General features: G+C 39.4%; 46 protein-coding genes (1 of these 46 running past the window's edge). 39 read left to right on the top strand and 7 right to left on the bottom strand.

Translation table 11 applies throughout. The features are described 5' to 3' along the window. From ABPH35_RS01250 to ABPH35_RS01190, 13 genes are all read left to right on the top strand, one after another. Window positions 1–1,986, top strand: partial view of an FAD-dependent oxidoreductase gene (locus ABPH35_RS01250; protein WP_349987892.1) — the 3' portion only. The gene continues 480 nt to the left of window position 1, outside the view; only the last 1,986 of its 2,466 coding nucleotides appear in the window; its start codon lies beyond the left edge, outside the window; its stop codon occupies window positions 1,984–1,986. A gap of 625 nt (window positions 1,987–2,611) precedes the next feature. Next, on the top strand, window positions 2,612–3,232 hold the full coding sequence (locus tag ABPH35_RS01245; RefSeq protein ID WP_349987893.1) for a TetR/AcrR family transcriptional regulator: 621 nt from the start codon (window positions 2,612–2,614) through the stop codon (window positions 3,230–3,232). 197 nt (window positions 3,233–3,429) lie between these two features. Next, a complete protein-coding gene (locus ABPH35_RS01240; RefSeq protein WP_368849495.1) occupies window positions 3,430–4,779 on the top strand; it encodes an MATE family efflux transporter in 1,350 nt (449 codons plus the stop codon). Window positions 4,780–5,250: 471 nt separating this feature from the next. Next, the gene (locus ABPH35_RS01235; protein ID WP_349987895.1) at window positions 5,251–5,991 is read left to right on the top strand and encodes a cyclase family protein; all 741 of its coding nucleotides are present in this window, start codon (window positions 5,251–5,253) and stop codon (window positions 5,989–5,991) included. 23 nt (window positions 5,992–6,014) lie between these two features. Then, the gene (locus tag ABPH35_RS01230) at window positions 6,015–7,307 is read left to right on the top strand and encodes an aminotransferase class I/II-fold pyridoxal phosphate-dependent enzyme (RefSeq protein ID WP_368849497.1); all 1,293 of its coding nucleotides are present in this window, start codon (window positions 6,015–6,017) and stop codon (window positions 7,305–7,307) included. 349 nt (window positions 7,308–7,656) lie between these two features. Then, on the top strand, window positions 7,657–8,337 hold the full coding sequence (locus ABPH35_RS01225; protein WP_349987896.1) for a CPBP family intramembrane glutamic endopeptidase: 681 nt from the start codon (window positions 7,657–7,659) through the stop codon (window positions 8,335–8,337). 261 nt (window positions 8,338–8,598) lie between these two features. Beyond that, window positions 8,599–9,297 (top strand): CPBP family intramembrane glutamic endopeptidase, encoded by a 699-nt coding sequence (locus ABPH35_RS01220; RefSeq protein WP_349987897.1) that lies wholly within the window; start codon window positions 8,599–8,601, stop codon window positions 9,295–9,297. A 369-nt stretch (window positions 9,298–9,666) separates the two neighbouring features. After that, a complete protein-coding gene (locus ABPH35_RS01215) occupies window positions 9,667–11,328 on the top strand; it encodes a ribonuclease J (RefSeq protein WP_349987898.1) in 1,662 nt (553 codons plus the stop codon). Window positions 11,329–11,461: 133 nt separating this feature from the next. Continuing rightward, a complete protein-coding gene (locus tag ABPH35_RS01210) occupies window positions 11,462–12,247 on the top strand; it encodes an alpha/beta hydrolase (RefSeq protein ID WP_349987899.1) in 786 nt (261 codons plus the stop codon). Window positions 12,248–12,344: 97 nt separating this feature from the next. Further along, window positions 12,345–14,261 carry an ABC-F family ATP-binding cassette domain-containing protein gene (locus ABPH35_RS01205; RefSeq protein WP_349987900.1) on the top strand — a complete coding sequence of 639 codons (1,917 nt, stop codon included), beginning with the start codon at window positions 12,345–12,347 and terminating at the stop codon, window positions 14,259–14,261. 204 nt (window positions 14,262–14,465) lie between these two features. Further along, the gene (gene lepA / locus ABPH35_RS01200) at window positions 14,466–16,289 is read left to right on the top strand and encodes a translation elongation factor 4 (RefSeq protein WP_349987901.1); all 1,824 of its coding nucleotides are present in this window, start codon (window positions 14,466–14,468) and stop codon (window positions 16,287–16,289) included. A 163-nt stretch (window positions 16,290–16,452) separates the two neighbouring features. After that, window positions 16,453–17,052, top strand: a complete 600-nt coding sequence (locus ABPH35_RS01195; RefSeq protein WP_349987902.1) for a hypothetical protein — start codon at window positions 16,453–16,455, stop codon at window positions 17,050–17,052. 302 nt (window positions 17,053–17,354) lie between these two features. Then, window positions 17,355–19,172 (top strand): heavy metal translocating P-type ATPase, encoded by a 1,818-nt coding sequence (locus ABPH35_RS01190; RefSeq protein ID WP_368849494.1) that lies wholly within the window; start codon window positions 17,355–17,357, stop codon window positions 19,170–19,172. A gap of 348 nt (window positions 19,173–19,520) precedes the next feature. On the opposite strand, the gene ABPH35_RS01185 is transcribed toward ABPH35_RS01190, so the two are convergent. Beyond that, window positions 19,521–20,261, bottom strand: coding sequence for an amino acid ABC transporter ATP-binding protein (locus ABPH35_RS01185; protein WP_349987904.1), 741 nt, complete (start codon window positions 20,259–20,261; stop codon window positions 19,521–19,523). After that, window positions 20,261–22,462 (bottom strand): ABC transporter substrate-binding protein/permease, encoded by a 2,202-nt coding sequence (locus ABPH35_RS01180; protein ID WP_349987905.1) that lies wholly within the window; start codon window positions 22,460–22,462, stop codon window positions 20,261–20,263. Before ABPH35_RS01180 ends, ABPH35_RS01185 begins: the two co-directional genes overlap by 1 nt. A gap of 252 nt (window positions 22,463–22,714) precedes the next feature. Here ABPH35_RS01180 and ABPH35_RS01175 point away from each other — a divergent pair, with 252 nt between their 5' ends. The 26 genes from ABPH35_RS01175 to ABPH35_RS01050 all read left to right on the top strand — a co-directional run bounded on the left by ABPH35_RS01175 (window position 22,715) and on the right by ABPH35_RS01050 (window position 50,402). Next, complete coding sequence (locus ABPH35_RS01175) at window positions 22,715–23,632, top strand: CPBP family intramembrane glutamic endopeptidase (RefSeq protein WP_349987906.1); 918 nt, start codon at window positions 22,715–22,717, stop codon at window positions 23,630–23,632. A 389-nt stretch (window positions 23,633–24,021) separates the two neighbouring features. Continuing rightward, window positions 24,022–26,010: an excinuclease ABC subunit UvrB gene (uvrB, locus tag ABPH35_RS01170; RefSeq protein ID WP_349987907.1), complete on the top strand. Its 1,989-nt coding sequence runs from the start codon at window positions 24,022–24,024 to the stop codon at window positions 26,008–26,010. A gap of 429 nt (window positions 26,011–26,439) precedes the next feature. Next, a complete protein-coding gene (gene cpsA, locus ABPH35_RS01165; protein ID WP_349987908.1) occupies window positions 26,440–27,897 on the top strand; it encodes an LCP family glycopolymer transferase CpsA in 1,458 nt (485 codons plus the stop codon). 1 nt (window position 27,898) lies between these two features. Then, on the top strand, window positions 27,899–28,630 hold the full coding sequence (gene cps4B, locus ABPH35_RS01160; RefSeq protein WP_368849493.1) for a capsular polysaccharide biosynthesis protein Cps4B: 732 nt from the start codon (window positions 27,899–27,901) through the stop codon (window positions 28,628–28,630). Window positions 28,631–28,638: 8 nt separating this feature from the next. Next, the gene (locus ABPH35_RS01155) at window positions 28,639–29,337 is read left to right on the top strand and encodes a Wzz/FepE/Etk N-terminal domain-containing protein (RefSeq protein WP_368849492.1); all 699 of its coding nucleotides are present in this window, start codon (window positions 28,639–28,641) and stop codon (window positions 29,335–29,337) included. Between the two features lie 14 nt (window positions 29,338–29,351). Next, window positions 29,352–30,053 carry a tyrosine-protein kinase gene (locus ABPH35_RS01150; protein WP_368849491.1) on the top strand — a complete coding sequence of 234 codons (702 nt, stop codon included), beginning with the start codon at window positions 29,352–29,354 and terminating at the stop codon, window positions 30,051–30,053. Window positions 30,054–30,105: 52 nt separating this feature from the next. Further along, window positions 30,106–31,077, top strand: a complete 972-nt coding sequence (locus ABPH35_RS01145; RefSeq protein WP_368849490.1) for a glycosyltransferase — start codon at window positions 30,106–30,108, stop codon at window positions 31,075–31,077. An 11-nt stretch (window positions 31,078–31,088) separates the two neighbouring features. Continuing rightward, the gene (locus ABPH35_RS01140; RefSeq protein WP_349987913.1) at window positions 31,089–31,949 is read left to right on the top strand and encodes a glycosyltransferase family 8 protein; all 861 of its coding nucleotides are present in this window, start codon (window positions 31,089–31,091) and stop codon (window positions 31,947–31,949) included. 92 nt (window positions 31,950–32,041) lie between these two features. Further along, window positions 32,042–33,841: a polysaccharide biosynthesis protein gene (locus ABPH35_RS01135; RefSeq protein WP_349987939.1), complete on the top strand. Its 1,800-nt coding sequence runs from the start codon at window positions 32,042–32,044 to the stop codon at window positions 33,839–33,841. Between the two features lie 9 nt (window positions 33,842–33,850). Beyond that, a complete protein-coding gene (locus tag ABPH35_RS01130; RefSeq protein ID WP_368849489.1) occupies window positions 33,851–34,837 on the top strand; it encodes a glycosyltransferase in 987 nt (328 codons plus the stop codon). Window positions 34,838–34,865: 28 nt separating this feature from the next. Then, window positions 34,866–35,585 carry a sugar transferase gene (locus ABPH35_RS01125; protein ID WP_368849488.1) on the top strand — a complete coding sequence of 240 codons (720 nt, stop codon included), beginning with the start codon at window positions 34,866–34,868 and terminating at the stop codon, window positions 35,583–35,585. Between the two features lie 14 nt (window positions 35,586–35,599). Next, window positions 35,600–36,808, top strand: coding sequence for an aminotransferase class I/II-fold pyridoxal phosphate-dependent enzyme (locus tag ABPH35_RS01120; RefSeq protein WP_368849487.1), 1,209 nt, complete (start codon window positions 35,600–35,602; stop codon window positions 36,806–36,808). Window positions 36,809–36,818: 10 nt separating this feature from the next. Beyond that, entirely contained in the window at window positions 36,819–37,814 is a 996-nt protein-coding gene (locus ABPH35_RS01115) for a glycosyltransferase (RefSeq protein ID WP_368849486.1), read from the top strand. 65 nt (window positions 37,815–37,879) lie between these two features. After that, complete coding sequence (locus tag ABPH35_RS01110; RefSeq protein WP_368849485.1) at window positions 37,880–38,977, top strand: glycosyltransferase; 1,098 nt, start codon at window positions 37,880–37,882, stop codon at window positions 38,975–38,977. Between the two features lie 10 nt (window positions 38,978–38,987). Further along, on the top strand, window positions 38,988–40,082 hold the full coding sequence (locus ABPH35_RS01105; protein ID WP_368849484.1) for an EpsG family protein: 1,095 nt from the start codon (window positions 38,988–38,990) through the stop codon (window positions 40,080–40,082). Between the two features lie 62 nt (window positions 40,083–40,144). Further along, window positions 40,145–40,960, top strand: a complete 816-nt coding sequence (locus ABPH35_RS01100) for a LicD family protein (RefSeq protein WP_368849483.1) — start codon at window positions 40,145–40,147, stop codon at window positions 40,958–40,960. A 20-nt stretch (window positions 40,961–40,980) separates the two neighbouring features. Then, a complete protein-coding gene (locus ABPH35_RS01095; protein ID WP_368849482.1) occupies window positions 40,981–41,868 on the top strand; it encodes a LicD family protein in 888 nt (295 codons plus the stop codon). A 38-nt stretch (window positions 41,869–41,906) separates the two neighbouring features. After that, the gene (locus ABPH35_RS01090) at window positions 41,907–42,623 is read left to right on the top strand and encodes an IspD/TarI family cytidylyltransferase (protein WP_349987923.1); all 717 of its coding nucleotides are present in this window, start codon (window positions 41,907–41,909) and stop codon (window positions 42,621–42,623) included. Window positions 42,624–42,633: 10 nt separating this feature from the next. Further along, on the top strand, window positions 42,634–43,722 hold the full coding sequence (locus ABPH35_RS01085; protein ID WP_368849481.1) for an NAD-dependent epimerase/dehydratase family protein: 1,089 nt from the start codon (window positions 42,634–42,636) through the stop codon (window positions 43,720–43,722). A 124-nt stretch (window positions 43,723–43,846) separates the two neighbouring features. Next, a complete protein-coding gene (locus tag ABPH35_RS01080; protein WP_368849480.1) occupies window positions 43,847–44,962 on the top strand; it encodes a glycosyltransferase in 1,116 nt (371 codons plus the stop codon). Between the two features lie 118 nt (window positions 44,963–45,080). Beyond that, the gene (locus ABPH35_RS01075; RefSeq protein WP_368849479.1) at window positions 45,081–45,935 is read left to right on the top strand and encodes a glycosyltransferase; all 855 of its coding nucleotides are present in this window, start codon (window positions 45,081–45,083) and stop codon (window positions 45,933–45,935) included. Continuing rightward, window positions 45,916–46,680, top strand: a complete 765-nt coding sequence (locus ABPH35_RS01070; protein WP_349987927.1) for a glycosyltransferase family 8 protein — start codon at window positions 45,916–45,918, stop codon at window positions 46,678–46,680. The genes ABPH35_RS01075 and ABPH35_RS01070 overlap by 20 nt, the downstream gene beginning before the upstream one ends. Window positions 46,681–46,787: 107 nt before the next feature. Next, window positions 46,788–48,320, top strand: coding sequence for a lipopolysaccharide biosynthesis protein (locus ABPH35_RS01065; protein ID WP_349987928.1), 1,533 nt, complete (start codon window positions 46,788–46,790; stop codon window positions 48,318–48,320). An 80-nt stretch (window positions 48,321–48,400) separates the two neighbouring features. After that, window positions 48,401–48,886 carry a GNAT family N-acetyltransferase gene (locus ABPH35_RS01060; RefSeq protein WP_349987929.1) on the top strand — a complete coding sequence of 162 codons (486 nt, stop codon included), beginning with the start codon at window positions 48,401–48,403 and terminating at the stop codon, window positions 48,884–48,886. A 9-nt stretch (window positions 48,887–48,895) separates the two neighbouring features. Beyond that, entirely contained in the window at window positions 48,896–49,363 is a 468-nt protein-coding gene (locus ABPH35_RS01055) for an 8-oxo-dGTP diphosphatase (RefSeq protein ID WP_349987930.1), read from the top strand. 223 nt (window positions 49,364–49,586) lie between these two features. Beyond that, complete coding sequence (locus ABPH35_RS01050; RefSeq protein ID WP_349987931.1) at window positions 49,587–50,402, top strand: transporter substrate-binding domain-containing protein; 816 nt, start codon at window positions 49,587–49,589, stop codon at window positions 50,400–50,402. A 116-nt stretch (window positions 50,403–50,518) separates the two neighbouring features. Here the strand turns inward: ABPH35_RS01050 and glgB are convergent, their stop codons facing one another. The 5 genes from glgB to ABPH35_RS01025 all read right to left on the bottom strand — a co-directional run bounded on the left by glgB (window position 50,519) and on the right by ABPH35_RS01025 (window position 57,299). Continuing rightward, window positions 50,519–52,372 (bottom strand): 1,4-alpha-glucan branching protein GlgB, encoded by a 1,854-nt coding sequence (gene glgB / locus ABPH35_RS01045; RefSeq protein ID WP_368849478.1) that lies wholly within the window; start codon window positions 52,370–52,372, stop codon window positions 50,519–50,521. 153 nt (window positions 52,373–52,525) lie between these two features. Further along, window positions 52,526–53,971 carry a glycogen synthase GlgA gene (gene glgA, locus ABPH35_RS01040; protein WP_368849477.1) on the bottom strand — a complete coding sequence of 482 codons (1,446 nt, stop codon included), beginning with the start codon at window positions 53,969–53,971 and terminating at the stop codon, window positions 52,526–52,528. A gap of 8 nt (window positions 53,972–53,979) precedes the next feature. Continuing rightward, complete coding sequence (gene glgD, locus ABPH35_RS01035; RefSeq protein WP_349987934.1) at window positions 53,980–55,095, bottom strand: glucose-1-phosphate adenylyltransferase subunit GlgD; 1,116 nt, start codon at window positions 55,093–55,095, stop codon at window positions 53,980–53,982. Window positions 55,096–55,107: 12 nt separating this feature from the next. Continuing rightward, window positions 55,108–56,235, bottom strand: coding sequence for a glucose-1-phosphate adenylyltransferase (locus tag ABPH35_RS01030; protein WP_349987935.1), 1,128 nt, complete (start codon window positions 56,233–56,235; stop codon window positions 55,108–55,110). 152 nt (window positions 56,236–56,387) lie between these two features. Beyond that, complete coding sequence (locus ABPH35_RS01025; protein ID WP_349987936.1) at window positions 56,388–57,299, bottom strand: LysR family transcriptional regulator; 912 nt, start codon at window positions 57,297–57,299, stop codon at window positions 56,388–56,390. Window positions 57,300–57,671 lie beyond the last annotated feature (372 nt).

Genomic DNA, 57,671 nt, shown 5'->3' with positions numbered 1-57,671 from the left:
GGTGGTTTCATCGGTCTAGAAATGATGGAAAATCTTATTGAGCTAGGAATTCAGGTTCAATTGATTGAAATGGCACCACAAGTGATGCCGACTCTCGACATAGAAATGGCGCAAATGGTCCACTCACAAATAAATATCCATGGGGTAAATCTGATTTTGAGTGATGGAGTAAAAGAGTTTCGCAAAAAAGGGAAAGAGCTACTTCTAGCGAGCGGTAAAATCCTACAAACCGATCTGACCATTTTGTCTATCGGGGTTCTTCCGGAAAATACGTTGGCAAAATCTGCTGGTCTAGAATTGGGATTTAAAGGTGGTATCAAAGTAAATCAGCAGATGCAAACGAGTGCGCCAGATATTTTTGCCATTGGTGACGCTATCGAGGTGGTTGATTTAGTTAGTGGCAAGCCGACGCATATTCCACTTGCGTGGCCAGCAAATCGTCAAGGCAGACTAGTTGCGGATATCATAAATGGTATTGATGCATCCTATCTAGGGACACAAGGCACAGCCGTTGCGAAGGTTTTTGAATTAACAGTAGCAAGCACAGGAAATAGCGAACGGGTATTAAAACAAGCTGGTGTTGACTATGAAGTCATCCATATCCACCCAAACTCCCATGCTGGTTATTACCCAGGAGCTTCTCCAATCGCCCTCAAACTCTTATTTGGTAAAGACGGAAAGATACTAGGAGCTCAGGCGATTGGGACAGAAGGAGTAGAAAAACGAATCGATGTGATTGCAACGGCTATGCGTTTTGGGGCAAGTGCCGACCAACTTGCAAGTATTGAATTATCCTATGCTCCACCGTATTCATCTGCCAAAGATCCTGTCAATATGTTGGGCTACACGGCTGACAATATTCTTTCAGGTAAGGTGACAACCTTCCAATGGTCGCAGGTTGATGATTTGGTAAGTAAAAATGCCTTTTTCTTGGACGTTCGAGAAGAATTTGAATTAGCAACTGGAATAATTGAAGCAAGTCGTCAAATCCCATTAAATCAGTTACGCCATCATTTGGAAGAATTACCAAAGGATCAAACCATTTATGTTTTTTGTCAAGTTGGGCTTCGAGGATACAATGCCGCACGGCTGCTAAGTCAGGCCGGCTTTGATGTGAAAAATTTAGATGGGGGCTATAAAACTTACAAAGCCGCAAAATATCAATTGAAACCAATCTTCTTTGATTATTCAAATCAGACGGCTGATGTGAATACAGTCATGGAAGAACCATCAGAAACCATTCGGTTAGATGCTTGCGGCTTACAATGCCCAGGACCAATCTTAAAAGTAAGAGAAAATATTGATAAAATGTCTATTGGGCAAAAGATGAAGGTTGAAGCAAGTGACTTTGGTTTTAGTGCAGATATTGAAGCCTGGTGTCAAAATACGGGCAACACTCTCGTATCCAATAAGATTGAAAATGGAAGAGTAGTTGCGACAATTGCTAAAGGAAAGTCTACTCATTTAGAGACTGAAGTGATGAAAATGCCTTCGTTAGGTCAAGAAGGGGTCTTACAAGAAAGAAAAGATGGTGCAACGATGGTTGTATTCAGTGGTGACTTAGATAAGGCCTTAGCCTCAATGATTATTGCATCGGGAGCGGCAGCCTATGGGAAAACGGTGACAATGTTCTTTACCTTCTGGGGGATTTCTATCTTGAAAAAGCATAAAGTAAAAAAGTCCGGCTTGGCTAAGCTATTTGATATCATGCTACCTTCTAAAGCAGATAAACTACCTCTTTCGCAGATGAATATGGCGGGAATGGGAGCCGCTATGATTAAACATATCATGAAAGAGAAAAATGTTGATTCTCTCCCAGATATGATTGAACGAGCACACCAACTAGGAGTAAAATTTGTAGCCTGTACGATGAGCATGGATTTAATGGGGATTGAAAAAGACGAATTATTTGATTTTGTTGAATATGGCGGTGTTGCCACCTTTATCGGTGATAGTGAGCAGGCTAATATGCAATTGTTTATTTAAAGTGTATAGGCCTATCTATTCCTACGATTTGCGATGGTAACGGATATATTGATAGAGGCATCTGAATTTTTACATAAATCATACGCAAACTATATAAAGTCAAAAAGAATATACGAACATTCCTCTTATTGTTAGCATATTCTTTTTGCTATTTCTGTGCTTATTTCTACTCTTTTCTCCATATGTATCTGTTTTCTAGAGAACATGCACTAATCATATCGCCAGAGATCTTTGACTACGTAAAATCACAGACTGCATATAAAGAGAAATACAATCACATTTCAGTCTTAGATTTAAGTAAAGTGATGATTTGTGGTGGCTGTGGTAGTAAACTCACAAGAGTTGTTATTCATTCTACAACTTACAATGATAAAGTGTGGATTTGCAAACGAAGTCGTAAGGGTAAAAATCACTGGAATATTCCTTTATGTATACGAAGAATATCTCCAAAAAATGGGAAGCACTCAGGTATGGCATAAGTATCAAATAAATTTATCTATTTTATGAAGAAAAAAGAATATTAGAGAATTAATTTTTATGAATTGTTCTATTTAGCTTGACAAAAAATAGATTATCAAGTAAACTGATAACTAAGTTATCAAACAGAAAGAAACGAGGTGATACAGTGACGGATTTAAAAGGTTATGAACTGACACATAAAAACATTTTAGATAGTGGAAAAGCAAACTTTTTGAAGGATGGCTATGAACGAGCAAATTTAAGAAAAATTTGTAAGGATGCTGGAGTTACTACGGGAGCATTTTACCGTCATTTTGAAGACAAAGAAAATTTATTTTTTACCTTGGTTGAGCCGCTTGCTAATGCTATTTTAGAGTTTTATTCAAAAAATGAAACAGAATTCTTTCAAAATTTGGAAAATGATGACCTAGAAGGTTTAATTCACATCAAAAAGCAAGCGTCAGTAGACATTGCTTTGTATCTTTTTAAAAATAGGGATATATTTGAGCTGTTAATGTATAAATCGTATGGCACAAAATATGCTAATTTTACGGATCAGTTGGTTGAGCTTGAGGATAAAAACCAAAAGAAAGTATGTCACATGTTAACCGTTAAAAAACAAGTTATTGAAATTCCAGAAATTACAGTTCATTTATTGAATCATACCTATATCAGTTCCTTAAGTGAGATAATCATGCATTCTGAGACAGAAGATGAACTGAAAGTGAACTCAAAAATTATTTCAGAGTTTTTCAATGTTGGATGGAAAAATTTAATTGGTTTTTAGTCTATGAGGGCCACTATTTTTAAGCCCTTGTTTTTTAAAAACAAGTGATAACTAAGTTATCTTATCGGGTGATTTTGAGGGGGTGTTAAGAATATCAGACAAAATAGTGTGAAAAGAATAAGAAAGTAAAGGTAATGTCAGAAGTTTCAAATAAACCGATAGTTACCTATAAAAAAAGCATAAGGAGATGTATACAAATGAATCAAGATATGAAAGAACAATTACTTCACAAAAGACCGATAGAGTTACTCTTTCAGCTATCCATTCCTGCAGTTATTGGAATGATGGTTATCGGTTTTTATCCGTTAATGGATGGAATATTTGCGGGAAAAATTATGGGACAAGCAGCTATGACAGCTTGTGGAGTTGCAGCACCACTTACGTTTTTTAACAATGGTGTTTCAACGTTACTTGGTGTAGGATCTGCCTCTGTTCTCTCAAGAGCAATTGGAAAAGGCGAGCAGAAAACAGTTGATAAAATTATGGGAAACCTGATTTTTGGGGTAATTGTATTTTCGACAATCATTACAGTCGGAGGAATAATTCTTGCGCCTCATTTTTTATCCATGATAGGAGCAACAGGTGAAATCAAAGCGTACGGTATTCGGTATCTTAGAATCATTTTTATTGGTTCTTTATTTGTAAACTTTACCCAGTCTGCCAATATGGTTATGCGTGGTGAAGGATTGATGAAAAAAGCCATGATGATTATGGGTCTTGGTGCTTTACTCAATATTGTACTGGATCCGATACTGATGATACTTATGGGAGAATACGCTATTGAAGGTGCTGCACTTGCAACGATCACTGCACAGTTTGTCCAAGCTACGGTAACTTTATATTATTTCTTAAGAAAAAGTAAGGTTGTTAAAATTCATAAGATTCAGTCTGACTCGGAAATAAAAAAAGAAATGTTTGGAGTAGGGATGTCAGCTATGATGATGAGCATTTTATTTATGGTTCAACAGACCATGCTTTACAAAATGGCATTTAAGTATGGGGGAGATGCGAATGGAATTTTGATGGCTGCTTCACTTCGTGTATATGCTTTTTCCTTTATTCCGCTTTGGGGAATGAGCCAAGGTCTCCAACCAGTTGTTGGAACTAATTTTGGGGCAAAACAATATGATAGAATAAGACAAGCTATGAGAGTATTTTCCATTGGCGGACTTGTTCTTGCAGGAATATTTTGGATTCCATCATTGCTATTTCCAAGCCAGATCCTTTCTTTGTTTGGAGTAGAGGAAAGCATTATTGCGCAAGGGGTTGGAAATTTTAGACTATTTTATTCTGTCTTTATCTTGTATGGAATAATGGTTATGGCGATTACCTTCTTCCAATCAATTGGAAACGGGAAGAAAGCAGGCATTATTGTCATGCTTAGACAATTATTCCTATTCGTTCCTGCCATGATTCTTTTACCGATGGTATTTGGGATAAAAGCAGTATGGTTTACCCAGCCACTAATAGATTTCATCATGATTTTGGTTGGAGTATTTATGATGTTAGGAGAATTGAAAAAGCTAGGTAGTGAGACATTGCGATAGTATAGAAGAGAGGACAGGGGAAATGGATTGATAAAAGATACAACGCTTAATATATAGTATTGAATGGTTGCTTTCTTCATTTGAGTCATCAGTTTCCATTTATCAATTTAACTCAAATAGTCTAGGCTAGTTATTCATGATGATTTGCCTAGACTATTTTGTTGCGATGTAGGACTAAATAGATCTACAATCAAGAAGGGTGAAAAAAGGAGTTTGTGTTTCTCTTGAGTATAATAGGTTACATTAAACTAGACAGACTTTATAAAGTGTTTTAAACTAAAAGTGCCGTGTCTATCTTATCTACATCGTTGGGATTGTTTTTTCAAGTTATTGTCCTAAGTAGGATAAAAATTTTTTATTTTCTAATAGAGAATATTTAATAGTCTTTACCTATCACATATGATAGAAAATTTGTATTTGTCAGTCGCTTCAATTTTGTCTAAAATAAAGGAAAGAAAAGGAGGTCAGGCGATGACAACTTTACAGGATGCTTATCAGATTTTTAAAGAGGCTAAATTAGTGAATCTCACTCATCAGATAAATGAGAATAGTCCTCATTTCCCTGCCTTGCCAGCATTAGAGAAGAAGGATCTTTTTACTTTGCAGGATGGGTTCCATGTACAACAATTTAGCGTTGTTGGTCAATACGGTACACATATTGATGCCCCTATTCACTTCGTTGAGGGTGGTAAATGGTTAGACGAGCTTGCTTTAGAAGATCTACTATTGCCTCTTTTTGTGATTGATAAATCAGAGGCAGTTGCCGCGAATCCCAACTATGAATTGAGTAAACAAGATGTTCTTGATTTTGAAGCTGTACATGGTCAAATCCAAGCAGGTAGTTTTGTTGCCTTTAGAAGCGATTGGCATAAACGTTGGCCAGACCAAGATGCTATGAGAAACCTCGATGATAAGGGAGCTCAGCAAACTCCGGGTTGGAGTCGTGAAGCATTAGAGTTCTTGATTCACGAGCGTCATGTTAAAGCTCTTGGTCATGAAACCTTGGATACCGATAGTGGTCAAGCTGCGTATGCTAATGGTGGCAGTCTCCACCAAGAGTATTATTTACTTGAGCAAGGGATTTATCAGATTGAAGTCTTAGCCAACTTAGATCAAGTACCAGCAACAGGTAGTATCATTTCGATTGCTTATCCTAACTGGGATAAGGCAACTGGTTCGCCAGTCCGTGCGATAGCCTACGTTTCTGAATAAAATAGAAGAGAGGGATGATGAATATGACTAGGGATTATTCTTTTGAAACCAAGCAACTTCATGCAGGACAAATCATTGATCCTACAACTAAATCACGAGCAGTGCCCATTTATCAAACGACCTCTTTTGTCTTTGATAGTGCACAAGAAGCAGAAGATATTTTTGCTCTTCGCAAACCTGCCAATATCTATACTCGGATTACCAATCCTACGACGGCTGTTTTTGAAGAGAGAATGGCTGTGCTAGAAGGTGGAGTTGGTAGTCTTGCTACGGCTTCAGGTATGGCGGCTATTACGTATACTGCACTAGCACTTGCTCATGCAGGAGATCATATTGTGTCTGCGACGACAGTTTATGGTGGAACCTTTAATCTTCTTAGTGAAACCCTGCCCCGTTATGGCATTACCACAAGCTTTGTCGATGTGGCAGATTATGAGGCTATCGACCAAGCGATCCAGAAAAATACGAAGTTTCTTTTGGCTGAAACCCTAGGTAATCCTCTTGGGAATGTCGCAGATTTGGAGAAATTAGCTGAGATTGCCCATAAACATCAGATTCCATTGGTTGTCGATAATACCTTTGGGACCCCCTACCTTATCAACGTTTTCTCCCATGGGGTTGATATCGCTATTCATTCTGCAACCAAGTTTATCGGTGGTCATGGAACTACGATTGGTGGTGTGATTGTTGATTCTGGTCGTTTTGATTGGGAAGCGTCTGGTAAATTCCCACAGTTTGTTGAGCTTGATCCGTCTTATCATGGATTGTCTTACACGAAAGATGTCGGGGCAGCGGCGTTTATCACAGCTGTTCGTACACAGTTACTCCGGGATACAGGAGCTTGCATTTCGCCGTTTAATGCCTTCCTCCTAACACAAGGTTTAGAAACCCTATCCTTACGTGTGGAACGGCATGTCGAAAATGCTAAGGCAGTAGCTGAATATTTAGAGAAACACCCTAAAGTAAGGAAAGTGAATTATGCTAGTTTGCCTTCAAGTCCCTACTATGATTTAGCTCAGAAGTATTTGCCATTGGGGGCAAGTTCTATCTTTAGCTTTGAAGTTGAGGGTGGTGCAATAGAATCTCGCAGGGTGATTGATAACTTGGAAATCTTCTCCAACTTAGCAAATGTTGCAGATGCAAAATCATTAGTGGTTCATCCTGCTACGACAACTCATGGTCAGATGTCTGAAGAAGACTTACTCGCTTGTGGTATCAATCCAAGCCAGATTCGATTATCGATCGGCTTAGAGAACGTTAAGGATTTAATTGAAGATTTACAGATTGCCTTGGATAAAGCATTTGAGAATGAATAAATTAAAGGTGTCAAGATCGCGAAAACTAGGCAGTAAAAAAGTTAGGTAATTCCAAGGTATGATTCTCCCTACTCAAGGGAGCATACCTTTTACTATTTCTTCAGTTCTATCGTAGTTATATTGGTCAATGTATTCCTTATTTTCCCACATCGGTATTGTAGAATGCTTGAATGGTAGGCTATAAGAGTAGCAATTTCCTATTGAAGAAGATTTAATGACTATTCAGGAAATAGATAAATATTTTTATAAATAAGTGGTATACTATCCTTAATACAAATGGATACGTAGCTTAAATTTCTTATAAATTTAAGCTAAATATGGCTGTGTTGCACTAGTAAGGAGTTTGATAATGAGTATTTTAAAAAATAGTTGTCGACTAATGATATCAATTATTTGCTTCATATTTTTAAGTGTTTTTATCCAATCTCCGATTATTTCTTGGCTAGATGATGATAGGATTGGAATTAGACATTTATCATCATTTAGTAGTAATGTTGTACGAGTTTGCTTGTTTTTGGGGCTACTACTTATATCTTTGCTTCTGATCCATATTTATGGCAAAAAAATGAGTATTAACCTAAAGGATCAGATTTATGGTAGGATAAACTGGAATAACGTAAAATATATTTCTAAATATTATATGACAACTATTTTAATAACGCTGATTGTTATCATTTTTACTTATTCTAGAGAAGGAAATATTGGTGAACTACCCGATTTTTCAATAAATCCACTCGTTTTTGTGTTGCGTTTATTGACCGCTGTTGTATCACAACCTCTTTTGGAAGAGCTTCTATTCAGAGGTGTTTTACAGGAGAGATTATCACGCTACTCACAGTGGGGAGCACTTGTTTTTAGTTCAATAGTATTCAGTTACTCTCATGATTATCAAACGATTTTGAATTTTCATTTATTTAGTTCTTTCATGTACGGACTAGTTTATATGAAGACGAAAAATGTTAAAAGCGCAATTTTTCTACATTCGCTTCAGAATCTGATGGTTATAGTATCTATTATACTGCTCAACTAAAACAAGCAGTAATGCTTGGTCAAAAGCATTGGACTGTCCTATATTAAAAATAGGAAATACTCTCTTAAAGAAAGTTTGCTTTTTGAGCAGTAGAAGTTCACTATTTAGGAAAGTTAGATGACGGTTTAGGAAATAAGGCTAATAGTTTAGGTCTATATGTTATACTAAACTTGTTAAGGTTGGAAACAGACAACTAAGTTGAGTTTATTAGACGTGTTGCTTAACGTGAGATAGCTGAGATGCAAGGAGGAGGAATAATCAATGCAAAGATTTAAAAATATCATGAAGTTAGTCGCTCTCATCATACTAAGTATACTCATCAATGTATTTCCTATGAGACTGATTGGGACGCAAGAGAGAACGGCAGAACCGATGAGATGGCTAGCGAGTATCGGTTATTTAATTGTGGCGATATCCATTGTCGTAATGGTGTGGAAACAGTATCAAAAGAAATCGAATCATCAACAACCATTCACATTTACTTGGAAAGATTTTGGGGTTGCCCTACTCTTTTATCTTGCCACTCGTGTCGTAGCCATCGGTGGGACAATCCTTATTCAACTGGTCACAGGCAATCAAACTTCTGCGAATGATGCGGCCTTGCTTGCGACAAATGAGCAGGTGATGAAGATGTTTCCACTGTATTTCATAGCCTTTCATGCTGCAATCGGTGTGTTTGCACCAATCATGGAAGAATTGATATTTAGAGGTTTTTTTAGTCGCTATTTCTTCAAGGAACACCATAAATGGTTGAAGTTACTGGTCAGCTCCTCTATTTTTGCTATCCTACATGTTGTTTATCCGATTGAATTTATTACTTATTTTTTACTCGGTGCGATATTCTATCTTGCCTATGCTCGTCGAGGGAATATTGTTGATTCGATTGCTGTTCATCTTCTGAACAATAGCTTGTTAGTTATTTTTTCTGTGGTGAATTATTTGTTGCTACTGTTTAGTTAACATGGAAGGTAGCAATGGGCGTGTCGGCAGTTGGCATGCCATTCGTAATCTGACGTCCAGTACATAACATGACAACAGGTCATGAGGTGGTTGGACTTATCTAGCGATAGAGCAGTTCGCTTTATCGTTTTTTGTGTTTTTAGCGCAGATAGTGGAAAAAATGGCAAAATGACGATGTTATAATCCATCAATATGATAGGGAACACCCAGATAAGAATAGGCTCATAATATGCAAGAGATTTTAAGATAAGTTTTTGTCAATTTCTTGAAAAAAGAGTATAATAGTATAGATATGCAAGAAATTGCAAGACTGTAATTCGACTTGGGACTCCAAGGACCGTTAGTAAAAAATAGAATGAAGGAGTTATCATGAGTGATATCAAAATTATGGCTTTGGGCGGTGTGAGAGAGAATGGGAAAAACCTCTACATCGCTGAAGTCAATGGCATGATTTTCGTCTTAGATGCGGGATTAAAATATCCAGAAAATGAGCAACTAGGCGTTGATGTAATTGTGCCAAATGTCGAGTACTTGGTGGAAAATAAGGAGCGGGTAGCAGGAATCTTCCTGACCCATGGACATGCGGATGCGATTGGGGCCTTGCCGTATGTATTGGAAAATGTGAGAGTACCAGTATTTGGCTCACATTTGACCATTGAATTAGCGAAATTGGTCGTGAAAAATTATAATGCAACCAAGAAATTTAAAGATTTCCATGTGATCAATGCAGGGTCTGAAATTGATTTTGGTGCTTCTGTTGTTTCTTTCTTTAAAACAACTCACTCTATTCCAGAAAGTTTAGGAGTGGTTGTTAAGACAGATGAAGGTAATATCGTCTATACAGGCGATTTCAAGTTTGACCAGGCAGCTGATCCCTTTTACAAGACTGATTTTGGACGTTTAGCAGAAATAGGAAATGAAGGAGTTCTAGCCCTCTTATCTGATTCAGCCAATGCAGATAGCAATATTCAAGTAGCAAGTATGCATGAAGAAGCAGAAGAAATTCTCAATACCATTGCGGATTGGGAAGGGCGTGTCATTGTTGCAGCGGTTGCAAGTAATATCGTGCGAATCCAGCAAATCTTTGATGCTGCTGAAGCAACAGGTCGCCGTATTGTATTGACAGGGCATGATGTGGAGAATATTGTCCGCACAGCCATTGATTTGAAAAAATTGCGGTTGGTTAGCGAGCGTTTGTTGATTAAACCAAAAGAAATGGCAAAATTTGACGATAATGAATTGATTATCTTGGAAACAGGTCGGATGGGCGAGCCCTTGAATGGTTTGCGTAAGATGTCGATTGGCCGCCACCGATATGTGGAAATCAAGGACGGTGATTTAGTTTATATTGTGACAACGCCAACCATTTCAAAAGAGGCAGTTGTTGCGCGTGTAGAAAACATGATTTATCAGGCAGGTGGAGTAGTCAAGTCCATTACGAAAAACTTGCGGGTATCTGGACATGGAAATGCACGTGATTTGCAATTGATGCTTAATATCTTGCGTCCTAAGTATTTGTTCCCAGTCCAAGGGGAATATCGTCAGTTAGATGCCCACGCGCGTGCAGCACTTGAAATTGGTCACTATCCAGAAAATATCTTTATCGTCAAACGTGGGGACATCATGAGCTATGAACAAGGAGAATTTGTCCATAATGGCTCTGTTCCAGCGGGTGATGTCATGATTGACGGAAATGCGATTGGTGATGTGGGTAATATCGTGCTTCGTGACCGAAAAATCTTATCAGAAGATGGTATTTTTATCGTAGCCATTACCGTCAATCGCCGTGAGAAACGGATTATTTCAAAAGCCAAGGTCAATACACGTGGATTTGTCTATGTCAAAAAGAGTAGAGACATCTTGCGTGAAGCTTCTGAATTGGTCAATACAACTGTCGAAAATTACTTTACCAAGGATACGTTTGACTGGGCAGAACTGAAATCATCTGTCCGAGATGAGCTAGCCAAATACCTCTTTGACCAAACGAAGCGACGTCCGGCTATCCTACCGGTAATTATGGAAGTGAAATAAGATAGTCGTCCAGTTTTAATTGATTACGTCGTTAATGCGTGTTACCTAAAATCAAACCATGATAAAATAACATATATGCAAGAATAGAAAAAGGTGGCACATCACCTTTTTCTATTGAATAAAGGAGAAGATAATGGCTTTAATGAGTATTACCTACTATTCGCAAGTGATGGATCTAGACTTGTCCGTGCAGGTCTTGTATCCAGATAAGGGGCGAGTGAATAATCCTGATGATACAGATATTCCTGTCCTCTATCTCCTGCATGGAATGGGAGGTAGGGATACGACTTGGCTGCGCTTAACCGCCTTGGAGCGCTTGGTGAGAAAAACCAATCTCATCGTTGTCATGCCCGATACCCATAATGGTTGGTATGTCAATACCCAGTATGGCTACCCTTATTTTGACGCCCTGGCAGTAGAATTACCAGCTGTTTTGCAGCGCTTTTTCCCGAATATGACGGACAAACGTGAAAAGACTTTTATTGCAGGTCTGTCGATGGGAGGGTATGGCGCTTTGCGTTTGGCCTTAGAAACCAATCGCTTTTCGTATGCGGCTAGCTTGTCAGGTGCTCTAAGTTTTAAAGATTTTGATCCCAGAAAAGAAAGTATGGGCAGTCTTGCCTATTGGACTGGAACCTTTGGGGAAATGACAGACTGGGAAAGTCTAGATAATCCTCACTCCTTGGTGAATCTCGCTAAAACAGCTGACAAAGACACCAAAATGTATATCTGGTGCGGTGAGCAGGACTTTCTCATCGGTGCAAATGATTTTGTAGCGCAAGCTTTTAAAGACTTGGGCTATGATGTAGACTATCAAACAGCACCAGGTAAGCATGAGTGGTATTATTGGGACAAGCAGCTGGAAGTGATTCTAGCTTGGCTACCGATTGATTTTCAATTGGAAGAACGCTTGAGTTAGGATGATGAATCACTGTGTTTTCCTATTCGAATACTTTATAACATGAAGTAGGAAGTGAGCTAGGACTTGAGTCTAGCCTCGTTGGTACAATAAAGACATGATTATTTTACAAGCGAATAAAATTGAGCGCTCCTTTGCAGGAGAAGTGCTCTTTGAAAATATCAATTTGCAGGTGGACGAACGGGATCGGATTGCCCTTGTGGGGAAAAATGGTGCCGGGAAATCGACCCTGCTGAAAATTTTAGTGGGCGAGGAAGCTCCGACCAGTGGCGAAATCAACCGCAAGAAAGATTTGTCCCTGTCTTATCTGGCGCAAAATAGCCGTTTTGAATCCGAAAATACCATTTATGAGGAAATGATGCAGGTCTTTTCTGCTCTTCGTCAGACTGAAAAGCGTTTGCGGGACATGGAATTGAAAATGGGGGAATTGACAGGAATCGAGCTGGATCAATTGATTCAGACCTATGACAGTCTCTCAGAAGAATTTCGAGTGGCAGGTGGCTTTACCTATGAGGCTGATATTCGGGCCATTTTAAACGGCTTCAAGTTTGACGAGTCCATGTGGCAGATGAAGATCGCAGAGCTTTCGGGTGGTCAAAATACTCGCTTGGCCTTGGCAAAAATGTTGCTTGAAAAGCCTGAATTACTAGTGCTTGATGAGCCGACTAACCATTTGGATATTGAAACCATTGCTTGGTTGGAAAACTATCTCGTGCATTACAAGGGAGCTTTGCTGATTGTCAGTCATGACCGCTATTTCCTTGATAAGGTTGCTACGATTACACTCGATTTGACAGCGACTTCTCTGGACCGTTATGTGGGAAATTACTCAACTTTTGTGGAATTAAAAGAGCAGAAGTTGCTGACTGAGTGGCAAAACTATGAGAAGCAGCAAAAAGAAATTGCCAAGCTAGAAGACTTTGTCCAGAAAAATATCGTTCGAGCTTCCACCACCAAGCGAGCCCAGGCTAGACGTAAGCAACTGGAGAAAATGGAGCGCTTGGATAAGCCGACTTTAGGGCAAAAATCTGCCAACATGGCTTTTCACTCGGATAAGACGTCTGGGAATATTGTCTTAACAGTTGAGCAAGCCGCGGTGGGTTACAATAATGAGATTTTATCGGCACCAATCAGCATTGACCAGCGAAAATTAGATGCCATTGCCATTGTTGGGCCTAACGGTATCGGAAAAACAACCCTCTTAAAATCAATTATTGGTCAGATTCCCTTTGTCAAGGGAGAGGCAAAGTTTGGAGCCAATGTAGAAGTAGGCTACTATGACCAGACCCAATCTGCCTTGACTCCGTCTAATTCGGTGTTAGAAGAGCTATGGTCTGCCTTTCCAACGACTCCTGAAGTAGAGATTCGCAATCGTCTAGGAGCCTTTCTTTTCTCAGGTGATGATGTCAAAAAATCCATCTCTATGCTATCAGGTGGTGAAAAAGCACGTGTTCTCCTTGCAAAATTGTCTATGGAAAACAATAATTTTTTGGTGTTGGATGAGCCGACCAACCACTTGGATATTGATAGCAAGGAGGTTTTGGAAGACGCCTTGATTCAGTATGACGGCACCCTGCTCTTTGTCAGCCATGACCGGTATTTCATCAATCGAGTGGCGACCAAGGTCCTTGAATTGTCCGAGACAGGAAGCACCCTCTACTTGGGCGATTATGATTATTATTTGGAGAAAAAAGAGCAGCAGTCAGTAAGCGCGACAGAGCAAAGAGCAGCAATCAGCGCAACGAGTCCTAGTGGTGCGACTGACTACCAAGCGCAGAAAGAAAACCAAAAAGAGCAACGGAAAATCGCCCGTAGGCTTGAGCAAATCGAAGCAGAGATGGAAGAATTGGAAAAGCGTTCAGCCCAACTCCAAGCTGCCATGTTAGAGACTAATGATGTGGGTGAATTAGCAGATCTCCAAAAGGAAATTGAAGCCCTGATCCTTCAGCAAGACCAATTGATGCAGGAATGGGAAGACTTGGCGGAGAAGTTAGAAGAGATGACGGAAAAATAGGGGAGTGGGACACAATCGTGAGTTCATGGAAAGCGATTGTCCTCACTCCTTTATTGCTCGGTTCGGATGGGAAAATGGAGTGATTTTCTAAGGGTGAGATATGTAGAAGAAACAGAAGATTTTCTCAGAAAAGCAGTTCGACTGATATGGTCAAGCGAGCCAAATTTTGGTATAATGAAGAGAATACACCCTAAAGGATGAGATATGAACTTAGAAGATTTAAAGAAACGCCAAGAGAAGATTCGGAATTTCTCCATTATTGCCCATATTGACCATGGGAAGTCCACCTTGGCAGACCGTATTTTGGAAAAGACAGAGACCGTATCAAGCCGTGAAATGCAGGCTCAGTTGCTAGACAGCATGGACTTGGAGCGTGAACGTGGAATTACTATTAAGCTCAATGCCATTGAGTTGAACTATACTGCAAAGGACGGGGAAACCTATATTTTTCACTTGATTGACACTCCGGGGCATGTCGATTTCACCTATGAAGTGTCGCGGTCGCTGGCTGCCTGTGAAGGTGCGATTTTGGTCGTTGATGCTGCGCAGGGAATCGAAGCTCAGACCCTAGCAAACGTCTATCTAGCCCTAGATAATGATTTGGAAATTTTGCCAATCATCAATAAGATTGACCTGCCTGCGGCAGATCCAGAGCGGGTGCGTCAAGAAATCGAAGATGTCATTGGGTTAGATGCAAGTGAGGCAGTACCGACTTCAGCTAAGGCAGGAATTGGAATTGAAGAGATTTTAGAGCAAATCGTAGAGAAAGTCCCTGCTCCGTCAGGAGATGTGACAGCACCTCTCAAAGCCTTAATTTTTGACTCTGTTTATGATGCCTACCGTGGGGTTATCCTACAAGTGCGGGTCATGGACGGTGTGGTGAAGCCTGGTGATACCATTCAAATGATGAGTAACGGTAAGACCTTTGATGTGACAGAAGTCGGGATTTTCACTCCGAAAGCCGTTGGACGGGATTACCTAGCAACCGGTGATGTTGGCTATATCGCAGCCTCAATCAAGACTGTTGCGGACACCCGCGTCGGCGATACCGTGACCCTCGCGACCAATCCAGCCGATGCCCCACTTGAGGGCTATAAGCAGATGAATCCAATGGTCTTTGCAGGGATTTATCCGATTGATTCTAATAAGTACAATGATTTGCGTGAAGCGCTTGAGAAATTGCAGCTCAACGATGCCAGTTTGCAATTCGAGCCAGAAACCTCTCAGGCCCTCGGATTTGGTTTCCGTTGTGGATTTTTAGGGCTCTTGCACATGGATGTTATCCAGGAGCGGATTGAGCGAGAATTCAATATCGACTTGATTATGACAGCCCCGTCTGTAGTCTATCATGTCAATATGACCGATGGTGAGATGCTTGAAGTGTCTAACCCATCTGAATTTCCAGACCCAACCAAGATTGATAATATCGAAGAGCCTTATGTCAAGGCGCAAATCATGGTACCGCAGGAATATGTCGGAGCCGTTATGGAATTGGCACAGCGCAAGCGTGGCGATTTTGTGACCATGGATTATATTGATGACAATCGTGTCAACGTGATTTATCAGATTCCGCTTGCTGAAATTGTCTTTGATTTCTTTGACAAATTAAAATCTTCAACTCGTGGCTATGCAAGTTTTGACTACGAAATTTCAGAATACCGTCCATCGAAATTAGTGAAAATGGATATTCTCCTGAATGGTGACAAGGTCGATGCCCTCAGCTTTATCGTCCACAAAGAATTTGCCTATGAACGTGGAAAATTGATTGTAGACAAACTCAAGAAAATCATCCCACGTCAGCAATTCGAAGTTCCAATCCAAGCCGCTATTGGACAAAAAATCGTAGCTCGTAGCGACATCAAGGCACTCCGCAAAAATGTCCTAGCCAAATGTTATGGAGGAGACGTCTCACGAAAACGCAAACTCCTTGAAAAGCAAAAGGCAGGTAAAAAACGCATGAAAGCCATCGGAAGCGTTGAAGTCCCACAAGAAGCCTTCCTCAGCGTATTGAGTATGGATGAGGAATAAAATAGCACGGGTGTGCTATTTTATCCTGCGCCAAGAAACAAGAAAGCGCAGTAAGTCCGGGGGACTGTTCTATCCCCGAGCCTAGAGATAAGAAAGCAAAGGGTTCCGAGCGCCAGCGCAGGGTTTAATACCAAAATAGGAAAGCTCTAAAAAGGAGGGTGTCATGAAAAAGAACATAGGTATCGTAAGTATGATATTAGTAGCATCGCTGGCCTTGTCAGCCTGTTCGACGAATGATTCAACTTCTACCAAAGATAATAGCCAGCCTGTCTCTAGTTCAAGGCCTGCTGTTTCATCTTCCACGGAGCGGCCTACTAGCCAGGAGTTGCAACGAGTTGGCTCTGATGATTATGGCTATATTGATATTCCTAAAAATTGGCTGCGCTTCACTGACGTAGATAGTGGCGATAGTATCCAGTATACAGATGGTAGTGGCTATAATATCGTGACCCTTAATGGTTATACCCGTGAAAAGGCTAATCTGAATGCTGACGAAGCATTCACAGCCGAAACGATGGCAAATCGTATTGCTTCTGTTTGGCATGAGCATCCTGAGGTAGAAGAAATATGGGGAGACATGCGAGAGGTAGCAGGTCATGAAGCCTTTCAGGTCAATGTTATGTTAAAATCCAAGCAACAGCTAGTCACATGGGTCTTTAAAAAAGATGAAAGGATCTATATGATTGCCTACGAAGGTAGCAAAGAGTCATTAGAGCAGTTTACGCCCTATATTGAAAAAACCTGGAAGGCAAGTAAAGAGTAAAGTCTTTTATTCTGCACTGTGGATTAGAACGTTCAGAAACTTTACATTTACGGATGATTAGTGTATTTTTTCAAAAATAGATTGACAAGCATGTCCCAGAGAGTTACAATATTAATATAAAGTAAATTTATACATACGAACAAGCAGTAAAATTTATTTACGTAGCCGGGTCTATAAGTGTTTAGACAGCAGAGATTGTTTAGTAGTAAAAAGCTGAGCATATCTGTGAGACAGTACAAACTGTCCACAGGTATGCTCTTTTTCAGTTTTAATGGATAGGTGCACATAAAGGAGGAGTATCAATGATAGGAACAAGGGCAGGGAAGTTATTTATGATAGGCTCTATTTGCTTAGGATTTGGGTTGACGATAGAGCGATTTCAATCATTGCTAGGAAAGGGCTTTTTATGTTTAGCTATCGTCTTTTTAAGCTATACTGTCCTTAAAAATGTTTGGTTTGAGCTGGTTTATCATCATGACTTGCAAGTCGATTTGTTGATGATTTTATCGGCAGCGGGAGCGATTTCCATTGAGTATTTTAGTGAAGCTGCCATTTTACTCTTTATCTTTTCTGGTTCCGAGGTGCTGGAGGATTATGTTTATCGAAAATCCTTAAAGACAATGGAGTCTTTGATGACGCAAATCCCTAAGCAAGCCAGTTTAGTCAGAGAAGATGGTGTGACAGTCGTTACAGCTATTGAGCAGATAGAGGTGGGAAATCGATTAGTTGTGAAAAAAGGCGAACAAATCGCCTTAGATGGTATTGCTCAGCAAAAGATGCTGATTGATGAAAGTTTATTGACAGGAGAAAGCCGTCCTGTCGCAAAGGAAATAAATGATGTAGTCTTCGCAGGAACATTAAATATTGGAGAAACGAGTACCTATTTGGTTCGGAAGAAAAGTAGCGAATCTGTCTTTTCGCATATCGTGGAGCTGGTTGAGCAAGCCAGTAGGAGCCAAAGTAAGCGAGATAAGTTTCTTCATCAGTTGCAGAAGAGCTATGTGATTGGTGTTTTAGGTGTTGTCATTTTGTTTATTATTGGCTTGATTCAGTTTCAACAAGTGTCTTTTGCACAGGCATTTTATCGCGGAATGATACTGCTAACAGTGGCTAGCCCTTGCGCTCTAATCGCTTCTATAACACCAGCTATGCTGAGTGCCATGAGTTTTGGAGCTAAGAATGGTATTCTGATTAAGAATGGAGATGCCTTAGAAAAGATGAGTCAGCTTTCTATCCTTTTTAGTGATAAGACAGGAACTCTGACAGAGGGGCAATTTCGGGTGAGTGACTATTACTTGGAGAATAGTCGTTTACTACCCTATATTGTATACATGGAACAACAATCTTCTCATCCGCTTGCCCAATCGATTGTATCTCATTTTAAGGGGCAGTCAACCTTGTCTCCTTCTCAGAAATTCTCTGTTCAGGAAATAGCTGGCTACGGTATCCAAATGGGAGATATCTCGATTGGAAATAAGCGCTTTGTCGAAGACTTCTTAGATAGCCAGGATTATTTGACGAAAGAAAGCCAAGGCACATTATTATTTGTCGCTCAGAAAGAGGAGGTTGTTGGCTATATTGAATTGGTGGATACTGTTAGAAAAGAAGCCAAGGAAATGATTCAAACCTTGAGACATGAGGGAGTAGAGGTTGTCATGTTGACTGGTGACCGAAAAGTTGTGGCTAGTAAGGTGGCAGAAGAGTTACAGATAAAAACATTCCATGCAGAATGTTTACCAGAAGATAAGGTCTCTTATATGAAACAACAAAAAACAGGGGACAACATTGTCGGAATGATTGGAGACGGAATCAATGATGCGCCCATTTTAGCCAATGCGGATATCAGTATTGCGATGGGAAGTGGTACAGATATTGCGATGGACGCAAGTGATGTGATTGTGACGCAGAATAATCTCCAAAAAATTGGTCTACTTTTTAAACTCAGTAAATACTACAGTAAGATAACACGGTTCAATATTCTTTTTTCAGTTGGTGTCATCCTTCTGTTAATTTTGCTTAATTTGCTCGGTTATTTGGATTTAACGCAAGGTGTTTTTTTCCATGAGACATCCACTATTTTAGTGATTTTAAATGGCCTACGGCTCCTATCATTTGAGTAGAAAGTGATTCAAGAAGCATTGTATTGACCAAGTTTCACTCAACTCCGCCGAGAAAGTTGATTACTTCTAGTTGTAATACTCTATTACTATCAAAATGAGCATTTTTCGATACCTTATTAGATAGTGCGGACGCAAGCAACCTCCTCACTAGTTGAGGATTATTTCATAATCCTTATTTTCAACCTGCCACAAGCACTATCCTAGCTTTGTCAATGCAACTAATTTCTATTTTTAAGGTTATAAATGGTGACTAAGTGGGTTATTTTAGTATACAAAGCTAACAATAGAATAGGAAGCCTACAAAAATTCCTCTCTGGTAAACAGAGAGGAGTGGCTATATGATTATGATTATACATTCAAGACTTTATCAAGGAAGTCTTTGAGGCGTGGGTGTTGTGGATTGTCAAAGATTTGTTCTGGTGTGCCGTCTTCGAGGAATTCCCCACCATCTGTAAAGATAACACGGTTGGCAACCTTACGAGCAAATCCCATTTCATGGGTGACAATCAGCATGGTCATACCTTGCTCAGCCAAATCTTTCATAACATTCAGTACGTCCCCAACCATTTCAGGGTCAAGGGCTGAAGTCGGCTCATCAAAGAGCATGATATCAGGATTCATTGCAAGGGCGCGAGCAATCGCCACACGTTGCTTCTGACCACCAGACAGGCTATCAGGCATAGCATCGCGCTTATCTGCAAGACCAACCTTTTCTAGCAATTCCATGCCGACTTTTTCAGCTTCAGCCTTATCCATTAGTTTATGCTGAATAGGTGCAAAAGTGATGTTATCTAAGACAGTCATGTGTGGGAAAAGATTGAAGTGCTGGAAGACCATTCCGACATTGGAGCGGAAAGTGTCAAGATCTGTCTTAGGATCTGTTAAATCAAATCCATCCACCGTTACCTGTCCGCTTGTAATCGTCTCAAGCAGATTCATGGTTCGTAAGAAAGTTGATTTACCAGAACCAGAAGGGCCGATGATACAGACCACATCTCCCTCGTAAAATTTGGCGGTAATGCCTTTTAATACTTCGTTTTCGCCATAAGACTTATGCAAGTCATGGACGTTGATTTTTAATTGAGCCATTAGTTACCTCCTTTTTCAAGTTTACGTGCAAGACGAGTTAAGAGTGTAATGACAATCAAGTAGATAATAGCAAGGATTGCATACATACGGAAGGATTGATAATTCCGAGCAATGATGATTTTACCAGCTTGGAACAATTCTACCAAACCAATCGCTGAGATAATAGTCGTATCTTTCAGGGTAATGACAAATTGGTTGATAAAGTTTGGTAACATCAATTTTGCAGCCTGCGGCAAGATTATCTTGCGCATGGTTGTACCATAGGAAATTCCCAAACTACGTGAGGCTTCCATTTGTCCGACAGGAACAGCTTGAATACCACCACGAACAATCTCAGCAATATAGGCCCCTGAATTGAGGGAAAGGGCAATCGTACCAGCCACAAAATCGTTGATTGGTGACTGTTGGCCTGTCATGGACTCAATCAAGTTTGGAATGCCCCAAAAGATGAAGGCTGCGACAATCATTAGAGGAATACCACGAACTACATCGACAAAGACAGAAGCAATGACACGAAGTGTCTTAAATGGGCTAACTGCAAACATTCCAAAGATAATTCCGATGACAATCGCAATCGCAAAGGAAAGAAGGGCTAAGCCAATGGTAATCCCAAGACCTGAAAGCAACTGACCGTAGTTATTTTTTAATAAGCCCCAAATGGTCGACTCATCAACTGTTGAATCAGTAGCTGAACTTGTATTTTCGCTAGCATTGAAATATTTATTCATGATTTCATCGTATTTGCCAGATTTGACCAATTCAGCCAATCCATTGTTGAACATTTGAATCAACTCAGGATTGCTGCCTTTTTTCACGGCAAATCCGAGATTACCAGTTGCAATTCCTTCGACTGGTGTCTCAAAATCACGTCCTTGTTGAATGGCATAAAGAAGCACCGCTTCGTCATCCATCAAGGCATCGATAGAGCCAGAATTTAAGCTATCATACATCGTAGAAGCTTCGTCAAAGGCTTTCACGCTATAACCGTATTTGCTAGCATTTTCTTCCAAGTAAGTATAAGACGAAGTACCATTTTTCGCACCGACTGTCTTGCCAGAAAGAGATTCGTAACCAGAAATACCGCTCCCTTTTTTGACCGCAAGACGAATGCTAGATGTGTAGTAAGCATCTGAGAAATCAAATATTTTCTTACGAGCATCTGTGATGGTCATTCCTGCAATCACAGCGTCTGCTTGTCCTGCCTGTACCGCATTGAGTGCAGCATCGAAACCAGGATTTTGAATGGTCACTGTGAATCCTTGCTGCTCGGCAATCGCCTTAATCAACTCCATGTCAATTCCAGTATATTTTCCATCTTGTCCCTGGTATTCAAATGGAGCAAAAGAAGAATCAGACACAATTGTATAAGATGCCTTGACTGGAGTCGCAACCGCGCCAACTGTTCCACTTAGACTAAGAAGTGAGCCATAATCAGAAGGATTTGTAGCTGATGCACTTGCTCCTCCTAACCATTTTTTCATGATGCGATCATAAGTACCGTCTTTTTTCATGGCAGCGAGAGCTTTATTGAAATCCTCAATCAGTGATTCGTATTGGCTACCTTTTTTGACTGAAAATCCAAATGAACCAATCGCTTCACCCTTCATGTTGATAGCTAGATCTTGTCCTTTTTGAATAGCGTATTGAATGACTGCCTCATCGTCCATCACGGCATCAACTGCACCAGCAGATAGGCTATTATACATGGTATCGCCTGCATCAAAGGTTTTAATAGTATAGCCATACTCATTCTTGTGCTCGTCGAGGAAGTTTTGGGCAGCCGTACCATTTTTAACACCGACTGTTTTTCCTTTTAATTGAGTATAGTCAGAAACAGGGGACTTTTTAGCCGTTGCAATGACAATTTTTGTATCAAAGTAAGGATCTGAGAAGGTGAAAACTTTTTTACGAGCTTCTGTAATCGTAGTTCCTGCCATGAGGGCATCGGCTTGTCCTGACTGAACGGCGTTAACAGCTGCATCAAAGCCAGGGAAGCTCTTGTTGATTGTCCAGTTTGAACGTTTAGCGACTTCGTCGATAATGTCCACATCCAGTCCTTTGTAGACCTGATCGGCATCCTTGAATTCAAATGGGGCATAGGTCGAGTCGAATGCAATATCAATTGTATCGTCTGCCTTTACTGGTGTGAAGAGAAAGAATAGTGGCAGAAGAGCTGCCAAAGTCAACCATTTTTTCTTCATTTCAATTCTCCTTTTCTAAATATATAGGAAATATTTTACCCCAAAGGGGGCCGAAAAGCTATTTTCAGAATATTTTCCTACTATATTTCTAAAATATACTGGATAGTATACCATAATTTTATCTATTTGCAAAGTCAGTATGTTAGAAGATGTTACATAACTATGTTTTGTCTCCTTTTGTCCAAAATCCATTGCTTCTCCAAGTAAAAAAGGTTAAAATAAAAGCAGAAAAAGTGTGAAAGAGAGATTGTCATGGAAAGAAATAGAATGTTGCAAGCAGTAGCGATTCAACCGACTAAAGTCTTAAATTGGCTTTATGCGCTTTTTATACCGTTCTTTATGCAATTTATTTTGCTGGTAGGTTCTTTTGTAGGAGCAATCGTCTTAGGGATAGTAGTCGGAGTGTTTCAAACCTTATCTCCTACCACTCCATTTCAGGGTGTCTTTGATGTGTTGGATCCCATCTTCATCCAATTGCTCATTTTTGCCTTTCCGTCTGCCTTAATCATGCTCTGGGTACGGTTTGGGGAAAAACGCCCTGTCTCTGGACTTGGTCTTTATCAAAAGGGAGCGGTGAAGGAAGTAGCTAAAGGGCTAGGGGTTGGGATTCTCCTTATCTCAGTAGTAGTTTTCCTGCAATATATAACAGGAAGCATTCACCTAACAGGCATCCATGTCTCTGTGGCTACTGTACTGAATTTCCTTTTGATTTTTCCATTTTGGTTTATCCAAAGTGGGACGGAAGAACTCGCCACTCGTGGTTGGATCTTTCCCGTTGTGTCAAGAAAGACGAATCTTCCTATCGGACTAGCGACATCTAGTATGTTATTTGCCCTTCTTCACTTGGGAAATCCTTCCGTTAACTGGATTGCTTTGGTCAATATTGACCTGTTTGGTCTCTTTGCCTGTCTCTATGTCTTAAAAACAGACAATATCTGGGGTGTCTCAGCTATCCATGCTGCTTGGAATTGCTTCCAAGGAACGGTATTTGGTGTCAATGTCAGCGGTATTACGATTTCCTACTCATTGATGAGATTTGAGCCAAGCACAGCCCCGGTTTATCTATCGGGTGGTGAATTTGGGGCAGAAGGCAGTATCATTGCTTCGATTGTTTTAACAATCGGCTGCCTGTATCTCGCTTGGGACCTATATAAAAGAAGAGCTTCATAAGCTCTTTTGAGCTTCATAAGCTCTTTTTAGAATGTAGACAAACCTCACAATTCAGAAAAACATTACAATGATAGTTAATTTTCTGTAGTTTCAAGCTTAGAACACTTGCGAGCTTAGCGAGCACAATACCGCCACCACCGCCGTGCTAAAAGTGACAAAAGTCATGATTTCGTTGAAATCGATTATCCTCACTCCCTTGTTTCTGGACTCGGGCTAAAAGAATCCATACTCCGAAGGAAGTCGCTGATGTCCAAAAGCACATAAGGTTGGTGGCAATAAAAAGACTGTTTCTTCAAGCTGAGAAGAGCTTCTCAAGTTCTTTTTAGCTGGCATTTTCAAAAGCAGTCAATCTGTATCATTTATGATAAAATAGGAGAGTGAGGTGACCTATGATTGATAGAAGAACAACAAATAAATTTAAACTAGTATCCAAATACCAGCCGTCGGGTGATCAGCCGCAAGCTATTGAAACTTTAGTAGACAATATTGAAGGTGGGGAAAAGGCTCAGATTTTACTAGGGGCAACAGGAACGGGAAAAACCTATACCATGAGCCAAGTGATTGCTCGGGTCAATAAACCCACCCTTGTCATTGCCCATAATAAGACGCTAGCAGGACAACTCTACGGCGAGTTCAAAGAATTTTTTCCTGAAAATGCAGTGGAATACTTTGTATCCTACTATGACTATTATCAGCCTGAAGCCTATGTGCCGTCCAGTGATACCTATATTGAAAAGGACAGCTCGGTCAACGATGAGATTGATAAACTCCGCCATTCGGCAACCTCAGCCCTTTTAGAGCGCAATGACGTAATTGTGGTCGCTTCCGTTTCCTGTATCTATGGTTTGGGATCGCCCAAGGAATACGCAGATAGTGTGGTCAGTTTACGTCCGGGGCTTGAAATCTCACGAGATAAATTGCTCAATGAGTTAGTGGACATTCAATTTGAACGCAATGATATTGATTTTCAACGCGGTCGTTTTCGTGTCCGAGGCGATGTCGTTGAAATTTTCCCAGCCAGTCGAGATGAGCATGCTTTTCGAGTAGAATTTTTCGGTGATGAAATCGATCGGATTCGTGAAATCGAAGCTCTGACAGGCCAAGTCTTGGGAGAAGTAGACCACTTGGCTATTTTCCCTGCTACGCACTTTGTGACCAGTGATGATTATATGGAAACGGCAATCGCCAAAATCCAAGCAGAGCTAGCAGAACAACTTGAAGTGTTTGAAAAAGAAGGAAAACTCCTTGAAGCCCAACGCCTCAAGCAGAGAACAGAGTATGATATTGAGATGCTTAGAGAAATGGGCTATACCAATGGCGTGGAAAACTATTCTCGACACATGGATGGCCGTAGTGAAGGAGAGCCACCCTATACCTTACTTGATTTCTTCCCCGATGATTTTCTGATTATGATTGATGAAAGCCACATGACCATGGGGCAGATAAAAGGCATGTACAACGGAGACCGTTCGCGTAAGGAAATGCTGGTTAATTACGGTTTCCGCTTACCGAGCGCCCTTGACAACCGTCCCCTACGTCGTGAGGAATTTGAAAGCCATGTTCATCAAATTGTCTACGTGTCTGCAACACCAGGAGATTACGAAAATGAACAGACAGATACTATTGTCGAGCAAATCATTCGTCCAACAGGACTTCTTGATCCAGAAGTCGAAGTCCGTCCAACTATGGGACAGATGGATGATTTACTAGAGGAAATCACGCTACGAGCAGAAAAAGGGGAGCGCACCTTTATCACCACTTTGACCAAGAAAATGGCTGAAGACTTGACCGACTATCTCAAAGAAATGGGGGTTAAGGTCAAGTACATGCACAGTGATATCAAGACCTTGGAGCGGACAGAGATTATTCGTGACTTGCGCTTGGGAGTTTTTGATGTTCTCATCGGAATCAACTTATTACGGGAAGGAATTGATGTGCCAGAGGTCAGTCTGGTTGCGATTCTGGATGCAGATAAGGAAGGTTTTTTGCGCAATGAGCGTGGGTTGATACAGACCATTGGACGTGCGGCCCGAAATAGTGAGGGGCATGTCATCATGTATGCGGATAAAATCACAGATTCGATGCAGAGAGCCATGGATGAAACTGCCCGCCGTCGCCAGATTCAAATGGAATACAATGAAAAACACGGCATTATTCCACAGACAATCAAGAAGGAAATCCGTGATTTAATCAGCGTAACGAAAAGCGTTCTGCCTGATAAGGAAGAAACAGTGGAAATTGAATGCCTCAACAAGCAAGAACGCCGTGAGATGGTGAAGAAACTAGAAGGCCAAATGCAAGAAGCAGCAGAATTGCTCGACTTCGAATTTGCTGCCCAAATCCGCGATATGATATTAGAAATCAAGGCGTTGGACTAAATTAGTATAGGAAAAATGAAACACAGGACAGTAAAACTTCTGTGTTTTTATTTGTCTAAAAAGAATAATTATGCAGAATGTATACTGCTCTCCCACTGGTTTTATACAGATGTTCGCCAACAGTTCATAGTTTGAAGTCTAAAGCTAAAAATTTGATTTTTGTCGGGGGAGGGTGTATAATAAAGTGTTAAGTACTCGTTTTGTGTCGATTGTGAAAGTTTATACAGTTTTTGAAAGCAAGAAAAGCTAAATAGTTGATTTTTGTCGGGGGGGGGGGTATATAATTAATTTTTATATAGTTGCCTTGATTAAATGTAGATGTCTTTATTCTAGTAGTTAAAGAGGCTTTGCTAGGTATAGAAGTGCAGGCAAGGCTTGCATTTTTGTGTTGTGAATCAGTTAATTAGAAAGCAGGAATGTTGAAGTAGTATGAATTATAAAGTAGTGACCTCGTCTAGACGAAAGAGGAGGAAAAGATTAAAGATTGTGAATGGAGCGCTGTGGATTGTAGCAGCCCTCCTAAATGTCTTTCTACTGTATTCCATCTTCCAATATAAGTTACTATCCCTGTATCATCTGGATAGTATCCTTTCAGTCGTCTCAGTTGTCCTGCTTTTAGTGTTGGGCTGGCTGATGTTGAAAAAGAAAGCTCAGCTGACGACTCTACTTGTCTTGGGCTTGCTGATTGTCGTTGAGGTTGCAGGAGTGTATGCTTTCAAAGAAGTAGTAGATCTCACCGAGCACATTACCTCAAGTGCCAATTATTCAGAGTACGAGATGAGTGTGGTGACCTTGGCAGATAGTGAATTGACCGACATTCGGGAGGTCAAGTCAGTAGCAGCTCCTACAAGTATTGATGGTGAAAATATCACTAAATTGCTTGAAAACATTCAGCAAAACAAGCAAGTAGCGCTAGAGGTTACCCCCTCTTCCTCTTATTTAGCTGCCTATCAAGCCCTGCTAAGGAAAGAAACTCAAGCCATCGTCTTGCATAGCGCTTTTGAGGATATTATTGAAAGTCAAGATCCTGACTATGCCTCTAAGATAAAAAAATTATATACCTTCAAGATCAATAAAAAAATCGAAAAGGCTCAAGCAGATACCCTTGGCGATACAATGAATATCTACGTCAGCGGAATCGATACCTATGGGCCGATTTCATCGGTTTCACGTTCGGATGTGAATATCATCATGACGGTGAATCGCGCGACCAAAAAAGTATTACTCACTACCACACCGCGTGATGCCTATGTGCCAATCGCAGATGGGGGCAATAATCAAAACGATAAGCTGACCCATGCTGGAATTTATGGTGTAGATGCGTCTATTCATACCTTGGAAAATCTTTATGGAATTCACATGAATTACTATATCCGTCTGAACTTTACATCATTTTTACAGTTGATTGACTTGGTCGGTGGAGTGGATGTCATCAATGACCAAGAATTTACAAGTCTTCATGGGAAATATCACTTTCCAGTAGGAACGGTGCATCTTGATTCTAATCAAGCACTGGGATTTGTACGCGAACGCTATTCACTTCAAGGCGGAGACAACGATCGTGGAAAAAATCAGGAAAAGGTCATCGCAGCAGTCATCAAAAAATTAACCTCGACGGATGCCTTGAAAAATTATAAGGGAATTATTTCTGGTCTTCAACACTCTGTTCAAACCAATATGGACTTAGAGACGATGGTGAGTTTGGTCAATTCACAATTGGCTTCTAACCAAGGCTACACAGTAACGTCACAGGCAGTTTCTGGAACAGGTAGGATGGACTTGCCGTCCTATGCGATGCCAGATGCGGCTTTATACATGATGCAGTTGGATACCACCAGCTTGGATACTGCTAAAAATGCCATTCAAGCTGTGATGGAAGGGAAATAAGATGATTGATATTCACTCACACATCGTGTTTGATGTGGATGATGGCCCTCGTAATCTTGAGGAGGCAAGAGCTCTCCTTGAAGAAAGCTACCGTCAAGGAGTACGAACGATTATTGCGACTTCACACCGAAGGAAGCGAATGTTTGAGACTCCAGAAGAAAAAATAGCTGCGAACTTCAGAGAAGTTCAAACACTTGCTCAGGAAATTGCACCGGATTTAACGATTTTATATGGGGCAGAAATTTATTATACTAGCGATATTCTGGAAAAACTGGAGAAAAAATCCATTCCAACCCTTGCAGGGACTAGCTATGTCCTGATTGAATTTAGCATGAATACACCATACAAGGACATACAGGCAGGACTTAGTAATCTATTACGCTTGGGTTTAACACCTGTACTAGCCCATATTGAACGCTATCATTGTTTAGAAAAGGATGCGAAAAAGGTACAAGAGTTGATTGCCATGGGCTGTTACATGCAAATCAATAGTTCCAGTGTCCTCAAACCAACATTATTTGGCGACAAGTACAAGTTTATGAAAAAACGGGCACGCTTTTTCCTTGAGCATAGTCTGGTACATTTTGTAGCTAGTGACATGCATAGTGTCGAGCAACGAACGACTTACATGGCTCAGGCTTATGAGAGGATTTTAACGCAGTATGGGAAATCATACGCTCAGAAGCTATTTAAAGAAAATCAGCAACGATTGTTAATAGATCAACTTATATAGGAGAAAAAATGAATCAACAAGCAACTCCAGAGGTAGAAATCGATATTCTAGCCTTGTTCCGAATGATTTGGAAAAAGAAGTTTTTAATTTTTGTCTTTGCAACTCTAGTCGGTGTCCTTGTCTTTGGTTACAATGTATTGTTGGCAAGTCCAAGTTATGATAGTACAACACGGATTTATGTTGTTAATCGCCAAAATAATGATGTGGGGACCATTACCAATCAAGATTTACAAGCTGGTTCCTATCTCGTAAAGGACTACAAGGAAATCATCCTGTCACAAGATGTGCTACGGAAGTCCATAGAAGAATTAGGGCTAGGCCTGACACCGAGTGCCCTAGCTAATAAAATAAACGTTGTCGTTCCAGCAGACACACGGATTATCTCGATCACTGTATCTGATAAAGACCCAGAAGAAGCAGCACGGATTGTCAATACCTTCCGCCAGAAAGCCTCAGAAAAAATTATCGAGGTGACAAAAGCTGCAGATGTTACAACGGTTGACGAAGGGGTAGCAGCCATGTCCCCATCTTCGCCTAAGGTAAAGCGCAATACAGCACTTGGTTTCTTGGCAGGTGGCTTTGTGATGATTGTCGTAGTCGTTGTAGCCGAAATCATCGATGATCGAGTGAAAAGACCTGAAGATATTGAAGAGACGATGGGGATTACGTTGCTTGGCATCGTACCAAATATTGACACGCTAAAGTAAGGGGAAGGGAAGAGATGCCAGTTTTAGAGTTAAATCAGAAGAAATTAGTAAATTTCAAAAAAGCAGAAGAATACTACAATGCTCTCCGCACCAATATTCAGTTAAGCGGGACGGATATAAAGATTATAGTCATCAGTTCTGTTGAGCCTGGTGAGGGAAAGTCAACTACCTCAACCAATCTGGCGCTGTCCTTTGCACGTGCAGGATACCGCACCTTGTTATTGGACGCTGATATTCGAAATTCAGTCCTATCCGGTGTTTTTAAGGCACGTGAGCGGATTACAGGACTAACAGAATATCTAGCAGGCACAGCTGATTTGTCGCATGGACTTTGTGAGACTGGGCTTGACAATCTATTCGTGATACCGGCAGGTGGGACTTCACCTAATCCGACTGCTTTATTGCAAAGTAAACATTTTGGCAAAATGATGCTGATTTTACGACAACACTATGACTACGTTATCGTAGATACACCGCCGTTAGGTCTTGTCATCGATGCAGCGATTATTACCCAAAGTTGCGATGCGAGCATCTTGGTGACAGAAGCTGGAGCTGTTCGTCAAAAAGTCTTGACTAAGGCAAAAGAACAGCTGGAGCAAACGCGTAAACCCTTTTTGGGAGTTATCTTAAACAAATACAATGCAAAATTAGATAAATATGGCGCTTATGGCGCATATGGTTCCTACGGTAATTATGGAAATTACGGGAAGAAATAAGAAAGTTTAGGGAAAGCGGAAAATATATAGTATAAAACCAAGGAGATGTGTTATGCAACCGTTAGTGAGTGTTGTTGTACCGATTTACAATGTAGAGTTATATTTAGAGGAGTGTATACAAAGTTTAGTGAGACAAACGTATCAACATATCGAAATTTTATTAGTTGATGATGGAAGTACGGATGATAGTGGTCAGATTGCCCGCCAATATAGTGAGCAATATGACCATATCATTTATCTCTACAAGGAAAACGGGGGTCTTTCAGATGCCCGAAATGCAGGAATCGATGCCAGTCAAGGAGAGTATTTGTCCTTTGTCGATGCAGATGATACGGTCGATGAACGCTATGTTGAATATTTAGTAGAAGCCATTGATACCACACAAGAAAATGCCATATCTGTTGTTGGATTTGATGCCATTGGTGAAGGAAGAAAGATTGACATAAGGCAACAATTCTCTGGAGAGTTAGAAGAACTATCTACTGAAGAGGCCTTACTCAAAATGTATGAACTGAAAAATTACAGTACAATTTTTGTATCCTCTTGGGGGAAGTTGTTTCAGAAGTCTATATTTGACCAATTTAGGTTCGAACGTGGAAGGATATTCGAAGATCAATTTTTTAATTTTAAAGCCTATATTAGTGCTTCGTCCATTCGCTACAAAGATTATGCTTTATATCACTACAGAGCTCGTCCGAACAGTATTGTGGATAAAATGCAAAGACAGTTTTCTAGTAAGAATTTAGATATTTTGCTGATGTGGACAGAAAGGATTACCTATGTTGAACAGCTCGGGGGGGGGGGGAGGGGATTCCCTGATTTTTTAGAAGAATCTAAGTTTCGTTATTTACAGGCCTACTATCGTTTGAAAAAGTTATCACAGCTGTATGATGTGCTTTTTGAAGAGGACCAGTACTTAAATCCACGCAAAGTATTCCGAGAAATATTTCCGAAAGTAAGTCTCAAAGATAAAGTACGCCTTCTCAGGTTTAGATATCTCTTACGATTTAAAATCTTTTTATAGAGGAGAATGGTATGAATATCGTTTTAGCAGCCGATTATGGCTATAGAGAACAAGTAATAGTAACCATAAAATCTATCATGCGCTTTCATGATTCTGTCACATTTTATGTAATCAACAAGGATTACCCTAGTGAGTGGTTCCAAGAGATGAATGAGCATCTAGGAAAATTCCATTCTCGCATTCAAGATTGTAAATTAATTGCTGCAGATTATCAGAATTTTAATACGTATGAACATATATCTGAGGCGACGTTTTATCGTTACCATATTCCAGAGTTAGTAGCAGCAGATAAGGTACTGTATTTAGATGCTGACCTCGTTGTAACAGGTAGTTTGAAAGCCTTATATGATACGGACATTAGCCAAGTTGCCGTAGCTGCTGTACCGGACACACTCGTGAAATACTTACAACACAAAAAAGAATTTAATGCGGGTGTTCTGTTGATTCATAGTAAAAAATGGCGAGAGCTAAAGGTGCTAGAAAAAGCCTTGCACATGCATGCAGATTCTCAAATAAGCTTGCCAGATGCAGATCAAAGTGTTTTAAATCTGTTGTTTAAAGATAATTGGCTAGAACTACCGATACAGTATAATTATCAAGTGGCTGGTTATCATGTTGCTCTGAGAAGTTCTGTTATAACTTCTCAGCTTCCCTTGATTGTGCACTATACAACGTCCATGAAGCCATGGAAGAAAAATTACATCCCTTTGAGCTTTATTAGTAAAATGAAGAGCTTGCTAGTAGGTAGATTGTTTTTCAAAGAAGTGTTGACAAATCGTCTGAACCTACCTTTCCAAGAAATTTGGGATGAAATTGAAACGTTATCGTGGGACGATGTGATGCAAGTTTATCAACAGGAAATTTTGAAATAAAATACAATTAGCACTCATCTGACTTGTTTCTAGTGTAGGGCCTGTAGTAGGAGTGATATTTCGAAAATGGAGGAACAATGCTACTGAGTTATTTGAGTAGATTTAGCAAACGACTGATTTTAATAATCATTGATGGATTAATGTTATTTGTAGGAATGTTCCTATCAATGGCTTTTGTGGCTCTTTTTGCCCGTATTTCAACTCTCCAAGCGGTGATTTCGTATGGGCTTACCTTTGCATGTTATCTTTTGAGTGCCAGAATTTTAAAAATATTTTCAACGATTAATCATTATACAGATTATCGCGTTTTATTTCGTATATTTATTGCGAGCTCTCTAGCGTTTTTGAGTCTATTCTTGTATTCATTACGAGCCTTTTCTAGTTACAGTTATCGTTTTTTGATCTTATCATGGTTGATAACAACCTTGCTCTGGATCTTTCCACGCTTAATCTGGCGAGTCTTGTACGGGTATCTGTCTTCAAAAAAGGCGAAAGGGAATGTGAAAAAGATTCCCACCTTGGTTATTGGAGCAGGAGATGGTGGTGTTTTGTTTATTGAGACCATTTTAAAAGCGGAGACAGATATTGAAATTCGTGGAATTATAGATGATAATAAAAATAAGCAGGGGACCTATATCCATGGCATTAAGGTCCTGGGAAATAGAAATGATATTCCTCAATTAGTGAAAGAATACGAAGTGGATCAAGTGACTATTGCGATTCCATCACTATCAGGAAATGACAGAAGTCATATCGTTGAAATTTGCAATAGTGTCGGTGTAAAAGTCAACAACATGCCGAGTGTCGAAGATGTTGTGACAGGTAAAATATCGACCAAAAAGCTGAGAAAAATAAATATTGAAGATCTTCTTGGTCGTGGTGAAGTCAAACTAGATCAAAGCCAGTTGCAATACTTTTTTTCTAAGAAAACAGTATTAGTGACAGGAGCAGGTGGTTCTATCGGCTCTGAAATCTGTCGGCAAGTAGCACGTTTTATTCCGAAGCGTCTGCTATTATTAGGACATGGAGAAAACTCCATCTATCTGATTCACCGTGAATTAAGTATCAAATATGGAGACAAGTTTGAAATAGTTCCCATCATTGCAGATATCCAGGATCGTGAGCTGATTAATGAAATCATGACGACCTATCAACCTCACTTTGTCTACCATGCTGCAGCCCATAAGCATGTACCGCTCATGGAGTACAACCCTCGTGAGGCAGTCAAAAACAACATCTTTGGTACAAAGAATGTTGCGGAAGCAGCTGGTGCCGCAGGGGTTGAGAAATTTGTTATGATTTCAACCGATAAGGCAGTGAATCCACCAAATGTCATGGGGGCAAGTAAGCGGATTGCGGAAATGATTGTGACAGGATTAAATGGACAAGTCAAAACCCAGTTTGTGGCTGTCCGTTTTGGAAATGTCTTGGGAAGCCGTGGAAGTGTTGTTCCAGTCTTTAAAGAGCAGGTTGCAAAAGGTGGTCCACTAACCGTAACGGACTTTCGTATGACGCGCTATTTTATGACCATTCCAGAAGCCAGTCGCTTGGTTATTCAGGCAGGCTATCAAGCTCGTGGGGGAGAGATTTTCATTTTAGATATGGGTGAGCCTGTCAAGATTGTCGATTTGGCGAAAAAAGTTATTACGCTTAGCGGACATAAAGAAGATGAAATCGAGATAATCGAGACAGGTATCCGCCCTGGTGAAAAATTATATGAGGAGTTATTAACCTCTGACGAACGAGTAAGTGAGCAGATTCATGAAAAAATCTTCGTGGGAAGAGTTGTCACAAAACCGTGGGAAGAGGTCATGAACTTCATCTCCCACCTCAATGAACATGACACTACAACCTTAAAAGAAAAACTAATCGAATTCGCAAGACAGGAGTAGGAGAAGAAAATGCAGAATCAATTAATATCCATTGTTATTCCAATTTATAATGTAGAGAATTACCTAGATTATTGTGTACGGAGTTTAGTCAACCAGACCTATAAAGAGTTGGAAATCCTCTTGATAAATGATGGTTCGACCGATCAATCAGGCAAATTGGCAGATGCCTGGGCATCCAAGGATGAACGTATCACGGTCTATCATAAAACAAATGGTGGTCTTTCGGATGCTAGAAATTTTGGCGTGCAGAAAGCAAAAGCTGACTGGGTGATGTTCTGTGATTCGGATGATTATTATGACTTTTTTGCGGTGGAATACTTGGTCGCGATTCAGAAAGAAACGCAAAGCGATCTAGTTACGTCTCCAATTCGGCGTGTGACTAAGCATGATTCAGGTTCGACTGAAATATACTCTGAAAAATGGTCGGGGGGGGGGCAAATCTTCTCTACAGAAGAAGTGCTAGAAAAAATGTATTATGGTGATAGGACAGGTGTTCACGCCTGTGGTAAATTATTTAGGAAGTCTCAATTATTACGTTATCCATATCCTGTAGGTAAAATATACGAGGATACATTTGCAACTCCAAAACATGCGCTTGTGGCAGAAAAGATTACGATGGCAGATAGAGCTGTTTACAATCATTATAAAAGAGCAGGTAGTATAACCACTTCCAGTTTTAATGTTGGGCAGTTAGATTTCTTTGAGGCCATTAAGGAGAATGAACAAAGCATCATCCCCTTATTTCCAAATCATCCTCAGATTTTAAAAGCTCTGCAACATAGACATGCTTCCTATGGAATTCTTTTGTTAGATAAAATGTATGAGGCGCAAGATTATGCCTTGTATCGTCGCTATAGGAAGGAAATGGTTAAACTTTATCGCGCAGTTTTATTCAACAAAAAAGGAAGTAGAGTAGATAGAATAAGGTACCTTCTATTTCTGATTTCGCCCAAACTCTATAATATCGTGAAAAAATGGTACCAAAAAAATACTTAGTCTGTTTGAGTGGAAATTTCTAAAGAAGATGGGAGAAGTCAATCAATTATGCAAGACAGGAGTAGAAGTGCTTAATAAAGATTTTTTAGACAGTCCAGTTGTCAGACAGAAAAAAGAAGAATTAGAAAGAAAGAAATTCTCTCTTGTAAGCAAGTTTTTATTTGATAAATTTGTTTCGATTATCCTCTTAGGTATCTTATCTCCGATATTTTTAATTCTAGCTGTGCTCATTAAGTTAGAAGATGGTGGTAGTGTATTTTACCGTCAGGAACGAGTCACAACAAATGGTCGAATATTTAAGATTTTTAAATTTCGAACCATGATTGAAAATGCAGATAAAAAAGGAAGTTTAGTGACACTTCAAAATGACTCAAGGATTACACGAATAGGTAGTTTTATCAGAAACTATCGTTTAGATGAAGTTCCTCAGCTATTAAATGTACTAATAGGTGATATGAGTTTTGTAGGAACTCGACCAGAAGTGGTTAAATACGTGGAGCAGTATACAGAAGAGATGAAGACTACCCTACTTCTACCAGCTGGTGTTACTTCGCTAGCGAGCATTGAATTTAAAGATGAAGATAAATTGATTAAGCATTATATGACAGAAGAAATGGAAGTAGACGAAATTTATGTTACAAAAATTCTACCGAAGAAGATGAATCCGAATATTGCATATATCAATTCATTTAGTATTTTCGAAGATATAAAAATCATGATTCGTACAGTCATCGCTGTGTTGAAATGAGGAAATAATAGTATATGAAAAAGAAAAACATACCTTTTTCTCCTCCTGATATTACAGAGGAAGAAATTGCGGAGGTCGTAGATAGTCTTCGTTCAGGTTGGATTACGACAGGTCCTAAAACCAAACGCTTTGAACAAGAATTGTCAGAGTACACTGGAACAAATAAGACAGTTTGCTTAAACTCCGCGACGGCAGGTTTGGAACTTGTCTTGCGCATTTTGGGAGTTGGTCCTGGAGATGAGGTTATCGTTCCAGCCATGACCTATACTGCATCTTGTAGTGTGATTGAGCATGTCGGTGCAACTCCTATCATTGTAGATATTCAAGCAAATCGTTTTGAAATGGATTACGAGGCGGTAGAAAAAGCAATTACGAATCGCACAAAGGTTATCATTCCCGTTGAGTTAGCAGGGATTCCATGTGATCATATTCGGATTCTTGAAATTGTTGAAAAACACCGTTCAATATTTAGAGCAACATCACCCCTCCAAGAAGTATTTGGACGGATTGTCGTCTTATCAGACAGCGCCCATGCCTTTGGAGCTTCCTATAAGGGACAAAAGATTGGAAATGTTGCAGATTTTACAGCCTTTTCTTTCCATGCGGTGAAAAATTTGACAACAGCAGAAGGCGGAGCAGTGACATGGAAGTCTCGTCCAGACTTAGATGATGAAGACTTGTATCGCCAATTTCAAATTTTATCACTTCATGGACAAACCAAGGATGCTTTGGCGAAGACTAAGTTGGGAGCATGGGAGTATGATATCATTCTTCCAGGTTTTAAGTGTAATATGACAGATATTATGGCTTCAATTGGTCTAGCTCAACTGAAACGATACCAAGAACTATTGAATCGTCGGGCAGAAATTGTTGCTACCTATAATCAAGCATTTGAAGGGACAAGGATTCATCCCTTGCAGCATATCCACTCAGATTATGTATCTTCTATGCATTTATATATTACGCATATTGAGGGCATTACATTAGAAGAGCGAAATCAGATGATTGAGAAGCTGGCAGAAGCAGGCATTGCCTGTAATGTGCATTACAAACCATTGCCACTATTAACAGCTTACGCTAATATGGGATTTGACATCAAAGATTACCCTAATGCTTATCGGTATTTTGAACAGACACTCACCTTACCACTCCATACTCAACTAAGTGATGAGGATGTAGAGTATATTGCAGATGCTCTAAAAGGGATTATAGCGAGTGTGTGAGGATAGTATTTTGGAGAGAGCAGTTAAAACAATTTCGGTTGGTATTGTTGCTTTAAATGAAGAAAAATACTTACCTACTTTATTGGATAATATACTACAGCAGACTTATAAAAGAAAAGCTGTTGAAATTATACTAGTTGATAGTTTATCCACAGATAACACTAAGCAGATTATGTTAGACTTTCAAAAGCGATACAGTGATAAGTATTTAGATGTGAAAGTTTTAGATAACCTTAAAAGAATTCAATCTTCTGGGTGGAATGTTGTTCTTAGTCATTTTACTTGCAATGCTGTACTTCGTGTTGATGCTCATGCAGAGTTACCGACGGACTTCATTGAAGAAAATGTAAACTGTCTCAATGCGGGAGAATACGTTTGTGGTGGACCTAGAACGAATATTATTGATTCAGATAGCTTATGGAAACAATCACTATTGCATGTAGAACAATCTTTATTCGGGAGTGGATTTGCATCTTATAGAAGAAATGACACTCAGAAAAAGTATGTGAAATCCGTGTTTCATGGCGCCTATAGGAGAGAAACCATTGAAAAGGTTGGTATGTTTAATGAGCAATTAGTCCGGACAGAAGATAATGAGTATCATTATCGCATTCGAAAGGCTGGATATCGGATAAGATATGTGAATTCTATTCAATCCTATTATCAAACAAGAAATTCCCTTTTTAAAATGCTTGTTCAGAAATATTTAAATGGATTATGGATTGGTAAAACCATTAGAGTTTGTCCAAACTGTATCTCTTTATTCCATTTGGTTCCTATGGGATTTGTGATAGGGCTGATAGTAGCTTTAGTATTTGCAATTTTTCAAATACCTCAATTGCTTATAATATTATGTGGATTATACAGTATACTGATGGCAACAAGTGCATTGCAAAAATTCAAGCTAACAAAAAATGGATATGATTTCTTTATTCCGATATGGTGTTTATTTATTCATGTTGTATATGGCTTAGGCACGATTAGAGGAATTTTCCAAAGGGTATAAGATTTTGTGTGTTCAGAAAGAAAGTAGATGCTAATGTAGAAACTTAGTGGGTATAATAAAGAAAAATGGATAAAAAATTAACAATTTTACACTTTGCGAGTATTTCGGAGAATCCCTTTAATGGTGTTTGTGTAGTGGTTCCAAGACATGTTCAGGAGCAATCTCGGTATGCAAATGTTGGGTTTATCAATATCAATAATGAGCGTATCTCAAGCGTAACCAATCAGCTACCTTATTCATCAATGTTTTTCTTGAAAAATTTAGTGGCTCCCTTCCATCAACCAGACCTTGTTATTTTTCACGAAGCCTATCGGGTAGAATTTCTAAAAATAGCACGAGAGTTAAGGAAACATCGTATTCCCTACATTATTGTTCCACATGGTGAATTAACAAGAGATGCGCAGGGTAAAAAATGGCTCAAGAAAAAAGTAGCCAATCAGCTCTTATTCAATTCTTTTATTTCTAGAGCAGCAGCGTTGCAATGTCTCTCTCAGCGCGAAAAAGACGAAACAGTATTTTCTGTTGCAAATAAGTTGGTTCTCAGAAACGGCATGGACATTCCAAGGGTTCAAAAATCCTATCATTCGTCCTCCCCAAAAGGGGTGAGTATTCTGTATATTGGTCGATTAGATGCTTACCACAAAGGCTTGGATTTATTAGTAGAAGCGGTTCGTCTCAAGGCGGATTATTTACGTAAACAAAACGTCAGTGTGAATATTTTTGGCCCAGATTATGTCGGTCGTGCAGCCCATTTACAGAAGTTAATTGTATCAGCAAATGTGGAAGATTTAATAATGCAGTCAGATAGTCTAGCAGGGATAGACAAAGAACAGGCTTTGCTTGCTTGTGATTTGTTTATACAAACTTCCCGATTTGAAGGAATGCCACTCGGTATTCTGGAAGCCTTGAGCTATGGTATACCTTGCTTAGTGACGGAGGGAACGACATTAGGTGAACAGATTGAGCAAGCAAGTGCGGGTTGGGTGGCTCAAACGAATGCAGAGAGCATTGCAACTGTTTTAGAGAAAGCAGTTCAAGAGCAAGCCTTTTATGCTAAAAAAGGGAATGCTGCAGCTCGTATGATAAAAGAACAGTTTTCATGGGATAAAATTGCTCAAGAAACAATGGTGCACTATCGTCAATTGCTCATCGAAATAGAATGAAAGAGGAGATATGTTTTTTTATTCTTTAATAATATTGCTGATGCTTCCCCTTTCCTTATATAAGGAAAATCAACTTCCTTCTAAATTACGGGTCGGGTTTAAATTATTTTTCTTCTATTGCTTAGCTGTTTTTCGAACCTTAGAAATTGGCAATGATACCTACACCTACTATAACCTGTTTACATTTGTTTCTGGATCTAGTAGCTCTAGTGTTAGTACTCTTTTTGGTCGATATGAAATTGGATACTTGTGGCTTAATCAGGTGATTGGTCACCTGACAGATAATTTTTGGGTATTCTTGTCCATCATAACAGCAATTATCTACTATGCTTACTATAAACTCATTGAGCGCTACTCCACTAATTCGGCTTTTTCTGTATTTTTATTTTTTATACTTGGTTTTTGGGGACAGACCGTCAATATCCTGCGCGTGCAATTGGCTCTAGCTATGACGATTTTTGCTTTTTTAGCCTTTCGTGATAAAAAAATCTGGCAGACTATGTTTTTTATGCTTCTTGCAGTCTCCTTTCAGAGAATAGCTGCAGTCTTTATTCTCAGTTTTTTTGTTCCTCCCAAGATTGATAGACGGCTTTACTCTTTTATACTCCTCTTAGCTATAGTAGTTTGGCTCTTTTTGCCTCAAATTCTTTCAATTGTTGCCCTTATTGTCCCCTACTTCCGAACCTATCTGACAAGTAGTCACTATATTGTAGGGGAAGTAAAGTTGGCTTCTATGTTTGGGACTGTCACGCGGTTTACTTTTCTGGCTTTTTGTTTATACGTCTTTAAGACACATGAAGAAGAGCTATCTGGGGAAGAACGAACCTCCTTTATTTATCAAATTAATATGATTTTTATTTCCTTTTTAATCACTCTGATTTCTTTGCGTTTCAATCTCTTGGATCGCTGTCAGGTCTTTAACTGGCTCTTTATTATTGTCTTAATCCCCAATACCTTAAACTTGATTAAAAACTGGAAGAATAAAGTTCTTTCATTTGTAGCTATTTTGTTATTTTGTATAGCCCAATTTTTCGTATTCAATATTTATCGTCCAAACTGGAACCACACGTATCCGTATAGAACGATTTTATTAGAAGATAGATAGAACGATTAGAGTGTATGCGTGAAAATTGTGTATTAAACCGAAGAAGGAGTAAATAAAAGTAGATGACAACTGTTATTTCAAACCAAACAATGAAAGAATTGCAATTGAATATTTTAGGAGATGTGATTCGCTTTTGTGAAGAAAATGAAATCCGTTACTTCTTGAGTGGAGGCTCGATGCTTGGAGCAGTCCGGCATGGTGGCTTTATTCCTTGGGATGATGATATTGATCTTTGCATGCCAAGATCAGATTATCTTCGCTTTCTAGCAGAATATAAGCATGACCGCTTCAAGGTGTGTGCCTGGGACATGGATAGCGATTTTCGCTGTACCTATGCAAAAGTATCAGATTCAAGGACAACTCTTGAAGAAAATGCTGATTTCAATAGAGAGCTAGGAGTCAATATTGACATTTTTCCAGTGGATGGTCTACCAGAGAAAGTCAGAAGTAGGAAATGGTTTGTTTCCTACATGACCTTTCTCAATCGTTTGGCTTCCTTTGTTATTTTGAAAGATTTATCTAAGCGAGAACCCTTAAAAGCGATTATTATTACAGCAGTACAAGGTATCGTGAAAGGGTTAAAGTTGGAAAGCAAACTGATAGGATATGTGATTGAAAGGGCTCAAACTTATTCTTTTGCAGAGGCTTCGCACGTTGGTGTGGTGGTTTGGGGCTATGGTCTTAAAGAAATTTTTCACAAAGAAACGATGACAGACTATCTTACGGTTCCTTTTGAACACTATCAAGTAAGCATTTTAAAAGAGTATGAAACCTATCTGTCGCAAATCTATGGTGATTATATGACATTTCCACCAGAAGAAGATCAAATAGCTACACATCAGTCGCAAGCTAGATGGAAAGAAGACTGGATAGACTAATAAAACAGGAAAGGTTCTATATGAAAACTAGTAAAGAATTGTATTCACAAGCATTTTCAGAGTATCATTTAGATGATGAAATGATAAAAAAACTTCAAGAAGAATTACTTTCTATTTTTCTGGATATTAAAAGTGTTTGTGATAAATATCAGATTTCCTACATGATGGCGGGAGGTTCGCTTTTGGGCACAATTCGTCATCAAGGTTTTATTCCTTGGGATGATGATATGGATTTAATGATGTTTAGGGAGGATTATGAGCGGTTTAGAGAGCATTTTTCACAGAAATTTTCAGATAAATATTTGTTAGCAGAACCTCTATTTCATGAAAAATATTTTTATAAAATGCCGAAAGTCTACAAAAAAGGGACGACTTACATCGAAATTGCCAATGCAGGTTTGAAGGCCTTTGATATGATTTTTATAGATATTTTTATCATCGAAGATCTTCCTGAATCTCGTCTAATTAGAAAACTGAAGGGGAGTCTATATAATCTGGCTTATAAACTTTCTAGTGTGTGTATTGATTATCTCTACCCATCGCCAGTGATTGAGAAAGTCGGTGGACAAAATGAAGGAGTGATGAAGTATTATCAGTTCAGAAAACGTTTGGGCTGGTTAGCGTCTCATTTAGGCGGGATTCATTTTTATTTAGAGCTCTGTGATAGGCTAGCTCGACAAAAAAAGTCTTCTTCAGTAGTAGGTCTTCCATCTGGAATTAGTTTTGAGCGGGAGGTGTTTCCGAGAGACATCCTTACACGCACAACAATGGGTTCGTTTTGTGGATATGATGTGCATATTCCGCTACAGTATGATATCTATTTGTCTAACTTATATGGGGAGAACTATATGATGTTACCTCCAGAAGAGAAAAGAGAATTTCATGTGGCTTATAAAGTTGAATGTTAATGACTTTTAGTAGGGATGAAAAAGATGAAAGGAATAAGATGAATATAGCAGTTATATTTGCGGGGGGCTCTGGAACGAGAATGAACTCTAAAGATAAACCTAAGCAGTTTTTGTTGGTTCATGGAAAGCCCATTATTGTTCATACAATTGAATTATTTGAAACACATCCAGAAATTGATGGGATTGTTGTTGTCTGTATTGAAGATTGGATTTCCTATATGGAAGAAATGAAATACCGCTATCGATTGGACAAGGTTTCTCGAATCGTTCCCGGCGGAAGAACGGGGCAACTATCGATTTATAATGGATTAGTTGCGGCTGAAGAAACTTATGGTAAGGAGGGAAATGTTGTCTTGATCCATGATGGAGTTCGCCCCCTCATCAATGAGAAGACAATTTCAGATAATATTTCTTCTGTTAAGGAATTTGGCACTGCAATTACTTGTACGACCGCAAAAGAAACTGTTATTTTGATTAATGACGAAAACGAGGTAAGTGAGGTTCCAAGCAGAGAACACTCTCGATTTGCAAAAGCTCCTCAAAGCTTTTGGTTAGCAGACATTTTAGCTATCCATCACCAAGGCTTGCAGGAGGGGAGAGAAGATTTTATTGATTCCTGTACTATGATGAGGCATTATGGTCATAGCTTACATGTCGTCATTGGGCCACATGAAAATATAAAAATTACGACACCCGATGATTTTTATACCTTCAGAGCCTTATATGATGCTCGGGAAAATCAGCAATTAGATTAGAGGGAAGAGATTGGAAGCACACGGAAATCCGATTTTGCAGGAAGATTTAGAAATAATAGCAAGCGCGACTATCCCTATTGAGCAACTAAAAGATAGCGCAATTTTAATAACGGGTGCGACAGGCTTGGTTGGCGTCAATTTGGTTAGAGCATTTGCTTGTATGAATCGCATTCGTCACCTCAATATGATGATTTACGCCTTGGTGAGAAGTCGTCAAAAAGCGCAGATGATTTATGGAGAGCTTCTCCAACGGACGGATATTCAACTGATTGAAGCGGATTTGATTGACGATAATTTTGAACAAAAGATTCCGCTAGCGATAGTTGATCATATCATTCATGCAGCTAGTGTGACGACTTCAAAGGTGATGATTGAAAAACCAGTTGAAACAATAATGACTTCTTTAGTAGGAACTAAGCGTTTATTAGATTTGGCTCATCAAGTGAATGCGAAAAGCTTTGTATATATTTCTTCTATGGAAGTGTATGGAACATTTGATGGTTTTGAGACGAGTATGGTGATAGAAGAACAGATGGGTTATATTAATCCTTTGGAAGTGAGGAGCAATTATTCCCAAAGCAAGCGCATGTGTGAAAATATGTGTATAGCCTATCATTCGGAATACGGCTTAAATGTCAAAATTGCTCGCTTATCTCAGACTTTTGGAGCAGGTATATTGCCAGGGGAAAATAGGGTATTTGCTCAATTTGCAAATAGCGTACTGAATAAAAAAGATATTGTTTTACATACGAGAGGACTGTCTGAAGGAAATTATTGTTATCTAAGGGATACAGTGATAGCAATTCTAGTTATTTTACTAGATGGGAAAGCTGCTCAAGCCTATAATGTATCAAATGAAGAATCCCATACCACTATTTACGATATGGCGAAGATGGTCTGTGAAGAAATCGCAAATCATGAGATACGTGTTGTTTTAGACATTCCCCAATCCAATATCTTTGGTTATGCTCCTGATACGAAATTGAAATTAAAGACGGACAAGTTACGGGCATTGGGTTGGCTTCCCAGTGTTGGACTGAAGGAAGCCTATCTACGAATGATTAGTAGTATGAAGTGGGAGCAGGAGCAGCAAACATGATATTTTCTTACCTGTTAAAGCATATTGTATCTTTGAGCAAGACGTTTGTTCCTTCAGATAGTAGAGATTGATTTGTCTAAAAAGATTGTCTGATTACTTTAGTAATGAATATCAGGAGGGTTTCGTGAAGAAAGTATTATATTATACCTTTGGTTTAAATAGTGGAGGTGTAGAAAATTATTCCATCAATCTATATAAAAATATAGATAGGACTGAGCTGACAATTGATGTGATAACGTTTTACCAACGGGAAGAGTTTTTTGACAAGGAATTAGCTGTAGCAGGTGGTCAGAAAATTCCCTTGGTTCAGACCCAGGGGCAGCCTAGATGGAAAGAGCGTTTTCTCGCTATGAAAAATTTATATATGCTAGCTAGAACTGGTGAGTATGATATCGCCTACTTTAATTTTGGTTGGCCTGTTTCGATTTTAAAATATCCTCTGATCTGTCGCTTGGCAGGGATTAAAAAAATAATTATCCACTCACATAATGGAGGAGCTCTAAACCTAGGTTTGTTTCAGAAAATTTTACTTTTTTTTGCTCGAAAAGCATCTCATAGTATTGCAACGGAAAAATTTGCTTGTTCTGACAAGGCTGCCACCTGGATGTTTGGAACAACTAAGGGAGTTTACGATATTAAGAATGGAATCGAAGTGGATCGATTTCGTTACAACGGCTTTGTTCGAAAGAAAATGAGGGAAGAATTATCTATTCCAGAGGATACTTTGGTTCTAGGTTCCATTGCACGATTTCATAAGCAAAAAAATCATATATTTATGTTATCCATGTTTGAGAAATTACTTCGCATTCGTCCTAATGCTTGCCTGCTTACTGTGGGAGATGGGACATTGAGACAAGAAATGGAAGCCTTGGCTGAGCAATGGCAGATTACGGACAAGGTACTTTTTTTGGGAGAACGAAAAGATACCGAACAGTTATTGCAGGCGATGGATATCTTGGTGATGCCATCACTCCTTGAAGGTCTGCCGATTGTAGGGATTGAAGCACAGGCGGCGGGCTTAAATTGCTTGGTAGCAGATACAGTCTCACAAGAATTAGATATTACAGGAAATGTAACCTTTCTACCCTTGGAAGAAGAAGTATGGGTACAAGAGTTAGCCAACTTTGAAGGCTATGAACGTCACGATATGAGTCAGAAGATTCGAGATGCAGGCTATGATAGTCGTCATACAGCTGCTCTAGTACAAAGGATTATCAAAAAAGCAGTCGGTGACGACTAGATTGGACCTTTAGCTCTTGCAATCTGGGGTATAAATCAGTTTTCTTGCTCGAACACAGGTTTAATTAGGATGAGAGGTAAATGGAGTTTGTATATAAAGAAAAGGAGTTATCATGAAGATGAATATCGCCATGGTGGCGGATGTTTACTACAAAGAACAGTTAGAAGTTGCGATGAAGTCGATTATGCTCTATAATCAGAATGTCCACTTCTTTTTGTTAAATAAAGATTTTTCACAAGAGTGGTTTGAAAAAATAAATCATTATCTAGGATCATTTGACTCGTGTATTACAGATTGTAAAATTGAAGTAGGACATTATAGTGGATTTGCAACTAATAAATACATAACAGAAGCAACCTTCTATCGCTACCATCTTCCAGAGTTTATTAAGGAAGAAAAAGTCCTCTATCTGGATGTTGATTTAATTGTCACTGAAAATCTTCAATCATTTTATAATACAGATATTGGCAATGTAGGATTAGCTGGTATTGAGGATATTGGGATTGCTTTTAATTATGGTAAAAAAGAATTTAATGCGGGTGTCATGCTCGTTAATCTTGAGAAATGGCGTGAAAAAAATGTGTTAAAAGAGGCATTAGCAATTCATAAAAACCCTCAAGTTTCTCTACCTGATGCGGATCAAACGGTATTGAATATTTTATTTAGAGACGATTGGGTAGAAGTTTCGGATACTTACAATCAACAGGTGTTTGCCGGGCATCCATATGTACGGAGAAATAATCCTGTAAAAAGAGGAGCCATTATTCATTATACGACCTCTTTAAAGCCTTTTACCACGTTTTATAAACGCTTGATACAACTGGTATCTCTGTGGTTGAAACACCGAAAAATAACAGCAGAAGAATTCATACACAATCTATATAAAGTACCACTATCGGATGAGTGGTATAGGGTTGCACGAATGAATTGGACAGAAGTGAGGAAGAGTCAATATGAAAATAACACGAACTGATCTTTTACCCATTGTTATGGCAGCCGATTATAACTACCATGAATATGTGGAGACTACGATTAAGTCAGTTATGCTTTATCATCAGAATGTTCATTTTATCTTGCTCAATAAGGATTATCCCGAAGAGTGGTTTATAAAACTCAACCAGCACCTAGCCTCCCTTCACTCAAAGATTGAAGATAAAAAAATTAATACTGATGATTATCAACATTTTGAGACTTATTCCTATATAACAGAAGCAACTTTTTACCGCTACCATATTGCTGAATTAGCAGAGCATGATAAGGTTTTGTATCTTGATTCAGATATTATTGTGACTGGGAGTTTACGGTCATTGTATGAAACAAATATAGAAGAGTATGCTCTAGGAGCTGTTGCAGACACATGTGTTTGTTATTTCCATGGAAAAAAAGAATTTAATGCGGGTGTTATGCTCATAAATAACAAAAGGTGGCGAGAAAAGAAGGTGTTAGAAAAAACCTTGACGATTCACCAGCAACCAAATCTGTCATTACCTGATGCAGACCAAACAGTTTTAAATATGCTATTCAAAGATGAATGGTTGGCATTAGATCGAACGTATAATGTTCAGACATGCGGGGTTTTTCCGGAAATAGGAAAAAACGATAAATTTTTGAGGGGGGGGTTATCATTCATTACACAACAAGAGCAAAACCTTATACAAAGGCAAGAATATTTATTCGAACGGGCTTCAAGCTCTGGCGAAAAAAGCAAATCTCTTTAAAAACGTATCTGAAAAATATCTATGAAGTTCCGTTTTCGGATGAGTGGCATAAGATAGCTCAATTGACTTGGAAAGAGATTCATAAACAGTAAGGAAAGAATAGAGTAATGAAAATGAGACTACAAAATGCGATTTATAATTCGGCTTCAGCCCTGATTCTTTTTGTATTGAAACTTGTGATGCAGTTTGTCAATAGGACACTATTTATTAAATTTTTAGGTATTTATTATTTAGGTCTTAATGGAGTATTTTCTAATATTTTAGGGATGCTAGCTCTTGCAGAATTAGGGCTTGGGACTTCTATTGTTTACGCTCTATATAAACCTATTGCAGAAAATAAAAAAGAAAAAATTGTAGCTTATATGAATTTATATAAAAAAGTATATAAGTTTATCGCTATCGTTATTTTGTTATTAGGTCTAGCCGTTTATCCGTTTTTACCGAGTGTTTTACAGGTTTCTAGTCTAAGTTTTGAAGAAAATACCATTTATTTTCTATTTCTAATGAATTCCATTATGGGCTATCTATTATTTTCTTACAAAAGAAGCCTTTTTATTGCCCGTCAAGAAAACTATATTGTATCTTGGTTAGATTTTAGTTTATATACTGTTCTTTCTATCTGCCAGTGGCTTGTTATGATTTTCTTTAGAAGTTATGTACTTGTCCTAGTTTTAACAATTTGTGCTACCGTCATTTCGAATTTATTAATTGCCTTTTTGGCAAATAAACGCTATCCGCTAAAAAATGTAAAAGCCGATGTTTTAACAAAATCAGAAAAAAAATCTTTAAAGAAAAATGTTCTCGGCAATCTAGTAGGAAATATTGCAGGCTTTGTTGTGTTTAGTACGGATAATATTCTGATTTCTTCTTTTATAAGTGTAACAACGGTTGGGCTTTATTCTAACTATGTGATTATTACTAATGCTTTTACAAAATTAATTTCTCAAATAATGGAGTCACAAACTGCTTCGGTTGGGAATTTAATTCAAACATCAAGTTCAGATAAAGTTTATGAAGTATTTAAAAGATACCAATTTGCTAATTTTGTTATTTCTTATATGGTGTCAGTACTTATTTTTCTTCTTATGAATCCTTTTATAAATTTGTGGTTAGGAAGTGATTTTTTATTTTCACAAAGGATAGTTTTGATACTTAGTATTTACTTTTTTATCCAGGCTTATAGATATTCGGGCTTTATCTTATACGGTGGATATGGTTTATACTGGGAATCACGTTATAAACCAGTTGCTGAGGCTATTTTGAATTTGCTTTTATCTCTTTTATACTTGCTATACTTTAAAATGGGAATAGAAGGTATTTTACTTGGAACAATTTGTTCAACTCTTTTAACAAATACTTGGTTTGAACCCTATGTTATTTTCAAGTACGGTTTAAAAATGTCTATTAAAGAATACGCCTTACTAAATTTTAAACATTGGGCTGTATTTTTTATAACAATATTTCTTCTATACTCTTTATTACCACAAGGATTAAATTTAGATAATTTATTAAGCTGGATACTGCATGCTGTATCTTTTGCTATAGTTTTTAGCTTATTAATTCTATTTATTTTTTGTAAAGACAAGGCATTAAAATGGTGGCTTAACTTTGTGAGCAAACGATTGGTAAAAAAACGGTAGTCCTAGTAAGAAGATTGCCTTGAGATTTCCAAGCAATTATTGCATAATAGAGTTACTTACTCGTAATCAAAGGAATTATTATGTTGACTATCACCCCAATGGTAACGGATGATGAAAAAGAAAGAAAAGCCTATGTTCACTGGAAAGCTTGGACAGAAGCCTATTCACAGTTACTGCCCGAACATTTCTGGAAAGAATACACCTTGGAACGCTGTCGCAAGTGGGCTTTTGCCTATCCCAACGATGTCTTTGTCGCAAAGATAGAGGATAAGGTTGTCGGCTTTGTTTGTTGTGCAGCTTCGCAGCAGGAAGATTTGGAGAATATGGGAGAGATTTACGCTATTTATATTTTGTCAGAATACTATGGACAGCAAATTGGCTATCGCTTGATGCAGTTTGCTTTGGAGCAACTGAAAGATTTTTCGCAAGTAGTCCTCTGGGTGCTAGACGGCAATGAACGAGCCATTCGCTTCTATGAGTGCATCGGGTTTTGCTTTGATGGAGCTAGTAAAAGAGTCCATTTGGGCAAGGAGTTAGTCGAAAAAAGAATGATTTATAAACCTTAAGGAGGAAGTATGGCGCGTAAGGAACTGGTCACGCTGACCAATATGTGTTTGATTGAAGATAGTGAAGGGCGCGTAGTCGTGCAACGCAGAGACCCTAACGTCTATCGCTGGTCAGGTCTGGCATTCCCAGGAGGACACATCGAATCTGGCGAGAATTTCCACGATTCGGTTGTCCGAGAAGTCGTGGAAGAAACAGGCTTGACTATTGAAAACCCTCAATTGGTTGGGCTTAAGCATTGGCCAGATAAGGATGGTCATCGCTACATCGTTTTTCTCTACAAGGCGACACGCTTTTCTGGTCAATTGCGATCAAGCGAGGAAGGAGAAGTCTTTTGGCTTCCCAAAGCCGAATTAGCTCAGATGGATCTAGCCTATGACCTGCTAGAAGTTTTAAAGATTATGGATAATCCAAGTCTATCAGAATTTTTTTATACGAAAAAAGATGAAAATGGCGAATGGGATAAGCATTTCCACTAATAAGTGAGCAAGTTCAGAGAGACTGAACTTGTTTTATTTTTTAAAAAAATATGAATAAAAATACAATTAACAGTTGACAGGTGAATAAAAATGCTTTATAATGAGATTATCTTTTGAAAAAAGGAGAAAATGAGATGAAAATGAAAGAAAAAGTCCGATGATCCTGCAGAATTAAGTAAGCTAGATGCTTGTAATAATGTTTGAATAGAAAAGAGGAAGAAAAATGAAGTTGAAAAAAATGATGACAGCAGCAGTGGCTCTTGTAGCAGGTTTGAGTTTAGCAGCATGTGGTGGCGCTGATAAGAGTGCTGGCAAGGAGCCATTGGAAAAAATCAAAGAAAAAGGCACCTTGGTCGTTGCGACTAGTCCAGACTATGCTCCATTTGAGTTCCAAACTTTGGTTGATGGGAAAAATCAGGTTGTCGGAGCGGATATTCTGTTGGCCGAAAAATTGGCAGAACAATTAGGAGTGAAATTGGAAGTTTCATCAATGAACTTTGACAATGTCTTAAATAGTGTGCAAAATGGCAAGGCAGATATTGCCATTGCAGGACTTTCTGTATCTGAAGAGCGTTTAAAAGTCTTTGACTTTTCGGATGCCTACTATAAGGTAAAAGATATGCTCTTAGTAAAACAAGATGTCGTTAAGAGTTTTGGGTCAATAGAGAGTTTAGCAGGTAAAAAAGTAGCTGTTCAAAAAGGTACTACCCAAGAAATCTATGCTAAAGAGCAGTTGAAAGATTCGAGTATTGTCTCACTTACCCAAGTGGGAGAAGCAATCAATGAGTTGAAATCCGGTCAGGTTGATGCTGTGTTGCTGGATTCTCCAGTTGCATTGGGTTATACATCTCAAAATAAGGATCTTGCTGTTGCAGATATCGCCTTCCCAGAGACTGAGGCGAATACAAAGGCCATTGCTATGCCAAAAGATAGCGGTGCATTAAAAACAGAAATCGATAAGGTGATTAAAGAACTTGTTGCAAGTAGTGAGTATGAAAACTACTTAAAAGAAGTTGCAAAGTACACAGCAGTTGAATAGAACAAACCCCAATCCAACATTTGGATTGGGGTTTGTTGCGCTTCTGTATCCTCAACAAAACAATTCCGTTCTTTCTATTTGAACGAACAGTGTTACTTTTTGTGTCGACACAGGCCTCAAGAGTCTACTGGCTTGATCTCTTCTGGACGATTGATCCGTTTGAGATAGTAGGTCGTCAAGCGGGGTATGGTAATGCGTGCGCCATCTGTATTCGCTGTAATGGTGAATGCTTCTGTTGGGATAGTGTTGGAAGAAAAGACAAGTTGGTATGCAGCGCCTTCAGGGAGATCTAGCGGTAAATCGTAAATTTCTTGATCATTAAAGTTATTGACTACTAAGATTTCTTCCTCATCGCTATAACGGCAGAATGCGTAGCAATTGGCTTCTTCTAAGATTTTAGCCCATTTAAAGCCTTTTTCATGGGCTTGGTAATCATATTTCCAGAATGCGCCGTGTTGACGGTAAAAAGTAGTGAGGCTCTTCATCATTTGGGCAAAGGATTGGTGGATTGGGAAGTCCAGTAATTCCCAGTCCATTTGGGTATGCTCATGCCATTCGCGAATATGGCCCCATTCATTTCCCATAAAGAGCAGTTTTTTACCAGGATGTGCAAAGAAATAACTATAATATGCACGCGCCAAATGGAATTTGTCTTCGTAGTCGCCATTCATTTTGTTGACAATTGAGTTTTTTCCATGGACGACTTCATCGTGGGAGAGGGGAAGAATGAATTGCTCACTTTGATTGTAATACATTCCAAACGTGATTTCTTTGGCGTGATGTTTTCGGAAAATAGATGGACGTTCCATATGTTTTAGTGTATCGTTCATCCAACCTAAGTCCCATTTCATGTCAAAGCCGAGGCCACCGTATTCAAGTGGATGGGTTACCTTCGGATAACTTGAAGAGTCTTCCGCAATCATTACGACACCCTTGTATTCAGTGTGAATCAAGGCATTGACTCGTTTGATAAAATCAATAGCCGTGTGGTTGAGCTTATCATCTTCTGTTTCTCCTCGCCAATAGAGGAGATAGGATAGCGCATCTACTCGAATGCCGTCAAAGTGAAATTCATTTAACCAGTATTTGATATTGGATAAGAGGAAGGAGCGTGTGATTCCTTTTCCAAGGTCAAAATTAGCAGTTCCCCATTGTTGGTTTTCGCGGTCACTTTCTACCTCGTATTCATAGAGCCAACTACCGTCAAATTGGTAAAGTCCATGTGCGTCTTTACAGAAGTGTAGTGGTACCCAGTCAAGAATAACTCCGATTCCTGCTTGGTGGCATTGGTCAACGAGGTATTTCAATTCGTCTGGCTCACCGTATCGGCTGGTTGGACTGTAGTAACCAGTTACTTGGTAGCCCCAAGAAGCGTCTAGTGGATGTTCTGTAATCGGCAAGAGCTCGATATGGGTAAATTGGTGCTCTTTAACATGGTCGATAAGTAGAGGTGCTAGTTCTTTATAGGTGTAAAATGTATTTGCACTGCCTTCTGTAGCAAATTTTTGCTTCCAAGAGCCTAAATGGACCTCATAGACAGAAAAAGGTGCTTGTTTAAAATCATAGTTGACTCGCTCGTACATCCACTTCTCGTCTTTAAATGTATAATGGGAGTGGTAAGTAGTCGATGCGGTATTGGGACGGAGTTGGCTGAAGAAAGCATAGGGGTCTGCCTTATAGAGCTCTCTACCATCATGAGTAACGATGAGATACTTGTAGTCTTCAAATGATTTTAACCCATCAACATAGAGTTGAAAAATGCCATCTAGTTCACGGTGCATGGGGTGTGTCTTTTGCCAATTGTTAAAGGAACCCACTAAAAAGACAGTTTGAGCATTTGAGGCAAAAACGCGAAATTTGGTACCAAGGATGGTCTCTTCATCCTTGATAATGTGGGCTCCTAATTTTTCATAAAGACTGGTATGTTCACCAGTATGTAAATAGTATAAGTCAAGATCTGTGAAGGTCATAAATGTTCTCCCGCATAGTTGATTCGATTATCTTTGGGACTTTAAAAGCGTAGAAAGATACCGGTCAACCACTGCGTTATTCTGTTTTTACGAATTCTGCTAAGAGCGGCTAGATTTTTGCCCAGCCGCTCTACAATATTTAGTTGTCAAACTCTAATACGTTATTTCGTTATAGAGATCAATATAGCGCCTAGCCGATGCTGTCCAGCTGACATCTGCTGTCATGGCTTGTTGCATCAAGTGCTGCCAATCTTCTGGACGATTATAGTAGGTATCAAGGGCCAAATCATAGACTTGCTTCATGTTGTAGGCATCCTTGCCCCAGAAGCTAAAGCCACGTCCTTCTTTGGTAATGCTATTGTAAGGAAGGACGGTATCATGCAAGCCACCAGTCTCACGGACAAGTGGAAGCGTACCATAGTGCATGGAAATCAGCTGACTGATTCCACATGGCTCAAACATAGATGGCATGAGAAAGAGATCGCTCGCTGCGTAAATCTGATGTGCTAGGGGCTCATTGTAACCTTGATAGAAGGCAAATTTATCTGGATAGGCATCTTTGAAATAATGGAAGGCATGTTCGATGTCTGCCTCTCCATTTCCAAGAATGACAAACTGGACATGAGCCTGTAAGAGCTGGCTGAGAACTTCCGTTAAAAGGTAAAAGCCTTTTTGCCAGGTCAAGCGGGAGACGATTCCAACCAAGATGACATGCTCGTCTTGAGGTAGACCGAATTGGGCTTGAAGGGCTTGTTTATTAGCCTTTTTATGATGAATAGTCTCCAGTGAGTAGTGATGTGACAGGTACTCATCTGTCTGGCTATTCCAGGTATCGTAGTCAATCCCATTGACAATTCCTAATAGGTCATGGCGACGTAATTCTAAAACATGCTGCATGTGTTCCCCAAATTCTTCTGTTAGGATTTCCTGTGCATAGGTCTCAGATACGGTAGTCACTTTGTCTGCGTAGAGAATGCCTAATTTCATAAAACTAATACAGTCATCATGGAAGCGAGCAATGCCGTCTACATAGTAGCTGTAATTCATGCCCAAAGCTGACCAAAGGGCTTGTTTATTGAAAATTCCTTGAAAGGCTAAGTTGTGAATGGTAAAGACATGCTTGATGGCACGAAATTCTTCACGGTAGCTATAAAAAGTCCGACAAAGGAATGGAATGGCAGCCGTGTGCCAGTCATGGGTATGAATGACATCTGGAAAGAAGTGGAGTGCTTCTAATAAGCGACAAGTAGCATGCTGGAAGAAGCCAAAGCGCATGGCATCATCATCGTAGCCGTAGAGATCTTTGCGCTCAAAAAAGTCACGGTGCTCGATAAAGTAGAAAGTGACTCCATCTACGACTTGTTGGTAGACATTGGCCATGGACTGAATATCGCCTGCTCGTACGTCAAAGCTAGAGACATAATCAAAGTTTGAATGGTTATTGACGGCGATTTTAAGGTAAAGCGGTAGAACAACTCTTACATCCATTCCTTGTTTCACCAATTCTTTGGGAAGGGATCCGATTACATCAGCCAAGCCTCCTGTTTTAATAAATGGAAGCCCTTCTGATGCGACAAAGAGAACAGATTTTTTGGACATAGTTCCTCCTAGATAACTTGATAGGCTTTCAAATAGGCAGGTGCAGCAGCACTTCCTTTAATGTCAACTGGGTGTGCAATAGTAGTTGCTTTGTCAACAATGGCATTTTCGATATTGGCTCCGCTCTTAATGGTTACTCCGTTTAGAATAATTGAGTTTTTGATGACAACACCTTCTTCGATGACCACATCCCGGTCGATAACGGAATTTTCCACTTGGCCATTGATATTACCACCATTTGAAATTAAGCTGCGTTTGACATCGGCAAGTGGGCCATACAGACATGGCGAACTGTCGCTTGTTTGTGTATGGATTGGCCAGTTGTTCTTGAAGAGCAATTTACGTGTATCTGGGTCAATTAAGTCAAGCTGTGTTTGGAAGTAAGCCTCGACGGTATTGATACACGCAACAAAATCGCGATGAGCATAGCCGACAATCTTGTACTGACCAACAACGTCTCGCAAAATATCTTTGAACCAGTAGAGAGACGATACTTTATTGGCACGCTTAATCAGCTCAACAAAAAGTGTCCGTTTCATGAAGTAGGCTTCGAGGGAAACAGGGCGATTCTTGTATTTGCCGTGATTTTCTTCAAATTCGACAATTCGTTTGTCTTCGCCAAATTTGAGGGTTTGGCAGCCAATGAAGTTTTCTTTGGCATTGGAAACATTTTTATATAAAACAGTAATATCTGCATTCGTTTCCAAGTGTTCGTCTAGTAATTTTGAATAGTCTTGGCTATAGATAAAGTAGGACGGCGCAATCAGGACATATTCTTTGTTTGAATTTTCAATGTAGTGGATATGGTCTGAGAAGGCCTTAATATCGTGTTGGTAGATCGAATTGAAATCTGTTGCGCTGTTTAGCAAGCGTAATTTTCCACGTTTACTGTTGATATTGTAATGTTTACCAGTTCCGACGTGCTGAATGGTTGAGCGCATTTTGGCTGGCATATAGACTTGGAAGTCACTGATACCAGAGTTTGACATATTGGATAGAACAAAGTCGATTAAGCGGTAGCGTCCCAAGAAACCAAAGGCTTGAACGCCGCGGTGATCCATGACATCTCCAAAATGCACATTATTTCCTTCGATGTTGACAATTCCTAATGTATTTCTTAGCATGGTAATCCTTTCTTACTTGCTTACGTTTTTATCGATTAAGAGAATAGAGTCAGCAGTACCTGAGAGTTTTGTCCCTTCTGCGATTTTCACTTGTTCTGCCACAATAACATAATCTAATTGCACATTTTCCCCAATCGTAGCTCCAGGGAGTAGGACAGAATTTTTTACAGAGGCGCCATGATTGACCACAACATCTGTGGAAATAACCGAGTGTTCAACGCTTCCCTCGATAATAGCTCCCTTGTCAATGTAGGCACTACGAACGGTTGCATTTGAGCCGATGACTTGTGCTGGAGAGCCAGAATCTTCTGAGTAGATTCTCCAAGATGAATCGGACAAATCTAAGTCATTTGCATGGTCAATCAAGTCCATGTTGGATTCCCAAAGACTATTAACCGTTCCGACGTCTTTCCAGTAGCCACGGAATGGATGAGCATAGAGGCGTTTGCCATCTGCCAAGTATTTTGGAATAATGTCGTGACCAAAGTCGTGCGATGAAGTATCTAGCTTATCATCTTCAAGCAGGTATTTACGTAGGGTCTTCCATGTAAAGATGTAAATTCCCATTGAAGCGAGATTGCTCTTTGGATTGGCTGGTTTTTCTTCGAATTCTTCGATGCGATACTGGTTGTCGGTATTCATGATACCAAAGCGAGATGCTTCTTTCATTGGAACTTCGATCACTGCAATCGTTGCATCAGCTTCATTTTGAATATGAGTGTCCAGTAATTTGTCATAGTTCATCTTGTAGATGTGGTCACCAGATAGGATGAGGACATATTCTGGATCATGTAGGTCAACGAAGTCGATATTTTGTGTAATAGCATCGGCTGTTCCCTTATAGAGACCGAATCCTTCAATTTTTTCACTTGGAGGAAGCACAAAGATACCAGAACCCTGCACATCTAATCCCCAACGTTGAGATTGGGCAACGTAAGAGTTGAGTAGGACAGGCTCGTATTGGGTTAAAACACCAACAATGTCAATTCCTGAGTTTGCACAGTTACTGAGCGGAAAGTCGATAATGCGATATTTTCCACCGAAGGCAACAGCAGGTTTTGCAACCTTTTGGGTCAAGCCTTCCAAGCGCGTTCCACGTCCACCGGCAAGAATCATTGCTAATAATTTATTTTGTGCCAAAATAGATCACTCCTTATATATAAGATAAATCTATTATAGCATAAAGAAAAACATAACGAAAGCGTTTTCCGAAAAAATAGATGAATTATTTTCATTTTTTCTTGCGGTACGCTTTCACTATGTTTAAAAAAGGTTTTTCTGCTGGTTAGAAGCTAGTCCACATCAAACTTGACTTCGTCTAAGAGGTAGGTGATAAATTTTTCCCCCATTTCAGAAAGAATGGTCTTTTCATGCTGAATATAGACCAATTCAATCTCGTCATCGTAGTCGAGAGGAATCGAGACAATATTATCACCATTTAAGTTGGAATTTAAAATCCCTGTGGCAATGGTGTAGCCGTCTAGTCCGATTAGCAGGTTAAACAGGGTCGCACGGTCGGAAACCACAATTGATTTTTTATGGTGTTCCTGAGAGAGAATCTCTTCTGAGAAATAGAAGGAATTGTGGATTCCTTGCTCGTAGCTGAGGTAGGGAAAATCTGCCAAATCTTCCAAAGTAATGACTTCTTTTTTGGCAAGGGGATTGGTCTTACTGACAAAGACATGGGGTCTTGCTGTGAAGAGGTGGGTATGGCTTAGGCGGTGGTCATCGAGTAGCTTTAAGAGGACATCACGGTTAAAGCTATTTAAAAAGAGGACACCAATTTCAGAACGAAAATTTTTGACATCGTCGATAATTTCCCAGGTCCGTGTTTCCCGCAAAAAGAGTTCGTAATCTTCCATATCCGTTTCTTTTAGCAGAGAAACAAAAGCGTTAACCACAAAGGCGTAATGCTGAGAAGAGACACTAAAGAGTTGGCGTTTTACTCCAGGATTTTTATAACGTTCTTCTAGGAGTTCGGTTTGTTCTACAACTTGACGGGCATAAGAGAGAAATTCCATGCCGTCTCTGGTCAGGGTAATGCCTTTGGGATTTCGATAAAAAATGTCAATGCCCATCTCTTTTTCCAAATCGCGAACAGCGTTGGATAGGCTGGGCTGAGTGATAAAGAGTTGTTTGGCAGCTTCGTTCATGCTACCTGTTTCAGCAATTTTAATGATGTAGTGTAATTGTTGGATTCTCATATATCTATTGTATCATGATTTGACAAAAAAAGGCGAAAAATGTATAATACACAATAATAAAACCTTTAATTGAGTCCAGAGAGGCAAAAAAGGCGAAATCAGATACAAAGAAGCTAGGCGATTTTAGGCTATCTGGCACCCTGCTGTCATCAGCTATGACAGACGTGTCGGACAAGGCGGGATTGCTAGAACACTCGTTCTTTTCGTGTAACCTTGCCTGTGGTAGGGTTATTTTTTGTAGGAGGAAGTTTGAAAAAAGTCAAAGTTAATTGAGCTATTGTTTACCCAAATTTTGGGCATACTAAAAAGAGGTCTTGAAACCTGATTTTTAAAATGAAACGACGTTAAAACCGTGTTGTTGTGCGTATCGAA

The sequence above is a fragment of the Streptococcus handemini genome, assembly GCF_040984445.1.
Classification (GTDB): Bacteria; Bacillota; Bacilli; order Lactobacillales; family Streptococcaceae; genus Streptococcus; species Streptococcus handemini.
The sequence above is the reverse complement of the archived record's forward strand: the minus strand, read 5'-3'. Positions and strand labels throughout refer to the sequence as shown.

Excerpts from the sequence above, each read along its gene's own strand:
- ABPH35_RS01100 (WP_368849483.1), top strand. The coding sequence starts at position 40,145 with ATGACAACTGTTATTTCAAACCAAACAATGAAAGAATTGCAATTGAAT.
- ABPH35_RS01240 (WP_368849495.1), top strand. The coding sequence starts at position 3,430 with ATGAATCAAGATATGAAAGAACAATTACTTCACAAAAGACCGATAGAG.
- glgB (WP_368849478.1), bottom strand. The coding sequence starts at position 52,372 with ATGACCTTCACAGATCTTGACTTATACTATTTACATACTGGTGAACAT.
- ABPH35_RS01150 (WP_368849491.1), top strand. The coding sequence starts at position 29,352 with ATGCCAGTTTTAGAGTTAAATCAGAAGAAATTAGTAAATTTCAAAAAA.
- ABPH35_RS01050 (WP_349987931.1), top strand. The coding sequence starts at position 49,587 with ATGAAGTTGAAAAAAATGATGACAGCAGCAGTGGCTCTTGTAGCAGGT.
- ABPH35_RS01095 (WP_368849482.1), top strand. The coding sequence starts at position 40,981 with ATGAAAACTAGTAAAGAATTGTATTCACAAGCATTTTCAGAGTATCAT.
- ABPH35_RS01230 (WP_368849497.1), top strand. The coding sequence starts at position 6,015 with ATGACTAGGGATTATTCTTTTGAAACCAAGCAACTTCATGCAGGACAA.
- ABPH35_RS01175 (WP_349987906.1), top strand. The coding sequence starts at position 22,715 with ATGGAAAGAAATAGAATGTTGCAAGCAGTAGCGATTCAACCGACTAAA.
- ABPH35_RS01130 (WP_368849489.1), top strand. The coding sequence starts at position 33,851 with ATGCAGAATCAATTAATATCCATTGTTATTCCAATTTATAATGTAGAG.
- cps4B (WP_368849493.1), top strand. The coding sequence starts at position 27,899 with ATGATTGATATTCACTCACACATCGTGTTTGATGTGGATGATGGCCCT.
- uvrB (WP_349987907.1), top strand. The coding sequence starts at position 24,022 with ATGATTGATAGAAGAACAACAAATAAATTTAAACTAGTATCCAAATAC.
- ABPH35_RS01215 (WP_349987898.1), top strand. The coding sequence starts at position 9,667 with ATGAGTGATATCAAAATTATGGCTTTGGGCGGTGTGAGAGAGAATGGG.
- ABPH35_RS01090 (WP_349987923.1), top strand. The coding sequence starts at position 41,907 with ATGAATATAGCAGTTATATTTGCGGGGGGCTCTGGAACGAGAATGAAC.
- ABPH35_RS01105 (WP_368849484.1), top strand. The coding sequence starts at position 38,988 with ATGTTTTTTTATTCTTTAATAATATTGCTGATGCTTCCCCTTTCCTTA.
- ABPH35_RS01195 (WP_349987902.1), top strand. The coding sequence starts at position 16,453 with ATGAAAAAGAACATAGGTATCGTAAGTATGATATTAGTAGCATCGCTG.
- ABPH35_RS01180 (WP_349987905.1), bottom strand. The coding sequence starts at position 22,462 with ATGAAGAAAAAATGGTTGACTTTGGCAGCTCTTCTGCCACTATTCTTT.
- ABPH35_RS01155 (WP_368849492.1), top strand. The coding sequence starts at position 28,639 with ATGAATCAACAAGCAACTCCAGAGGTAGAAATCGATATTCTAGCCTTG.
- glgA (WP_368849477.1), bottom strand. The coding sequence starts at position 53,971 with ATGTCCAAAAAATCTGTTCTCTTTGTCGCATCAGAAGGGCTTCCATTT.
- ABPH35_RS01120 (WP_368849487.1), top strand. The coding sequence starts at position 35,600 with ATGAAAAAGAAAAACATACCTTTTTCTCCTCCTGATATTACAGAGGAA.
- ABPH35_RS01055 (WP_349987930.1), top strand. The coding sequence starts at position 48,896 with ATGGCGCGTAAGGAACTGGTCACGCTGACCAATATGTGTTTGATTGAA.
- ABPH35_RS01235 (WP_349987895.1), top strand. The coding sequence starts at position 5,251 with ATGACAACTTTACAGGATGCTTATCAGATTTTTAAAGAGGCTAAATTA.
- ABPH35_RS01060 (WP_349987929.1), top strand. The coding sequence starts at position 48,401 with ATGTTGACTATCACCCCAATGGTAACGGATGATGAAAAAGAAAGAAAA.
- ABPH35_RS01065 (WP_349987928.1), top strand. The coding sequence starts at position 46,788 with ATGAAAATGAGACTACAAAATGCGATTTATAATTCGGCTTCAGCCCTG.
- ABPH35_RS01225 (WP_349987896.1), top strand. The coding sequence starts at position 7,657 with ATGAGTATTTTAAAAAATAGTTGTCGACTAATGATATCAATTATTTGC.
- ABPH35_RS01025 (WP_349987936.1), bottom strand. The coding sequence starts at position 57,299 with ATGAGAATCCAACAATTACACTACATCATTAAAATTGCTGAAACAGGT.
- lepA (WP_349987901.1), top strand. The coding sequence starts at position 14,466 with ATGAACTTAGAAGATTTAAAGAAACGCCAAGAGAAGATTCGGAATTTC.
- ABPH35_RS01070 (WP_349987927.1), top strand. The coding sequence starts at position 45,916 with ATGAAAATAACACGAACTGATCTTTTACCCATTGTTATGGCAGCCGAT.
- ABPH35_RS01185 (WP_349987904.1), bottom strand. The coding sequence starts at position 20,261 with ATGGCTCAATTAAAAATCAACGTCCATGACTTGCATAAGTCTTATGGC.
- ABPH35_RS01110 (WP_368849485.1), top strand. The coding sequence starts at position 37,880 with ATGGATAAAAAATTAACAATTTTACACTTTGCGAGTATTTCGGAGAAT.
- ABPH35_RS01125 (WP_368849488.1), top strand. The coding sequence starts at position 34,866 with ATGGGAGAAGTCAATCAATTATGCAAGACAGGAGTAGAAGTGCTTAAT.
- ABPH35_RS01075 (WP_368849479.1), top strand. The coding sequence starts at position 45,081 with ATGAATATCGCCATGGTGGCGGATGTTTACTACAAAGAACAGTTAGAA.
- ABPH35_RS01220 (WP_349987897.1), top strand. The coding sequence starts at position 8,599 with ATGCAAAGATTTAAAAATATCATGAAGTTAGTCGCTCTCATCATACTA.
- ABPH35_RS01190 (WP_368849494.1), top strand. The coding sequence starts at position 17,355 with ATGATAGGAACAAGGGCAGGGAAGTTATTTATGATAGGCTCTATTTGC.
- ABPH35_RS01140 (WP_349987913.1), top strand. The coding sequence starts at position 31,089 with ATGAATATCGTTTTAGCAGCCGATTATGGCTATAGAGAACAAGTAATA.
- ABPH35_RS01210 (WP_349987899.1), top strand. The coding sequence starts at position 11,462 with ATGGCTTTAATGAGTATTACCTACTATTCGCAAGTGATGGATCTAGAC.
- cpsA (WP_349987908.1), top strand. The coding sequence starts at position 26,440 with ATGAATTATAAAGTAGTGACCTCGTCTAGACGAAAGAGGAGGAAAAGA.
- glgD (WP_349987934.1), bottom strand. The coding sequence starts at position 55,095 with ATGCTAAGAAATACATTAGGAATTGTCAACATCGAAGGAAATAATGTG.
- ABPH35_RS01145 (WP_368849490.1), top strand. The coding sequence starts at position 30,106 with ATGCAACCGTTAGTGAGTGTTGTTGTACCGATTTACAATGTAGAGTTA.
- ABPH35_RS01205 (WP_349987900.1), top strand. The coding sequence starts at position 12,345 with ATGATTATTTTACAAGCGAATAAAATTGAGCGCTCCTTTGCAGGAGAA.